This is a genomic window from Streptomyces sp. NPDC043812, assembly GCF_056436245.1.
Map to the genome: position 1 here is coordinate 53,579 of NZ_JBWKCY010000027.1, position 52,800 is coordinate 106,378.

At 70.3% G+C, this 52,800-nt stretch carries 57 protein-coding genes (1 of these 57 running past the window's edge); 33 read left to right on the forward strand and 24 right to left on the reverse strand.

Translation table 11 applies throughout. From position 1 onward, the window contains the following. The 3 genes in view from AC067Z_RS31155 to AC067Z_RS31165 are tightly spaced (each overlapping or abutting the next) and all read right to left on the reverse strand, a layout consistent with a single transcriptional unit that may run on beyond the window. Window positions 1–357: the beginning of a hypothetical protein gene (locus AC067Z_RS31155; protein WP_478792999.1), read on the reverse strand. Its footprint begins 516 nt before the window's first position; 357 of the gene's 873 nt are visible here — the first part of the coding sequence; its start codon is at window positions 355–357; its stop codon lies beyond the left edge, outside the window. Continuing rightward, window positions 354–1,115, reverse strand: a complete 762-nt coding sequence (locus AC067Z_RS31160; protein ID WP_478793000.1) for a hypothetical protein — start codon at window positions 1,113–1,115, stop codon at window positions 354–356. The genes AC067Z_RS31155 and AC067Z_RS31160 overlap by 4 nt, the downstream gene beginning before the upstream one ends. After that, a complete protein-coding gene (locus tag AC067Z_RS31165; protein WP_478793001.1) occupies window positions 1,112–1,921 on the reverse strand; it encodes a hypothetical protein in 810 nt (269 codons plus the stop codon). The genes AC067Z_RS31160 and AC067Z_RS31165 overlap by 4 nt, the downstream gene beginning before the upstream one ends. Before the next feature lie 106 nt (window positions 1,922–2,027). On the opposite strand from AC067Z_RS31165, the gene AC067Z_RS31170 reads away from it, so the two are divergent. Continuing rightward, a complete protein-coding gene (locus AC067Z_RS31170; RefSeq protein ID WP_478793002.1) occupies window positions 2,028–2,390 on the forward strand; it encodes a DsrE family protein in 363 nt (120 codons plus the stop codon). On the opposite strand, the gene AC067Z_RS31175 is transcribed toward AC067Z_RS31170, so the two are convergent. The 8 genes from AC067Z_RS31175 to AC067Z_RS31210 all read right to left on the reverse strand — a co-directional run bounded on the left by AC067Z_RS31175 (window position 2,384) and on the right by AC067Z_RS31210 (window position 7,496). Next, window positions 2,384–2,647 carry a DUF3099 domain-containing protein gene (locus AC067Z_RS31175; protein ID WP_468280845.1) on the reverse strand — a complete coding sequence of 88 codons (264 nt, stop codon included), beginning with the start codon at window positions 2,645–2,647 and terminating at the stop codon, window positions 2,384–2,386. The two genes, AC067Z_RS31170 and AC067Z_RS31175, sit on opposite strands and share 7 nt — an antisense overlap. Before the next feature lie 120 nt (window positions 2,648–2,767). Continuing rightward, a complete protein-coding gene (locus AC067Z_RS31180) occupies window positions 2,768–3,055 on the reverse strand; it encodes a DUF1416 domain-containing protein (RefSeq protein WP_478793003.1) in 288 nt (95 codons plus the stop codon). A gap of 30 nt (window positions 3,056–3,085) precedes the next feature. After that, window positions 3,086–3,925: a sulfurtransferase gene (locus AC067Z_RS31185; protein ID WP_478793004.1), complete on the reverse strand. Its 840-nt coding sequence runs from the start codon at window positions 3,923–3,925 to the stop codon at window positions 3,086–3,088. 147 nt (window positions 3,926–4,072) lie between these two features. Beyond that, window positions 4,073–4,156, reverse strand: coding sequence for an Ms5788A family Cys-rich leader peptide (locus AC067Z_RS31190; protein WP_353850233.1), 84 nt, complete (start codon window positions 4,154–4,156; stop codon window positions 4,073–4,075). 178 nt (window positions 4,157–4,334) lie between these two features. After that, window positions 4,335–5,084 carry an LmeA family phospholipid-binding protein gene (locus tag AC067Z_RS31195; protein ID WP_478793005.1) on the reverse strand — a complete coding sequence of 250 codons (750 nt, stop codon included), beginning with the start codon at window positions 5,082–5,084 and terminating at the stop codon, window positions 4,335–4,337. Between the two features lie 141 nt (window positions 5,085–5,225). Next, window positions 5,226–6,422 carry a hypothetical protein gene (locus AC067Z_RS31200; RefSeq protein WP_478793006.1) on the reverse strand — a complete coding sequence of 399 codons (1,197 nt, stop codon included), beginning with the start codon at window positions 6,420–6,422 and terminating at the stop codon, window positions 5,226–5,228. Then, window positions 6,358–6,612 carry a MoaD/ThiS family protein gene (locus tag AC067Z_RS31205; RefSeq protein WP_389396846.1) on the reverse strand — a complete coding sequence of 85 codons (255 nt, stop codon included), beginning with the start codon at window positions 6,610–6,612 and terminating at the stop codon, window positions 6,358–6,360. The genes AC067Z_RS31200 and AC067Z_RS31205 overlap by 65 nt, the downstream gene beginning before the upstream one ends. Window positions 6,613–6,656: 44 nt before the next feature. Beyond that, window positions 6,657–7,496, reverse strand: coding sequence for an alpha/beta hydrolase family protein (locus AC067Z_RS31210; RefSeq protein WP_478793007.1), 840 nt, complete (start codon window positions 7,494–7,496; stop codon window positions 6,657–6,659). Between the two features lie 240 nt (window positions 7,497–7,736). Here AC067Z_RS31210 and AC067Z_RS31215 point away from each other — a divergent pair, with 240 nt between their 5' ends. From AC067Z_RS31215 to AC067Z_RS31245, 7 genes are all read left to right on the forward strand, one after another. Beyond that, a complete protein-coding gene (locus AC067Z_RS31215; protein ID WP_478793008.1) occupies window positions 7,737–8,516 on the forward strand; it encodes a response regulator transcription factor in 780 nt (259 codons plus the stop codon). A 24-nt stretch (window positions 8,517–8,540) separates the two neighbouring features. Beyond that, on the forward strand, window positions 8,541–9,563 hold the full coding sequence (locus AC067Z_RS31220; RefSeq protein WP_478793009.1) for a LacI family DNA-binding transcriptional regulator: 1,023 nt from the start codon (window positions 8,541–8,543) through the stop codon (window positions 9,561–9,563). A gap of 396 nt (window positions 9,564–9,959) precedes the next feature. Further along, complete coding sequence (locus AC067Z_RS31225) at window positions 9,960–11,012, forward strand: S1C family serine protease (protein ID WP_478793010.1); 1,053 nt, start codon at window positions 9,960–9,962, stop codon at window positions 11,010–11,012. A gap of 32 nt (window positions 11,013–11,044) precedes the next feature. Beyond that, on the forward strand, window positions 11,045–11,758 hold the full coding sequence (locus AC067Z_RS31230) for a response regulator transcription factor (RefSeq protein WP_478793011.1): 714 nt from the start codon (window positions 11,045–11,047) through the stop codon (window positions 11,756–11,758). After that, window positions 11,755–13,203, forward strand: a complete 1,449-nt coding sequence (locus tag AC067Z_RS31235; RefSeq protein ID WP_478793012.1) for a sensor histidine kinase — start codon at window positions 11,755–11,757, stop codon at window positions 13,201–13,203. Before AC067Z_RS31230 ends, AC067Z_RS31235 begins: the two co-directional genes overlap by 4 nt. A gap of 125 nt (window positions 13,204–13,328) precedes the next feature. After that, window positions 13,329–14,966 (forward strand): ABC-F family ATP-binding cassette domain-containing protein, encoded by a 1,638-nt coding sequence (locus AC067Z_RS31240; protein WP_478793013.1) that lies wholly within the window; start codon window positions 13,329–13,331, stop codon window positions 14,964–14,966. A gap of 10 nt (window positions 14,967–14,976) precedes the next feature. Next, window positions 14,977–15,477, forward strand: coding sequence for a hypothetical protein (locus AC067Z_RS31245; RefSeq protein WP_478793014.1), 501 nt, complete (start codon window positions 14,977–14,979; stop codon window positions 15,475–15,477). A 5-nt stretch (window positions 15,478–15,482) separates the two neighbouring features. Here AC067Z_RS31245 and AC067Z_RS31250 read toward each other — a convergent pair whose 3' ends face one another. Both AC067Z_RS31250 and AC067Z_RS31255 read right to left on the reverse strand, forming a co-directional pair. Beyond that, window positions 15,483–16,355 carry a phosphatidylinositol-specific phospholipase C gene (locus tag AC067Z_RS31250; RefSeq protein WP_478793015.1) on the reverse strand — a complete coding sequence of 291 codons (873 nt, stop codon included), beginning with the start codon at window positions 16,353–16,355 and terminating at the stop codon, window positions 15,483–15,485. A gap of 172 nt (window positions 16,356–16,527) precedes the next feature. Next, window positions 16,528–18,354, reverse strand: coding sequence for a bifunctional metallophosphatase/5'-nucleotidase (locus AC067Z_RS31255; protein ID WP_478793016.1), 1,827 nt, complete (start codon window positions 18,352–18,354; stop codon window positions 16,528–16,530). Window positions 18,355–18,638: 284 nt separating this feature from the next. On the opposite strand from AC067Z_RS31255, the gene mshD reads away from it, so the two are divergent. The 8 genes from mshD to pstB all read left to right on the forward strand — a co-directional run bounded on the left by mshD (window position 18,639) and on the right by pstB (window position 28,098). Next, window positions 18,639–19,562 carry a mycothiol synthase gene (gene mshD / locus AC067Z_RS31260; protein ID WP_478793017.1) on the forward strand — a complete coding sequence of 308 codons (924 nt, stop codon included), beginning with the start codon at window positions 18,639–18,641 and terminating at the stop codon, window positions 19,560–19,562. Window positions 19,563–19,776: 214 nt separating this feature from the next. Continuing rightward, entirely contained in the window at window positions 19,777–22,008 is a 2,232-nt protein-coding gene (locus AC067Z_RS31265) for an RNA degradosome polyphosphate kinase (RefSeq protein WP_478793018.1), read from the forward strand. Beyond that, window positions 21,995–23,281 carry a CHAD domain-containing protein gene (locus tag AC067Z_RS31270; protein WP_478793019.1) on the forward strand — a complete coding sequence of 429 codons (1,287 nt, stop codon included), beginning with the start codon at window positions 21,995–21,997 and terminating at the stop codon, window positions 23,279–23,281. The genes AC067Z_RS31265 and AC067Z_RS31270 overlap by 14 nt, the downstream gene beginning before the upstream one ends. Beyond that, window positions 23,278–23,694, forward strand: coding sequence for an NUDIX hydrolase (locus AC067Z_RS31275; RefSeq protein ID WP_478793020.1), 417 nt, complete (start codon window positions 23,278–23,280; stop codon window positions 23,692–23,694). Before AC067Z_RS31270 ends, AC067Z_RS31275 begins: the two co-directional genes overlap by 4 nt. A gap of 291 nt (window positions 23,695–23,985) precedes the next feature. Beyond that, window positions 23,986–25,119 carry a phosphate ABC transporter substrate-binding protein PstS gene (gene pstS, locus AC067Z_RS31280; RefSeq protein ID WP_478793021.1) on the forward strand — a complete coding sequence of 378 codons (1,134 nt, stop codon included), beginning with the start codon at window positions 23,986–23,988 and terminating at the stop codon, window positions 25,117–25,119. Between the two features lie 98 nt (window positions 25,120–25,217). Beyond that, window positions 25,218–26,219, forward strand: coding sequence for a phosphate ABC transporter permease subunit PstC (pstC, locus tag AC067Z_RS31285; RefSeq protein WP_478793022.1), 1,002 nt, complete (start codon window positions 25,218–25,220; stop codon window positions 26,217–26,219). Beyond that, window positions 26,216–27,292 (forward strand): phosphate ABC transporter permease PstA, encoded by a 1,077-nt coding sequence (gene pstA, locus AC067Z_RS31290; RefSeq protein WP_478793023.1) that lies wholly within the window; start codon window positions 26,216–26,218, stop codon window positions 27,290–27,292. The genes pstC and pstA overlap by 4 nt, the downstream gene beginning before the upstream one ends. A gap of 29 nt (window positions 27,293–27,321) precedes the next feature. Continuing rightward, entirely contained in the window at window positions 27,322–28,098 is a 777-nt protein-coding gene (pstB, locus tag AC067Z_RS31295) for a phosphate ABC transporter ATP-binding protein PstB (protein ID WP_478793024.1), read from the forward strand. Window positions 28,099–28,204: 106 nt separating this feature from the next. On the opposite strand, the gene AC067Z_RS31300 is transcribed toward pstB, so the two are convergent. Further along, on the reverse strand, window positions 28,205–29,203 hold the full coding sequence (locus tag AC067Z_RS31300; protein WP_478793025.1) for an inorganic phosphate transporter: 999 nt from the start codon (window positions 29,201–29,203) through the stop codon (window positions 28,205–28,207). A gap of 5 nt (window positions 29,204–29,208) precedes the next feature. Then, complete coding sequence (locus AC067Z_RS31305; protein WP_478793026.1) at window positions 29,209–29,829, reverse strand: DUF47 domain-containing protein; 621 nt, start codon at window positions 29,827–29,829, stop codon at window positions 29,209–29,211. Between the two features lie 193 nt (window positions 29,830–30,022). Here AC067Z_RS31305 and AC067Z_RS31310 point away from each other — a divergent pair, with 193 nt between their 5' ends. After that, window positions 30,023–30,400: a metal-sensitive transcriptional regulator gene (locus tag AC067Z_RS31310; protein ID WP_478793027.1), complete on the forward strand. Its 378-nt coding sequence runs from the start codon at window positions 30,023–30,025 to the stop codon at window positions 30,398–30,400. Window positions 30,401–30,475: 75 nt separating this feature from the next. On the opposite strand, the gene AC067Z_RS31315 is transcribed toward AC067Z_RS31310, so the two are convergent. Together AC067Z_RS31315 and AC067Z_RS31320 are read right to left on the reverse strand one after the other, a co-directional pair. Next, complete coding sequence (locus AC067Z_RS31315; protein WP_478793028.1) at window positions 30,476–30,682, reverse strand: hypothetical protein; 207 nt, start codon at window positions 30,680–30,682, stop codon at window positions 30,476–30,478. Between the two features lie 128 nt (window positions 30,683–30,810). Then, window positions 30,811–31,638, reverse strand: coding sequence for an SCO4651 family lipoprotein (locus tag AC067Z_RS31320; protein WP_478793029.1), 828 nt, complete (start codon window positions 31,636–31,638; stop codon window positions 30,811–30,813). A 164-nt stretch (window positions 31,639–31,802) separates the two neighbouring features. Here AC067Z_RS31320 and AC067Z_RS31325 point away from each other — a divergent pair, with 164 nt between their 5' ends. After that, window positions 31,803–31,970 (forward strand): hypothetical protein, encoded by a 168-nt coding sequence (locus AC067Z_RS31325; protein ID WP_478793052.1) that lies wholly within the window; start codon window positions 31,803–31,805, stop codon window positions 31,968–31,970. Between the two features lie 67 nt (window positions 31,971–32,037). Next, entirely contained in the window at window positions 32,038–33,600 is a 1,563-nt protein-coding gene (locus AC067Z_RS31330) for an FAD-binding oxidoreductase (RefSeq protein WP_478793051.1), read from the forward strand. A 22-nt stretch (window positions 33,601–33,622) separates the two neighbouring features. Here the strand turns inward: AC067Z_RS31330 and AC067Z_RS31335 are convergent, their stop codons facing one another. The 4 genes from AC067Z_RS31335 to AC067Z_RS31350 all read right to left on the reverse strand — a co-directional run bounded on the left by AC067Z_RS31335 (window position 33,623) and on the right by AC067Z_RS31350 (window position 36,861). Next, complete coding sequence (locus AC067Z_RS31335; protein WP_478793030.1) at window positions 33,623–33,871, reverse strand: glycine zipper domain-containing protein; 249 nt, start codon at window positions 33,869–33,871, stop codon at window positions 33,623–33,625. 39 nt (window positions 33,872–33,910) lie between these two features. Further along, the gene (locus tag AC067Z_RS31340; RefSeq protein WP_478793031.1) at window positions 33,911–34,651 is read right to left on the reverse strand and encodes a phosphatase PAP2 family protein; all 741 of its coding nucleotides are present in this window, start codon (window positions 34,649–34,651) and stop codon (window positions 33,911–33,913) included. A 247-nt stretch (window positions 34,652–34,898) separates the two neighbouring features. Further along, window positions 34,899–35,912 carry a bifunctional lytic transglycosylase/C40 family peptidase gene (locus AC067Z_RS31345; protein ID WP_478793032.1) on the reverse strand — a complete coding sequence of 338 codons (1,014 nt, stop codon included), beginning with the start codon at window positions 35,910–35,912 and terminating at the stop codon, window positions 34,899–34,901. Between the two features lie 142 nt (window positions 35,913–36,054). After that, window positions 36,055–36,861 (reverse strand): SAM-dependent methyltransferase, encoded by an 807-nt coding sequence (locus tag AC067Z_RS31350; protein ID WP_478793033.1) that lies wholly within the window; start codon window positions 36,859–36,861, stop codon window positions 36,055–36,057. Window positions 36,862–37,109: 248 nt separating this feature from the next. Between AC067Z_RS31350 and AC067Z_RS31355 the strand changes: the two genes are divergently transcribed. Continuing rightward, the gene (locus AC067Z_RS31355) at window positions 37,110–37,283 is read left to right on the forward strand and encodes a hypothetical protein (RefSeq protein WP_478793034.1); all 174 of its coding nucleotides are present in this window, start codon (window positions 37,110–37,112) and stop codon (window positions 37,281–37,283) included. A gap of 165 nt (window positions 37,284–37,448) precedes the next feature. Next, complete coding sequence (locus AC067Z_RS31360) at window positions 37,449–38,240, forward strand: thioesterase family protein (RefSeq protein WP_478793035.1); 792 nt, start codon at window positions 37,449–37,451, stop codon at window positions 38,238–38,240. Window positions 38,241–38,242: 2 nt separating this feature from the next. On the opposite strand, the gene AC067Z_RS31365 is transcribed toward AC067Z_RS31360, so the two are convergent. Together AC067Z_RS31365 and AC067Z_RS31370 are read right to left on the reverse strand one after the other, a co-directional pair. Then, on the reverse strand, window positions 38,243–38,824 hold the full coding sequence (locus AC067Z_RS31365; protein ID WP_478793036.1) for a Uma2 family endonuclease: 582 nt from the start codon (window positions 38,822–38,824) through the stop codon (window positions 38,243–38,245). After that, complete coding sequence (locus AC067Z_RS31370; RefSeq protein ID WP_478793037.1) at window positions 38,821–39,246, reverse strand: ATP-binding protein; 426 nt, start codon at window positions 39,244–39,246, stop codon at window positions 38,821–38,823. Before AC067Z_RS31370 ends, AC067Z_RS31365 begins: the two co-directional genes overlap by 4 nt. A 207-nt stretch (window positions 39,247–39,453) precedes the next feature. Here AC067Z_RS31370 and AC067Z_RS31375 point away from each other — a divergent pair, with 207 nt between their 5' ends. The 8 genes from AC067Z_RS31375 to AC067Z_RS31410 all read left to right on the forward strand — a co-directional run bounded on the left by AC067Z_RS31375 (window position 39,454) and on the right by AC067Z_RS31410 (window position 48,216). Beyond that, window positions 39,454–40,305, forward strand: coding sequence for a helix-turn-helix domain-containing protein (locus tag AC067Z_RS31375; protein ID WP_478793038.1), 852 nt, complete (start codon window positions 39,454–39,456; stop codon window positions 40,303–40,305). A gap of 11 nt (window positions 40,306–40,316) precedes the next feature. Next, entirely contained in the window at window positions 40,317–40,655 is a 339-nt protein-coding gene (locus tag AC067Z_RS31380; RefSeq protein WP_478793039.1) for a DUF397 domain-containing protein, read from the forward strand. A gap of 405 nt (window positions 40,656–41,060) precedes the next feature. Next, window positions 41,061–41,369 (forward strand): hypothetical protein, encoded by a 309-nt coding sequence (locus AC067Z_RS31385; RefSeq protein WP_215095148.1) that lies wholly within the window; start codon window positions 41,061–41,063, stop codon window positions 41,367–41,369. Window positions 41,370–41,519: 150 nt separating this feature from the next. Next, window positions 41,520–42,353, forward strand: a complete 834-nt coding sequence (locus AC067Z_RS31390; protein WP_478793040.1) for a hypothetical protein — start codon at window positions 41,520–41,522, stop codon at window positions 42,351–42,353. Continuing rightward, window positions 42,343–43,653: a hypothetical protein gene (locus AC067Z_RS31395; protein WP_478793041.1), complete on the forward strand. Its 1,311-nt coding sequence runs from the start codon at window positions 42,343–42,345 to the stop codon at window positions 43,651–43,653. Before AC067Z_RS31390 ends, AC067Z_RS31395 begins: the two co-directional genes overlap by 11 nt. Next, the gene (locus AC067Z_RS31400; protein WP_478793042.1) at window positions 43,650–45,203 is read left to right on the forward strand and encodes an SCO6880 family protein; all 1,554 of its coding nucleotides are present in this window, start codon (window positions 43,650–43,652) and stop codon (window positions 45,201–45,203) included. Before AC067Z_RS31395 ends, AC067Z_RS31400 begins: the two co-directional genes overlap by 4 nt. 12 nt (window positions 45,204–45,215) lie before the next feature. Then, complete coding sequence (locus AC067Z_RS31405; RefSeq protein WP_478793043.1) at window positions 45,216–46,631, forward strand: ATP-binding protein; 1,416 nt, start codon at window positions 45,216–45,218, stop codon at window positions 46,629–46,631. Between the two features lies 1 nt (window position 46,632). Then, on the forward strand, window positions 46,633–48,216 hold the full coding sequence (locus tag AC067Z_RS31410; protein ID WP_478793044.1) for a type IV secretory system conjugative DNA transfer family protein: 1,584 nt from the start codon (window positions 46,633–46,635) through the stop codon (window positions 48,214–48,216). A 4-nt stretch (window positions 48,217–48,220) separates the two neighbouring features. On the opposite strand, the gene AC067Z_RS31415 is transcribed toward AC067Z_RS31410, so the two are convergent. Continuing rightward, a complete protein-coding gene (locus tag AC067Z_RS31415; RefSeq protein WP_478793045.1) occupies window positions 48,221–48,793 on the reverse strand; it encodes a GNAT family N-acetyltransferase in 573 nt (190 codons plus the stop codon). Between the two features lie 133 nt (window positions 48,794–48,926). Here AC067Z_RS31415 and AC067Z_RS31420 point away from each other — a divergent pair, with 133 nt between their 5' ends. The 4 genes from AC067Z_RS31420 (at window position 48,927) to AC067Z_RS31435 (ending at window position 52,670) form a co-directional block, all read left to right on the forward strand. Continuing rightward, window positions 48,927–49,874 carry an ATP-binding cassette domain-containing protein gene (locus AC067Z_RS31420; RefSeq protein WP_478793046.1) on the forward strand — a complete coding sequence of 316 codons (948 nt, stop codon included), beginning with the start codon at window positions 48,927–48,929 and terminating at the stop codon, window positions 49,872–49,874. Beyond that, on the forward strand, window positions 49,871–50,641 hold the full coding sequence (locus AC067Z_RS31425; RefSeq protein WP_478793047.1) for an ABC transporter permease: 771 nt from the start codon (window positions 49,871–49,873) through the stop codon (window positions 50,639–50,641). Before AC067Z_RS31420 ends, AC067Z_RS31425 begins: the two co-directional genes overlap by 4 nt. A gap of 80 nt (window positions 50,642–50,721) precedes the next feature. Then, on the forward strand, window positions 50,722–51,993 hold the full coding sequence (locus AC067Z_RS31430; protein WP_478793048.1) for a sensor histidine kinase: 1,272 nt from the start codon (window positions 50,722–50,724) through the stop codon (window positions 51,991–51,993). Next, window positions 51,990–52,670: a response regulator gene (locus AC067Z_RS31435; RefSeq protein WP_478793049.1), complete on the forward strand. Its 681-nt coding sequence runs from the start codon at window positions 51,990–51,992 to the stop codon at window positions 52,668–52,670. Before AC067Z_RS31430 ends, AC067Z_RS31435 begins: the two co-directional genes overlap by 4 nt. Window positions 52,671–52,800: the final 130 nt, after the last annotated feature.

Consider the following 52,800-nt stretch of genomic DNA (forward strand, 5'->3'; position numbering starts at 1 on the left):
TTTGCGCAGATCGGCGTGGTGGATCTCAAACGTGTTGCCATCGGTGAACGGCCGCTGATGCCCGGCGGGCAGCGCCGGAAGCGACAGCTCCGGGTAGTCCCAGCGTCCGTCGCTCTTCGTGGCGAGTCCGGGGAGGTCCGAGCGGTCCGTACCCGCGATGCCGAAGGCGGTGCCCGTCCCGAGCCCTCCGCAGACCAGAACGGCGGCGGTCCAGCGCGCGACGGCCCGCAGAACGCGCCGGTCGCGCGGCGGGGCGGCGACGGTGTCGGGGGCCTCTTCAGGTGCCGGCGGGGCGACGACCGGGGCGGCGGCGGAGGGCTCGGGTACGGCCGTGGTGGTGTCGGTCTGCTCGGTCATACGTACTCTCCCGGCGAGGCGATGTGGTCGAGTTGTTCCTTCACCATGTCCGCGACGATGGACTCGTCGAACGGCGCCTCACCCGTCGCGCCGACGCTGATCAGGTTCCCGGCGTCGTACGCCCAACACTGCATTCCGGCGAGTCCCGTGGCGTACTCGGACGCCCCTTCCAACAGCTCCACCTCCGGCGTCTCGAAGCACGCGGAGTTCTTGTGTCCGGTGATCTTCGGGCCGCGGTCCAGGTCAAGCGTCTCGGCGAGCTCCGTCATGGTCTCGAACGCGTCGCGGGCACGGCTGTGCTTCATCTGCACGATCTGCACCGTGACCAGGGCGGGATTCAGGTACGACCCGTCCAGGGCGAACGAACGGATCCCGACGCCCGTGAGACCGAGCGCGTCGATCTCCTTCTCGAAGTTCCGGCGTTCGGAGCCGGTCAGATCCTGCCCCTGCTCCTTCATCAGGGCGACCGCCTGCTTGGCGCTCAGCTCGGTGTCGTTGCCGAATTCGTCCGAGTCCGGGCCGAGCCGGGATCCGTCCGGTACCGGAAGCAACAGCTTGCTCAACGGAGTTGAGGTCCTGCCCTTGTGGGTATTGGCCGCCGGGTCGTCGGACGGCTTTTCCTCGGCATCGGCCCAGACGGTGGTGGGGACCGTGCGGTCCGCTCCGTCGACGGTGACGACGCTGTAGGCGATGGCGCTGCCCGCCGCGGCGAGGGCGACGAGCGCGGCCAGTGCGGTACGGATCATGGACGAGGTCATGAGAGGCGCTCCAGCTGCTGTTCGGCCAGCGAGCGGACCTCGCTCCTGCTGATCCGTTTCGTGTCGTAGACGACGAGGTCGACTGCCACATCACCCCGGTGGAAGACGGCGCGTGCCACGTACACAGGGCCACTTCCCCGGGAGTTGATCGCCGGTGAGACGTAATAGCGGCCCTCACCGCTGCCCTTGATGGCCTCGCCCTTTGCGTCCTGCATGGCCGCGGTTTGTTCCATCGCGTGGCTGATCGCTCCCGACCCGGAGCGGAACTGCAGCAGCCGGACCGCCACACGCTTGTGCTGCCCCTGCTCCCACGCGACCGCCGCGATACGGCGGATGTCCCAGCCTGCCATCTGATCGAATATGTGGCCGGGGTTCCCGAAACCCGCGGCGTAGTCCGCGGGGTCCATCCAGCCGTCGTCGATCGCCCAGAAGTCGGACGCCCGCGCCCCCTTGGGCTTCGGCACCAGCAGCTTCCGCAGGTCGCCGTCCGTCTTCACCCGGCTGTCCTCCGCCGCGGAGAGCGGCTCGGGCTCCTGGCCCGCCGGAAGCGCCTTGGCGGGGTACGCCAGCCCCGGCTGGTTGAGTGCGGGGAGCGGGTCCGGCGCGCGGTCCGCCTGGATGCGGTACCCCACCGCTGTGCCGCCGCTGATTCCGATCACCGCGGCCACGGCGAGCAGCAGGACCGTCGGCGCGGCGCGCCGAGGGCGCCGGGCCGGCGGCTCCTGAGCACCCGGCTCCTGAGCGGGTGCCTCCTGAGCAGGTGGCACCTGCTCGTCGGGCCCCACGCCCGGCTCTTCGATGTTCAACAGTGTCCCCCCACGAGACCTGAAGCACGGATTCCGTTAATCCGCGCACCCCCCTGACCCACGAGGCGACACCGGGGTTGTGGCCATGCGCATTACAGTTCGGCATATGCCGAATAAGCTCGTGATCAAAGTGACCGCAGGCGCCGACGCCCCCGAGCGCTGCTCGCAGGCCTTCACCGTGGCCGCCGTCGCCGTGGCCAGCGGGGTGGAGGTGTCACTCTGGCTGACGGGCGAGTCCGCGTGGTTCGCGCTGCCGGGGCGCGCGGCCGAGTTCGAGCTGCCGCATGCCGCTCCGCTGCCGGATCTCATCGAGTCGATCCGGGCGGGCGGGCGGATCACGCTGTGCACCCAGTGCGCGGCGCGCCGGGACATCACCGAGAAGGACGTGCTGGACGGCGTCCGCATCGCGGGCGCGCAGGTGTTCGTCAGCGAGACGGTGCAGGACGACGTGCAGGCCCTCGTCTACTGACGCGGGCGGCGCTTGCCGTCGAGCTCGTCCCACCACTCGTCGGACTTCGGGTCGCCGCTGGGGTCGTCCCACCAGCGGTCGTCGGGTCCCCGCCGGTTCGCGACCATCGCGGCGACGGGCGGGATGACCATGGCCACGACACACATGCCGACGGCGACCGGGACCGACCAGAGGCGCACGACGGCCCAGGCGGACACGAAGAGGACGAGGCATCCGCCCATCATCAGGAAGTAGTTACGGCGCCGTCGCGCGTACATGCCTTCAGCGTACGACCGCGGGACCGCACGACCGAAGGGCCGCACCTCGTTCCCGGTAAGCGTCCAACCCCCAGGAGGTGCGGCCCTTCGGCCGGTCTTCAGTTCCGCACGTACCGTGCGTCAGACGGCGATCGCGACCTCGGCGAGGCCGCCCGTCTGGGCGACGACCGTACGGTCCGCCGTGGCACCGGGGACGAGGGCGCGCAGCGTCCACGTGCCCTCGGCCGCGTAGAAACGGAACTGTCCGGTCGCCGAGGTCGGGACCTCGGCGGTGAACTCGCCGGTCGAGTCCAGCAGGCGCACGTAACCGACGACGGGCTCGCCGTCCTTGGTCACCTGGCCCTGGATGGTGGTCTCACCGGGCTTGATCGTCGAGGCGTCCGGGCCGCCGGCCTTCGCTCCACACATGTTTCGTCCTCAGGGGTCGGGGTCAGCGGATTACTTGTTGGCGCCGAGTTCGATCGGCACGCCGACGAGGGAGCCGTACTCGGTCCAGGAGCCGTCGTAGTTCTTGACGTTCTCGACGCCGAGCAGCTCGTGCAGCACGAACCAGGTCAGCGCGGAGCGCTCACCGATGCGGCAGTACGCGATGGTGTCCTTCGCCAGGTCGACCTGCTCGTCGGCGTAGAGCTCCTTGAGCTCGTCGTCCGACTTGAAGGTGCCGTCGTCGTTGGCGTTCTTCGACCACGGGATGTTGCGGGCGCTCGGCACGTGGCCGGGACGCTGCGACTGCTCCTGCGGGAGGTGGGCCGGGGCGAGCAGCTTGCCGCTGAACTCGTCGGGCGAGCGCACGTCGACCAGGTTCTGGCTGCCGATCGCAGTGACGACGTCGTCGCGGAAGGCACGGATGGAGGTGTCCTGCGCCTTGGCCTTGTACTCGGTGGCCGGGCGGGCAGGTACGTCGGCAACCAGGTCGCGCGAGTCGAGCTCCCACTTCTTGCGGCCGCCGTCGAGCAGGCGGACGTCGCCGTGGCCGTAGAGCTTGAAGTACCAGAAGGCGTAGGAAGCGAACCAGTTGTTGTTGCCGCCGTAGAGGACGACGGTGGAGTCGTTCGCGATGCCCTTCGCCGACAGGAGCTTCTCGAAGCCCTCCTGGTCGATGAAGTCACGGCGGACCGGGTCCTGGAGGTCCTTGGTCCAGTCGATGCGGATCGCGTTGGTGATGTGGTTCTTGTCGTACGCCGAGGTGTCCTCGTCGACCTCGACGATGACAACCTTCGGGTCGTCGATGTGGGCCTCGACCCAGTCGGCGTCTACCAGGACGTCGCTGCGGCTCATGCTTCTTCTCCTCCGGGGCAGTGTGCGGCGGTGGTGCGCGAGGGATGGTGCGCGAGATGTGCGGGTACGCGGGGAAACGCGTCGATCAGCACGGGGTGGCCCTGACAGAGGGTCGAAGGGCCTGAGGGATACGGGTGGGGAACCCGCTCAGACAGGGCGACAGAGCATGGCGGCGACGCGGCACAGGTCTACTGCCCGCCGCTTCGTGAGATCCGCCTGTCGCTGCTTCATGGGTCCGATCGTAGGGACGATTCGACGGCCATGTCACCGGTGTGTCGTATCGTGAGACGCGATCGTCCACTATGCGGTACGAAAAAGGGGACGAGCCCCCGCCCACCGCTCGCGCGGAGGCTTCGAACCCGTCCCCATCTGCCCACCGGACGCCGCCGTCTCACCATGCGGCCGGGGTTCAGCCCGTCAACGCGACATCCGTGCCCGTACCCGAGAAGCGCACCCCGGAATCCGCCACCGCGACCTTGTCCAGCTTGACGCTCGACGGCAGCCCGTCGATCTCCAGGTCGTAGTCGACCGCCTTGCGGAGCTTCTCGTCGAAGCCCGGCACCGGCAGCTGCGGCAGATCCTCCGCCTTCAGCCGCACGGTGCTGCCGCCGCTCAGACCGACAGTGCTGTAGGTGCTGATCTGCTGGTCGCCGATCAGCGCCTTCACCCCGCCCGGCAGGGAAACGCCCGCGCCCTCCAGCAGCTGGACGAGCGGACCGGTGACCTTGACCTGCCCCCTCGCGGCGCGCTCACGGCCGGCGTAGCTCACGGTGGCGCCCTTGGGAGCGGCCTTGGTCAGGTCCTCGTAGGAGATGTTCGCCGAGCCGTCGGCGCGGCCGGCGGTGGCGGAGGAGAAGCTGCTGTCGATCCGCACCTGGCGCAGCTCGGCCTTCACCTCGGTGACGTTGACCTCACGGCCGCCGGCGGTGGCGGTGATCCCGGCGAGGCTGACATCGACCTCGTCCAGCTCCTTGCCCATGACCTGGGTGAGGAACGGGAAGCCCTTGATCGACACCTCGGGCGTCTCCGACAGCCCCTGGCTGCTCTTGATCTTGTCGGCCGTCTCGGATTCGGCCATGCCCACCGTCAGCCGGTCGGCGGCGACGAAGAGGCCGCCCAGGATCACGGCGACGATCAGCACTATTCGCAGCGCACGCATTTTTCGGTGTCCCCCACCCTGTTCCGTAGCCCCGGCTGCCACAGGAGTGAATCAGGCCGGACGACGCCATCTGCTCAATGATCGACGTTCGAGGGGCGCCATTGGTTCCGACAGCATGTCAGCAGCCCTTCGGGCGCGTGACTACACGAGTACGCGGCCGATCAGCCAGACCAACGGGGCGGCCGCGGCCAGCGGGAGAGCGACGCCCGCCGTCATGTGGACGAAGCGCGAGGGGTAGTCGTAGCTCGCCACCCGAAGCCCGACCAGGGCGCACACCCCGGCCGCGAGCCCGAGCAGCGCGCACTCGGCGCCCAGGTCCGTGAGACCTCCCGCGGCGATGCCCGCCCCGGCCGCGGCCAGCAGCGACACCACGACGGACACGGCTTCGGGCAGTGGCAGCGCGCGGGCGACCACGGTCACCGCGACGGCGACCGCGCCGACGGTCACCGCCTCGGGGGCTGCGGCGAGATGCCCGGTCGCCAGGATCGCGAGCGCGGCCGAGGCGACCGTGGCCATCAGCCCGTACATGCGCTCGTCGGCGCCCGCGTGACTGCGCAGCTGGAGCACCAGCGTGAGCAGCACCCACACACCGAGCGTGCCGATGATCGCGGCGGCCGCGTTCTCACGGCCTGCCGTCAACAGCGCGGCATCGGCGGCCAGTCCGCCCGCAAAGGCGAGCGCGATGCCCTGCCGCGCGGGCCACATGCCGTTGAGCCGGAACCAGCCCGCCGCCGTCACCGCCTGCAGCAGCACCAGCGGGACCAGCAGCGCATAGGTGCCGATCGCCGCACCGCCGGCGAGCAGCAGACCGAGCACCGCGGTCAGCCCCGCGGGCTGCATGCCCGGCGGGATGATCGGCGAACGCCCCTCGGCGCGGGCCCGCTGAGCATCGGTGATCCGTGCGTTGCCACCGGTCGTGGGCGTGCTGTAGCCCTCGGGGGCGGGATTCACGGGCTGCTCGGGGGCGGGCGCGGCGTGCACCTCGGGCGGCAGCGGGGACGCGGTCACGGGCTGCACCGGCAGATACGAGGTGCCCTCGGCAGCGGACTGCTCCGCCGGGCGCACGATCGGCTGGTACTGGGTGTCCCACGTCTCGCCCTGCCAGGTCTGCGTCGCACCCGGGTCCTCGTACCCCTGCTGCCGGTACTGGTCCTGCGCGGGGTCCTGGGCCCGGAAGGGCTCCTGCTGCGGCGGGTACGGCGCCTGGCGGCCGTACGGCTCGTAGGCCCCGTAGCCGTACGGATCCTGCTGATCGCTGCTCATGCTGTGCGGTTCACCCTCCTGCGAACGGCGGGAGCACCTCGACCGTGCCGCCCTCGGCAAGGCGTACGGTCTCATGGCTCCGGGTCCCGACGGGGTCACCGTCGACGAGGAACGAACACCGTCGGAGTACCCGGGTCAGCTCGCCCGGGTGCCGTTCGCGCACCGCGTCGAGCGCTTCCGCCAGCGTCCCTGCGGCGTACGGCTCCTCCGCGATCCCGGCCGCCGCCTTTGCCGCGGCCCAGTAGCGGATGGTCCCCGCTGCCATAGCGGCACTCCTCTCGTTCGTGTCGCGCCGCCCTCCATGATGGGTCATCGGCGGACGAGCCAGTCCGCCAGCCGGGTGAGCAGCGCCTCGTCGGCGGCGTTCTCCGCGTGGCCCATGCCGGGTTCCAGCCAGAGTTCGGCCGAACTGCTCTCCGCCGCCGCGGCCAGCATCCGCGGGTGATCGAGCGGGAAGTACGGGTCGCTGTCGCCGTGGACGATCAGCAGCGGGGTCGGCGCGATCAGCGGGACGGACTCCACCGGGGACAGCGGGACCGGATCCCACTCCTGTGGATGGATACGGGTCCGGAAGCCGTAGCGGCCCACCAGCCGGCCCACCGGCCGCGTGACCACCCAGTGCAGTCGGCGCATCGGGGCCGTACCCCGGTAGTACCAGCGGGCGGGCGCACTCACCGCGGCCACCGCATCGGTGCGCGCCTGTGCACGCCCCCCGTGCTTCTCCGCGCCGGCCCCCGTATACATCGCCGCGTGACGCAGCACGACCGAGCCGCCCATCGAGAATCCGACCGTCACCACACGGGCGTATCCGAGAGAACGCGCCCATTCGACCGCGGCGGCCAGATCGAGAACCTCGCGGTCTCCGACGGTGGATCCCCCGCCGGAACGGCCGTGCCCGCGGAAAGAGAAGGTCACCACTCCGGCCTGGGCTGCGAAGACTCCCGCCGCACGGCGCACGGCGGGCCGGTCCGCGGAGCCCGTGAACCCGTGCGCCACAACGATCACCGTCTCCGCGGAGCCCGCCCTGCACGGCTCGTGGAACGCCTCGATCGCGACCCCGTCGAGGGCACGCAATGTTGCACGTCGGGGGCGGGAAGAGATCGAGGACACGTCCACAGTGTGAAATCGGCCCTCTCCGGCGGAACTCATGTGGGCTATTCTGCTGGGCAGAGGATCCGGGCAATGCAGCCCCCGGGTCCTTTTGTGTTTTCCGGCCGTTGTTACGGGCTGGTGAACAATGCCTCACAAAGGCTCTCAGGCGCGCGAGAGCCCTGTACGAAGCAGTGCACGTCCTCGCAGGGACCGAGGAGGAACCGACGTCATGGACGAGCGAACCGACGAGCGAACCGAGCACGACGACAGCAGGACGACCAGGACAGGTGGGACGCGATGAGCTCACTTCTGCTCCTGACCAATGCCCTCCAGCCGTCGACGGAGGTGCTCCCCGCCCTCGGCCTACTGCTCCACAACGTACGAGTGGCTCCCGCCGAGGGCCCCGCCCTCGTCGACACCCCGGGCGCCGACGTGATCCTGGTCGACGGCCGTCGCGACCTGCCGCAGGTGCGGTCGCTGTGCCAGCTGCTGCGTTCCACCGGCCCCGGCTGTCCGCTGGTCCTGGTGGTGACGGAGGGCGGTCTCGCGGCGGTCACCGCGGACTGGGGCATCGACGACGTCCTGCTCGACACGGCAGGCCCGGCCGAGGTGGAAGCACGGCTGCGGCTCGCTATGGGCCGCCAGCAGATCACCTCCGACGACTCCCCGATGGAGATCCGCAACGGCGATCTGTCGGTGGACGAGGCGACGTACAGCGCGAAGCTGAAGGGCCGGGTCCTGGACCTGACCTTCAAGGAGTTCGAGCTGCTCAAGTACCTCGCGCAGCACCCCGGCCGGGTCTTCACCCGGGCACAGCTGCTCCAGGAGGTCTGGGGTTACGACTACTTCGGCGGCACCCGTACGGTCGACGTCCACGTGCGGCGGCTGCGCGCGAAGCTCGGCCCGGAGCACGAATCCCTCATCGGCACCGTCCGGAACGTGGGCTACCGATTCGTCACCCCCGAGAAGGTCGAACGTGCGGCCGAGGAAGCCAAGGCGAAGGCCGCGGCGACCGTAGCCCGTACGGCCGAAGATCCCGAGACCGAGGAAGCGGGCGTACGCCCTGCCCAGAGGTAGGTCACCCCGCGTAGACTTCGCGCCGTGGCCAAGGTGACGCGGGACGACGTAGCGCGACTGGCGGGTACTTCGACCGCCGTCGTCAGCTACGTCATCAACAACGGACCCCGGCCGGTTGCCCCGGCCACGCGCGAGCGGGTTCTCGCAGCGATCAAGGAGCTGGGCTACCGGCCGGACAGGGTCGCGCAGGCGATGGCCTCGCGGCGCACCGACCTCATAGGAATGATCGTGCCGGACGCCCGGCAGCCGTTCTTCGCCGAAATGGCGCACGCGGTCGAACAGGCCGCCGCCGAGCGCGGAAAAATGGTGCTCGTCGGCAACTCCGACTACCGCGACGAGCGCGAGGTCCACTATCTGCGGGCCTTCCTCGGCATGCGGGTCTCGGGCCTGATCCTGGTCAGCCAGGGTCCGAGCGAGCGGGCCGCGGCCGAGATCGAGGCGTGGGACGCGCGGGTCGTGCTGCTGCACGAGCGCCCCGAGGCGATCGACGACGTCGCGGTCGTGACGGACGACATCGGCGGCGCGCAGCTGGCGACCCGGCATCTGCTGGAGCACGGCCACGAGTACGTCGCGTGTCTCGGCGGCGTCGAGAACACCCCCGCGGTCGGCGACCCCGTGGCCGACCACGTCGAGGGCTGGCGCCGGGCGATGCTCGAGTCGGGGCGCTCGGTGGAGGGACGGCTCTTCCAGGCGCCGTACAACAGGTACGACGCGTACCAGGTCGCGCTGAAGCTGCTGGCCGGCCCGGACCGCCCGCCGGCGATCTTCTGCTCGACCGACGACCAGGCCTTCGGTGTGCTGCGGGCGGCGCGGGAGCTGCGGATAGACGTACCGGGCGAGCTGGCGGTTGCCGGTTTCGACGACGTGAAGGAAGCGGCGCTGACGGATCCGCCGCTGACCACGATCTCCTCGGACCGTCCGGCGATGGCCCGCGCGGCGGTGGACCTGGTCCTGGACGACGGCCTTCGGGTGGCGGGTTCACGGCGGGAACGGGTGCGCCAGTTCCCGTCGGGTCTGGTGATCCGCCGCTCGTGCGGCTGCGCGTAGCCGCACGCTGGGGGTGGGGGTCCGCTGCACGGGCGTTTCCCCTACCCGCCCCTTCCCGAAACCGGGGCAGGGCCCGGACCCGTACCGCGCTCCGCGCGGTGTTTCGGGGGCTCTGCCCCCGTACCCCCGCGCCTCAATCGCCGGCGGGGCTCGAGTTGCAGGCAATTTCGCCCGTCTGGGGTCCCCCACGCCCACAGGGCGAGGGGGTTCGAGGACACCGCGCGGAGCGCGGTACGGGGTCCGGGAGGAGCCCGGTTTCGGTAAAGGGCGGGGAGCGGAACCGCTCGCCGCCGACGCCCGCCCGCCGTCGCGCCCTTATATCGGGCATACAGTCTTCTGTCGGGCTTCTCAGCACCACCTCAGACTCCTCTCATCTCCACCCCCGACAGTCGTGCCATGACCGACCACTACCGCCGAAGCGGCGACGACGCCCCCCACCAGCAGGCACCCGCCTACCTCCCCCCGCCCCCGCCGTACGAGCCCGTGCGGCCCACCGTCACCGTGTGGCCCGGTGACGGCGGAGCGGGGTACCAGCCGCCCGGTGGTGCGGTGCAGAGCGCGGGCGGGCCCGCGCACCGGGCGCGGGCCAAGCGGCCCGTCGCCCTCATCGCCGCCGTCGCCATCGTGGCCGCGGCCATCGGCGGCGGCGCTTCCGTCCTCGTCGGGAAGTTTGTCGGTGACAGCGACGGCACCGGCAGCAGCGGAGTCCCCGGCACCACCGTCGCGCAGAGCAGCAAGGGCACGGTCGCCGGCGTGGCCCAGGCCGTCTCCCCCAGCATCGTCGAGATCAGCGCCGCCTCCACCGCCGGCCAGTCCACCGGTTCGGGCGTGATCATCACCTCCGACGGCGAGATCGTCACCAACAACCACGTGGTCTCCGGCGCCGAAACCGTCAAGGTGCAGCTCAGCGACGGCAAGACGTACACCGCGGACGTCGTCGGCACCGACCCCGACAAGGACCTCGCCCTCATCAAGCTCCAGGGTGCCTCCGGGCTGAAGGCCGCCACGCTCGGCGACTCCGACAGCGTCAAGGTCGGTGACGAGGTCGTCGCGATCGGCTCCCCCGAGGGTCTGACCGGCACCGTCACCAGTGGCATCGTCTCCGCGCTCGACCGGGACGTCACGGTCGCCAAGGACGAGGACCGGGAACAGCAGCAGGACCCGCGGCAGAACTGGCCCTTCGAGTTCGGCGGGCAGCAGTTCAACGGGGACACCGGCGACTCCAAGACCACCTACAAGGCCATCCAGACCGACGCCTCCCTCAACCCCGGCAACTCGGGCGGCGCGCTGATCAACATGAACGGCGAGATCATCGGCATCAACTCGGCCATGTATTCGCCCAGTTCCGCGAGCGGCTCGACCGCCGGCAGCGTCGGACTCGGCTTCGCGATCCCCGTCGACACGGTCAAGGCCGACCTGGACAGCCTGCGCTCCGGCGACAGCAACTGAGGGGGCGACCGGACGCGTGCGAGGCTTGGCCCATGACTGAAGGCGAGCGCATCCTCATCGTCGACGACGAACCCGCCGTGCGTGAGGCGCTGCAGCGCTCCCTCGTCTTCGAGGGATACGGCACCGAGGTCGCCGTCGACGGCGTCGACGCTCTCGCGCGGGCGGAGGCGTATGCGCCCGATCTGATCGTTCTCGACGTCCAGATGCCCCGGATGGACGGCCTGACCGCGGCTCGCCGGCTGCGGGCCGCCGGGTCCCGCGTGCCGATCCTGATGCTGACGGCGCGGGACACGGTCGGCGACCGGGTCACCGGCCTGGACGCCGGCGCGGACGACTACCTGGTCAAGCCGTTCGAGCTCGACGAGTTGTTCGCCCGCATCCGGGCGCTGCTGCGACGCAGCTCGTACGCGGCGGCCACGAAGGCCGCCGACGACGAGGACGTACTGTCCTTCGGCGATCTGCGCATGGACCTGGCGACCCGCGAGGTCACCCGCGGCGGCCGCCGTGTCGAGCTGACGCGTACCGAGTTCACGCTGCTGGAGCTGTTCCTGGCGCATCCGCGCCAGGTGCTGACCCGTGAGCAGATCCTCAAATCCGTCTGGGGTTTCGACTTCGAACCCAGCTCCAACTCGCTGGACGTGTACGTGATGTATCTGCGACGCAAGACGGAGGCGGCCGGTGAGCCGCGCCTGGTGCACACCGTGCGCGGCGTCGGCTATGCCCTGCGGTCGGGCGGTCCGGAGTGATCGCACGGTTCCGTGCGCTGCCTCTGCGCTCACGGCTCGCGCTGCTGGTGGCGGCAGCGGTGGCGATCGCGGTCGCGGCCGTCTCCACGGCGTGCTGGTTCGTGGTGCGCGGCAAGCTCTACGACGAGGTGGACGCCAAGCTGCGCACCACGCGGCAGGGTCTCGGCCTGCAGGCCATCAGTGTTGCCGCCACCCTGCGCAGCTGCCCGGACTCCGCCACGCCCCAGTCCGACTTCGGGCGGCCGAAGGACTACTACTTCCAGCTCGTGAGGGCCTCCGACGAGCAGCCCTGCGTCTTCGCGGCCGACTCCGCCGGCGCCGTCCGGGTCGAGAGCAGCGACCAGGACGTTGCCCGGCAGTCCGATCCGCGCGTCGAGAGCTATCGCAACGGCACGGACACCGAGGGCCGTTCGGTCCGGGTGCTGACCACCGCCGTCGCCGTGGACGGGCCGGGCGGCGCGATCGTCGAGGACACCGCGCTGATGATCGGCTTCCCGCTGCGGGACACGGAGCGCACCCTGAACGATCTCGCCCTGCTCCTCCTCATCGTCTCCGGCATCGGCGTCGTCGGCGCCGGTGTCGCGGGCCTGTGGGTCGCGCGGACCGGGCTCATGCCGGTGAACCGGCTCATCGGTGCCGTCGAGCATGTGGCCCGTACCGAGGATCTCAGCGTGCGCATCCCGGTAGAGGGCGACGACGAGATCGCCCGTCTGTCACGGTCGTTCAACGCGATGACCGCCGCGCTCGCGTCCTCCCGCGATCTCCAGCAGCAGCTGATCGCCGACGCCGGCCATGAGCTGCGGACGCCGTTGACGTCGCTGCGGACGAACATCGAGCTGCTGGCCCGCAGCGAGGAGACGGGGCGGGCGATCCCGCCGGACGACCGCAGGGCGCTGCTGGCCTCCGTGAAGGCACAGATGACGGAACTGGCGTCGCTGATCGGCGACCTGCAGGAGCTGTCGCGGCCGGACAGCGGTGCGCACGGCCGCCAGGTGCAGGTCGTGGCACTGCACGAGATCGTCGAGGGTGCTCTGGAGCGGGCACGGCTGCGCGGTCCCGAGCTGACGTTCGCCGCCGATGTCGAGCCCTGGTACGTCCGGGGTGAACAGGCGGCGCTGGAGCGGGCGCTCGTCAATGTGCTGGACAACGCGGTGAAGTTCTCGCCGCCCGACGGGGTCGTGGAGGTCGGGCTGCGCGGCGGCGAGCTGACCGTGCGCGATCACGGTCCGGGCATTCCGGCCGAGGAACTTCCGCATGTGTTCGAGCGGTTCTGGCGTTCGCCGTCGGCGCGTTCGCTGCCCGGTTCGGGACTCGGTCTGTCGATCGTGGCCCGTACGGTCCAGCAGGCGGGCGGTGACGTGGCGCTCGCGCCTGCGGAGGGCGGCGGCACGCGTGCGGTGATCCGGCTGCCCGGCGCGGCGACGCCGCCGCCGACGGTGATCTGAGGGACACAGCCCCGGGTACCTCGCGAGACGAAACGTCTTGCCGGATTCCCGGGGCTGCCTTACAGTCGACCAACGAGACGGAACGACTCGTCTCGACGTCTTGTCGTCCACGGAAGAAGCCGCCCTTGTTCCCAGTCACCACCGCCCCCGCCGTCTCCCAGCTCACCCTCACCGACGTCACCAAGCGCTACGACAACCACGTCGTCCTCGACCGGGTCTCGTTCACCCTCCGCCCCGGCGAGAAGGCCGGCGTGGTCGGGGACAACGGCTCGGGCAAGTCCACGCTGCTCCGACTGCTCGCCGGAGCGGAGCAGCCGGACAACGGCGCGGTCACCGTCGTCGCGCCCGGCGGCGTGGGCCATCTCGCCCAGACTCTCGACCTGCCCGGATCGGCCCGCGTCGGCGACGCGATCGACCTCGCACTGGCACCGCTGCGCGCGCTGGAGCGCCGTGTACGCGACGCGGAAGCCGGTCTGCACCGCTCGGGCGAGGTCGGCGCCGCGGAGTACGGGAGGCTGCTCGCCGAATTCGAGGCGCGCGGCGTACGGGACGCCGACCGCCGCGTCGCCGTCGCTCTGCACCGGCTCGGCGACCGGTCACCGCTCGACCCCGACCGCAGGCTCGGCACCCTGTCCGGCGGCCGTCGCGCCCGTCTCGCCCTCGCCGCGACCCTCGCCGCCGCGCCGGAACTGCTCCTGCTCGACGAGCCGACCAACGACCTCGACGACGAGGCCGTCGGCTGGCTCGAAGAGCATCTGCGCGCCCATCGCGGCACGGTCGTCGCCGTCACGCACGACCGCGCCTTCCTCGACCGCGTCACCCCCACCGTCCTCGAGGTGGACCACGATCTACGGACCGTCCACCGCTACGGCAACGGGTACGCGGGCTTCCTCACGGCCAGGGCCGCGGCCCGCGCGCGCTGGGCAAGGGCACATGAGGAATGGCGCGCGGACGTCGACCGCCAGTCACGGCTGGCCGACGCCAACATCGGCCTGCTGTCGGCGATCCCCCGCAAAGCCCCTGCGGCGTTCAGCGGGGCGGGCGCATTCCGGGCCCGCTCCCGGGCGCACGGCGCGATGAGCCGTATCCGCAACGCCCGGATGCGACTGCACCGGCTCACCGAGAACCCGGTGCCACCGCCCCCGCAGCCGCTGCGGTTCGCCGCGCGCGTCGAGGGCGGGTCGAGCGACCCGGTGAGGCTGTCGGACGTACGGGTGCCCGGACGACTCGCCCTGGACGCACTGGAGATCGCACCAGGCGGCAGGCTGCTGGTCACCGGGCCGAACGGCGCCGGGAAGTCGACGCTGCTCCAGGTGCTGGCGGGCGAGCTGGCACCCGCCGCGGGCACGGTCGTCCGCCCGGCCCGGGTCGGCTTCCTGCGTCAGACGGCCGAGCCGGTGCCCGACGGCCGCACGGTGGTCCAGGTGTACGGCGAGGAGCGGGCGGACGGGCTGTCGGAGACAGGGCTGTTCCACGCGGGGGATCTGACCCGGCCGGTGCGGACGCTCTCCACCGGTCAGCGGCGCAGGCTCGAACTCGCCCTGCTGCTCGCCGGACCCGTCGATCTGCTGCTGCTCGACGAGCCCACCAACCATCTCTCCCCCGGCCTGGTGGAAGAGCTGGAGGCGGCACTCGCGGGCTATGCGGGAACGCTCGTGACCGTCACGCACGACCGCAGGATGCGGGCGCGCTTCGACGGCCCGGTGCTGACGCTCCCGGGGCGGAACAACCCCGGTCCCGGCATCGCGGGAATGCCCGGCTAGCGTCGGCGCAATGCACTCACAGCAGCCGTACGTGCCCCCCGTCCCGCCGGCGCCTCCCGGTCCCGCACCCCGGCCGCCCCGCCGCAACGGCCCCTTGGCCGTCGCCCTGGTCGTCGGTCTGCTGCTGGGCGGCGGGGGCGTGGGCGCGGCCTGGGTGCTCGCCCCGGGCGACGACGGCACGACGGCGGCCGGGTCCGGCACGGCCGCCGGCCCGACTCCCGATCCGGCCGCCGCTTCCGGCCCGGCCGCCGACGCGGCGGCGGCCTGCGGCGCCCTCGACCGCTTCGACGAGTCGAAGTACGCGGCCGAGGGCGACGAGGGACTGGTCGCCCTCAACCGCTGGTCCGGTGCGGTGACCCTGTCCGCCGCCGCGGCCGCGGGCGACTCGCGTTACGAGCCGCTCGGGGACGCCCTCGACCGGGCGTCGACCCGTCAGAACCAGGTCTTCGAGTTCGACGCCACGGTGAAGAAGTACATGACCCGGGCACGCGCCTTCTGCAAGGACCTGTAGGGCCGTCAGCCGTTGTGGCGGATGAGTGAATCGACCAGTCCGGCACGGGTGCCGGGATAGTCCAGCGGGACGATCCCCAGCCCGCGCCAGCCGCTCGCCTCGGAGCCGTCGAGGAAGGAGTGCACGCGCGGGTTGAGGTTGTCGGAGTTCCAGCGCGGCGGCAGACTCGCCGACGTGCTGACGTAGTTGATGAACAGCTTCCCGGGCTGCTGCACCGCCTTGCGGAAGTGCGCCTCGATCTTGGGGTACTTGGCGTTCGGCAGCGCGTTCCAGTCGTCCTGGATGTCGAAGTGCGCACCATCGCCGTAGCGGACGCCGGGCAGCCCACCGTTGTCACCGAGCAGCACGACCCGGCCGCGCGCCTCGCCCAGCGCCGGGATGCCGTCGCCGATACGGAACAGCGGGCGCCAGCCGCGGTTGTCGAGGTAGTCGTCGAAGACGGCCCGGAAGGTGGCGTCGCTCTCCGAGGAGTACTCCTGCTTGACCCGCATGAGGACGGTCTCGGAGGGCCGGGAGGCAAGGAAGTCGCGGCAGGCGATGAGGACGTCGCCGAACATCATGTTCTGGTACGACGGCCCGTGATGGATGGCGAACGAGCCTCCGGTGACCCGGCACCGGACGTCGAGGAAGCGGATGCCGCTGTTCAACTGCTGCGCGATGGTGGTGTTCTGGCACTCGCTCCAGAGCCCGCCGAACCGGGCACCCGAATCGTGGGTGCCGGGAATCGTCAGTCGCTGCAGGGGAGTCGAGTCGCCGAACCCGGACATCCAGTCCTGCGCGGACAGGGTGCGGCGGGGTGCGGCAGCGGCGTGGGGGGTGCCGATGAGGGCGGTGGCGGACAGTACCGCGGCGCCCGTGAGGAATCTTCGTCGGTCCATGGCGCGGAGTATGACGGGGCCACGTCAAAGATCGCCAGAGGTCCGACGCGTCCGCACGTCCAGTGGTCTGGACCGGCCGAAAATCGCCCTCCGGGAGGGGAGGCCGGAGACGGAAAGACGGTGGGGCGGCGGGCCCTTACGGCCCGCCGCCCCACCGTTGTCGCGATACCGGCTACTTCACGACCGTGATCCGGTCCGTCGCCGGCGGCGCGATCGGCGCGGACGCGGTCGAGTGCGCGGCGAAGTAGGCGTTGAGGGCATCCAGGTCGGAGCCGCCCACCAGCTTGTTCTTGTGCTCCTTCAGAACGGCGAAACCGTCGCCGCCGCCCGCCAGGAACTCGTTCATCGCCACCCGGTAGGTCTTCGCCGGGTCGATCGCCTCACCGTTCAGCTTCACCGAGTCCACGACGATCCGGTCCACCCCGGTCTTCGTCATGTCCAGGGTGTAGGTGAAGCCCTTCGACACCTGAAGGATCTTCGGGGCGGCCTGGTTCGCGCCACTGACCTGCTGCTGCAGCGTGGTGATCAGCTGCGCACCGGTCAGGTCGACGGCCGTCATCATGTTGGTGAACGGCTGCACGGTGAAAGCCTCGCCGTACGTCACGACGCCGTCGCCCTCACTGCCGCCCGCCTTGTGGACCAGACCGGCGCGGATGCCGCCCGGGTTCATGAAGGCGAGCTGCGCGCCGCCCTTGTCCGCCGGGGCCATGCCCTCGAGCTGCGCGTCGGCGATCAGATTGCCGAGCGGCTTCTCCGGCGCGTCGACCGGGTTCTCGATGTCCGCGGAGATGAAGCCGACGGGGCGGCTCGCGATCGGCGCGGCCAGCGTGTTCCAGCGCTGGATCAGCTGCGTCATGTCCCCGGCCTTGGCCACGTCACGGGTGACGACGTGGTTGGCGGAGGCGACGGACGTACGCACGATGTCCTTGGTGCGGCGGTCGTACGTGAGCGTCGTGTCGGTGTAGAGCTTGCCGAAGGAGGCGGCCGAGGTGACCGTGCGCGGCTTGCCGGACGGGTCCGCGATCGTGCACGCGTACGCCTGGTGCGTGTGACCCGTGACCAGCGCGTCGACCTGCGGGCTGACGTTCTTGGCGATGTCCACGATCGGGCCCGAGATGCCGTCGCCGGGACCGGGGCTGTCGCAGCCGTAGTTGTACGCGGGCGAAGCCGGCGCCCCGCCCTCGTGGATCAGGGCAACGATCGACTTGACGCCCTTGCGCTCCAGCACCTTGGCGTACTTGTTGATCGACTCGACCTCGTCGGCGAACTTCAGGCCCTTGATGCCCTCGGCGGAGACGATGTTCGGCGTGCCTTCGAGCGTGACGCCGATGAAGCCGATCTTCACCCCGTTCTTCTGCCAGACGAAGTACGGGTCGAGCAGCGGCTTGCCGCTCTTCTCGTCGGTCACGTTGGAGGTGAGGAACGGGAAGTCCGCGCCCTTGAACCGCTTGGTCTTGCCCTTGGACGTCTTCTCGTAGCAGCCCTCGGTGGGGTGGCAGCCGCCGTTCTGGATGCGGCGGAGCTCCTTGGCACCCTCGTCGAACTCGTGGTTGCCGACGGACGTGACGTCGAGCTTCAGCTCGTTGAGCGCCTCGATCGTCGGCTCGTCGTGGAAGAGACCGGAGAGCAGCGGCGAGGCACCGACCATGTCACCGGCGGCAGCCGTGACCGAGTACTTGTTGCCCTTGCGGGCCTCCCGCAGATGCGTGGCGAGGTACTCGGCGCCGCCCGCGTCGATGGTCCGGGTGGTGCCGTCCTCGTTCCGGTGCGTGACCCGGCCCGCCGAGCCGGCCGGCGGCTCCAGGTTGCCGTGCAGGTCGTTGAAGGAGAGCAGTTGCACATCGACGGTGCGCGGCGAGTGGTGACCGTGGCGGTCACCGGAGGTGGCGCCGGCCGGCATGGCGGCGAAGAGTGCGCCGACCGTGGCCAGCCCGGCAGCGGCGGCGAGTACCCGCCTGCTCCGCTTGGTCGCGCGGTGGTTGGGAGGTGTCGCTGACATCTGTCCCCTTGTCAGTTCCAGCGTGGTGTGAGGGTGGGGCTGTCCCCGGACTGCCCCGGAGCGGCAGCCTAGAGTCAACGCGCGTAGCGCGACAGGGGGATGTGGGTTACGACATGGTTGCCATCGTTCGTGAACGGGACGATGCGGGCGGATCGCCCGTGCGGCGGACAATCACCGCGACGCGGCGGACTTCCGCGACGCGACCGACACGCGGCCGACACCGCCACCGGACGCCTGGCCCGGCATCCGGTGACCGCGGGCACCCCCCGCCGTACCCTCGTGACATGACGATCGATGCAGTGATTCCGGAGCCCGGCCGGCAGATCCAGTCCCTGGAGGAGCTCACGCACGAGCAAGCCGAGGCCGTCCTCGAACTGCTCGCCGACGCCACCCGGGCCGACGGGATGACCGCCGTCTCCGAGCAGGGGCGCCTGCAGCTGCGCGGCGGGCGACGGGAAGGCGTACAGCACTTCCTGCTCACCGTCGAGGAGCAGCTCATCGGTTACGCACAGCTGGAGGACACCGACCCGGTAGAGGCACCCGCCGCCGAGCTGGTCGTCCATCCGAGCCACCGCGGGCGCGGGCACGGCAGGGCGCTGGGCAGCACGCTGCTCGACGCGTCGGGCAAGCGGCTGCGGGTGTGGGCGCACGGCGGCAAGTCGGCCGCCAGGCACCTGGCCCAGGTTCTCGGGCTCACCCTCTTCCGCGAACTGCGCCAGCTGCGGCGCCCGTTGAGCCCGCAGACCACACCCGAGGCGGTGTACCCGGCCGGTGTGACCGTACGGACCTTCGTGCCGGACCAGGACGACGCCGCGTGGCTCGCGGTGAACGCCGCCGCCTTCGCGCACCACCCCGAGCAGGGATCACTGACCCAGCGGGATCTGGACGACCGCAAGGCCGAGCCGTGGTTCGACCCGAAGGGCTTCTTCCTGGCCGAGCGGGGCGGGGAGATCGTCGGTTTCCACTGGACGAAGGTGCACGCGGAGGAGCAGCTCGGCGAGGTCTACGTGGTCGGCATCCGCCCCGACGCGCAGGGCGGCGGTCTCGGCAGGGCTCTCACGGCCACCGGTCTGCGGCATCTCGCCGCGGAGGGACTGCCGACGGCGATGCTCTACGTCGACGCGGACAATCCCGCGGCCCTGCGGGTCTACGAACAGCTGGGCTTCGTCACGCACGAGGTGGACCTGATGTACCGCACGGAGACCTGAGCGCGGCGGTAGGCCCGCTCCGCGGGGCCCGGGCACCCCCCAGGGCCCCGCCCCGATTTCCCGCACGTCATGTTGTCGTTACCGGGCATTCAGGCACCCTTGCGACCCTCACTCAATGCATCCCGCTGTGCCCGACTCCCCGAACGGGAGAAAAGCCCTCGCCCCGGCCCTCTCCGACGCGCCGGTGACCCTCTCCGCGCGGAAGAATGGGTCCATGAGCCAGCAGCCCGCCGAGGTACCGGTCCAGCACCCCCAGCCGTCCGTTGCGTCGATAGCCGCGCACCGACCGCACACCGTAGCCGCCACCGCCTCCGATCTCGAACCCGACATCGACGCGGATCTCGACGCGTACGAAGAGGAACAGGATCACGCGGCCGGCACCGAACTGCCCCAGGGACGGTTCCTCGACCGCGAACGCAGCTGGCTCGCCTTCAACGAGCGAGTCCTCGAGCTCGCCGAGGACCCCGCCACACCCCTGCTGGAGCGGGCCAACTTCCTCGCGATCTTCGCGTCCAACCTGGACGAGTTCTTCATGGTCCGGGTGGCAGGCCTCAAGCGGCGCATCGCGACCGGCGTCGCCACCCGCTCGGCCTCGGGCCTGCAGCCCCGCGAGGTGCTCGACCTGATCTGGACGCGCTCCCGCGAGCTCATGGCCCGGCACGCCGCCTGCTACCAGCAGGACATCGCGCCAGCGCTGGCCGACGAGGGCATTCACCTCATCCGCTGGCCCGAGCTCACGGAGAAGGAGCAGGCCCGCCTCTTCACGCTCTTCCGGCAGCAGATCTTCCCGGTCCTCACGCCCCTGGCCGTCGACCCCGCGCACCCCTTCCCGTACATCTCGGGACTCTCGCTGAACCTCGCGGTCGTCGTGCGCAACCCCGTCAGCGGCCACCGCCACTTCGCCCGGGTCAAGGTCCCGCCGCTGCTCTCCCGCTTCCTGGAGGCATCCCCGCAGCGGTACGTGCCGCTGGAGGACGTCATCGCGGCACACCTCGAAGAGCTCTTCCCCGGCATGGAGGTCCTCGCCCACCACATGTTCCGGGTGACACGGAACGAGGACCTCGAGGTCGAGGAGGACGACGCCGAGAACCTGCTCCAGGCCCTGGAGAAGGAACTCATGCGGCGCCGCTTCGGGCCGCCCGTGCGCCTGGAGGTCGAGGAGTCCATCGACCCGTACGTGCTCGATCTGCTGGTCCGCGAGCTGAAGATCTCCGACGCCGAGGTCTACCCGCTGCCCGGGCCGCTGGACCTGACCGGCCTGTTCGGGATCTCGGCGCTGGACCGGCCCGAGCTGAAGTACCCGAAGTTCGTCGCCGGCACCCACCGCGAACTCGCCGAGGTCGAGTCCGCGTCCGCGCCCGACATCTTCATGGCGCTGCGCGAACGGGACGTGCTGCTGCACCACCCGTACGACTCGTTCTCCACCTCCGTCCAGGCCTTCCTGGAGCAGGCGGCCGCCGACCCCGACGTCCTCGCGATCAAGCAGACGCTGTACCGGACGTCCGGCGACTCACCGATCGTCGACGCCCTCATCGACGCGGCCGAATCCGGCAAGCAGGTCCTCGTGCTCGTCGAGATCAAGGCCCGCTTCGACGAGCAGGCCAACATCAAGTGGGCGCGCAAGCTGGAGGAATCCGGCTGCCACGTGGTGTACGGGCTCGTCGGGCTCAAGACGCACTGCAAGCTGTCGCTCGTGGTCCGCCAGGAGGGCGAGACCCTGCGGCGCTACTCGCACGTCGGCACCGGCAACTACCACCCCAAGACCGCCCGGCTCTACGAGGACCTCGGGCTGCTGACCGCGGACCCGCAGGTCGGCGCGGACCTCTCCGACCTGTTCAACCGGCTCTCCGGCTACTCACGGCGCGAGACCTACCGCCGGCTGCTGGTCGCCCCCAAGTCGCTGCGCGACGGGCTGATCCTGCGCATCAACAAGGAGGTCACCCACTACCGCGCCGGACGTCCCGCGTACGTCCGCATCAAGGTCAACTCGATGGTGGACGAGGCGATCATCGACGCCTGCTACCGGGCGGCGATGGCAGGCGTGCCGGTCGACATCTGGGTCCGCGGCATCTGCGCGATCCGCCCCGGCGTCGCCGGACTCTCGGAGAACATCCGGGTGCGCTCGATACTCGGCCGCTTCCTCGAACACTCCCGTGTCTTCGCCTTCGGCAACGGCGGCGAACCGGAGGTGTGGTTCGGCAGCGCCGACATGATGCACCGCAACCTCGATCGCCGCATCGAGGCACTGGTCAGGGTCACCGACCCGGCCCACCGCGCGGCCCTCAGCCGACTGCTGGAGAACGGCATGTCCGACACCACGTCGTCCTGGCACCTCGGCCCGGACGGCGCCTGGACCCGGCACGCCACGGACTCCGACGGCCAGCCGCTGCGGAACGTACAGGAGATGCTCATAGACGCCCGGAGGCGCCGGCGTGCACAGCCCTGAACTTTCCCGCGACACCGCCACGGCGGGCGAGGTGGTGGCCCGCCATCTCCACACGCAGGCGGGCGACTTCCTGCGCAGCCTGCGACTGCACGGCGAAAGCGGTGCGGACACGGCGGGCGTGGCGGAGGCGGCGAGCGCACTGCGGGCGGCGGCTCGCCGCATCAGCGGGACACTGCACACGTTCCGTCCGCTCCTCGACCCCGCGTGGGCGGACGGACTGCGCGCCGAGCTGGGGTGGCTGTCGGCAACCCTGGCCCTGGAACACGCCTGCACCTCCCGCCTCGCCCGCCTGCTGGACGCCCTGTCCCGCCTGTCGGGCGCCGCGCCGCTGCCGCCGGCGCGGGCGGAGTTGTCCCCGCTGTACGGGCTGCTCCCGCCGGGGGGCCCGTACGCCATGGATGCCGCCCCCGACGGCGGAGCCGACACCCTGGGGGACCCGGCCGGGAACGGTGCCGCGCCACCCGACGCGAGCTCGCGCGACGACGCACACGGCCATGTGCACCACGGCGACGCCGAGACACCTGCCGCGGGCGCCCGAGCCGCCATTGCCGACGCCCCGGTGAACCCCACCGGCGCCGCGCAGGCCCTGACCGCTGACAAGGGCGCGGCACGCGTCGGGGCCGGGCCCGCGCGTGGCGCGGCCGGGACGCTCGCCGTCGGGGCCGCACGGGCCGGGGCCCTGCTGGAACGGCAGCTCACGCTCGCCCGGACCCGGGCGCACTCCGCCGCACTGCAGGCACTCGGCTCGTCACGGTTCCACGCCGTCGCGGACGCCGTCGCCTTACTCGCCTCCGACCTGCCGCTGGCCCCCACCGCGACGGGCCCCGCCGACGAGACCCTGGGGGTGCTCGCGGAGGCCGCCGAACGGCGACTCCTGGAGGCCGCCGCCCGGCTGCCGCTCGGCCGCGCGGCCCACCCGTACAACGCGGACGCCCTGATCAGCGGTCTCGCGGCCGCCACCGCCGGCGAGCAGCAGGACGCCCCCTGGCACGAGGTGCGCCGCCTGCTGCGGCTGCACCGCTACGCCCAGGAGGTACTGCGCCCGCACGCCGAGCCGGTCCTGCTGCGTGCGGCACTCGCCCTCGACCATCACCGCAACGCGGCCGAGGCGTCCGAGGCCGCCGCGACAGCCGCCCGTACCCCGCGTATCGCGCCTGCCACCGCGTACGCCCTCGGTGTCCTCCATGCCGACCAGCGGCACGAGGTCGAGGCGGCCAGGTTCGCCTTCCAGCAGGAATGGCGGCACGCCACCGCGGCGGTCACCACGCCATGACCGACGCGGCGGTGATCCTTGCGGCGGGCTGCGTGCTGTGGCGCCGCGCGCCCCACGGCGAGGGGATCGAGCTCGCGCTCGTCCACCGGCCGAAGTGGGACGACTGGTCCCACCCCAAAGGAAAACTGAAGCGGGCCGAGGACCCCCGCACGGGCGCCCTGCGCGAAGTGCTGGAGGAGACCGGCATGACGTGCGCACTCGGACCCGAGCTGCCCGCCACCGGCTACTGGGTCGAGGGCCGCCCCAAGATGGTCCGCTACTGGGCGGCCGAGGCCACCGGCGGCTCGTTCGAACCGAACAGGGAGGTCGACCGGCTGGTGTGGCTGCCGCCCGCGGCCGCGGGCCGGATGCTGACGCAGCAACGGGACAGGGAGCTGGTCCCGGCGCTGCTCGACGCCCTGCACCTGACGTAGCCGCACCCGGCTCCGGCCCGCCCGAGGCCCCCGCACTCCCCGCCCGAGGCACCCGCACCCGGCACAGCCGTCCGTCATGCCGCTGAAGCGGCGGAAAGTGCGCGAACGCGGTACAGAGGGAGGGTGGGCACCCAGCCGCCCGACACGGTTCACCTCGCGTTCACTCTCTCCCGTCGGCCACTTCACCTGATCTGCCTAATTTCGGCCTTACGCGGTGACCGGCACCTTGCCGGTCCCCCCACCCCGACACACGCCGCCCAGCCTGGCGGCAACTGGAAGGAACACCCGAAAGTGAAGCTTCAGCGCAAGAACGGGCTTCGCGCCACCGCGCTCGGCGCCCTCGCCCTGTCCGGCGCCCTGGTCCTCACGGCGTGTGGTTCGGACGACAACTCCGCCGGCACGGGCGGCGACGGCGGGAAGACCGGAGCTGCGTCGAACATCAAGTGCGACGACGCCAAGGGCCAGCTGATGGCCTCCGGCTCCAGCGCCCAGAAGAACGCCATGGACCTGTGGGTCAAGAACTACATGGCCGCGTGCACCGGGGTCGAGGTCAACTACAAGTCCTCCTCCTCCGGCGAGGGCATCGTCGCCTTCAACCAGGGACGCGTCGGCTTCGCCGGCTCCGACTCGGCGCTGAAGCCGGAAGAGGTCGAGGAGTCCAAGAAGGTCTGCAAGACCGGCCAGGGCATCAACCTGCCCATGGTCGGCGGCCCGATCGCCCTCGGCTTCAACGTTCCGGGCGTCGACAAGCTGAACCTGGACGCCTCCACCGTCGCCAAGATCTTCTCCGGCAAGATCAAGAAGTGGAACGACCCGGCGATCGCCAAGCTGAACGAGGGCGCCAAGCTCCCCGACCTGGCGGTCCAGGCCTTCCACCGCTCCGAGGACTCCGGCACCACGCAGAACCTCGGCAAGTACCTCGGCGCCACCGCCAAGGCCGACTGGCCCTACGAGGCCGAGAAGAAGTGGCCGGCCCCGGGTGGCCAGGCCGCCTCCGGCTCGTCCGGTGTCGCCGCGCAGGTCAAGCAGAACGAGGGCGCGATCGGCTACTTCGAGCTCTCCTACGCCACCTCGCAGTCCATCCCGACGGTCGCCATCGCGACGGGCGCCTCCGCCCCGGCCGAGGCCACCTCGGAGAACGCCTCCAAGGCCATCGCCGCGGCCAAGATCAAGGGCACCGGCAAGGACCTGGCCCTGGACCTGGACTACGCGACCAAGGCCGAGGGTGCCTACCCGCTGGTCCTGGTGACCTACGAGGTCGTCTGCGACTCCGGCAACAACGCCGACACCCTGGGCACGGTCAAGTCCTTCCTGACCTACACCGCCAGTGACGAGGGCCAGAAGGTTCTCTCCGAGGCCGGTTACGCCCCGATCCCGGCCGAGATCAACGCCAAGGTCCGCGAGACCGTCGCGGGTCTGAAGTAACACCCCGGCCGGCGGGGGCCCGTCCGCCCCCGCCGGCCACCTCCGGTGCACCGCCGCCAGGGGAGCCGTCAGCTCCCCCACCACAGACCGGAAAGATCATGGCTTCCACGACACCCACAGACCTGACACCACCCCCGCCGGCTCCGCCGGTCACCGGGCTGAACCAGAAATCCACGGGCCGCGCAGGCGACAAGGTCTTCGCCGGACTCTCCCGTGGTTCCGGCATTCTGCTTCTGGTGATCATGGCGTCGATCGCCGCGTTCCTCACCTACCGCGCCACGCTCGCCATCTCGAAGGACGAGGGCAACTTCCTCACCACCTTCGACTGGAACCCGGCGGGCGACCCGCCGGTCTTCGGCATTGCGGTCCTCCTCTTCGGCACGGTGGTCAGCTCGATCATCGCGATGGTGATCGCCGTCCCGATCGCCGTCGGCATCGCGCTGTTCATCTCCCACTACGCGCCGCGCAAGCTCGCCGCGCCCCTCGCCTACGTCGTCGATCTGCTGGCCGCCGTGCCGTCGATCATCTACGGCATCTGGGGCGCGCTCTTCCTCGTCCCGTACCTCGAGGGCCTGAACCTCTGGCTCGACGAGTTCTTCGGCTGGACGTACATCTTCGAGAAGACCGAGGTCGGCGTCGCCCGCTCGCTGTTCACCGTGGGCGTCCTGCTGGCGATCATGATCCTGCCGATCGTGACCAGCGTGAGCCGCGAGGTCTTCCTGCAGGTCCCGCGCATGAACGAGGAGGCCGCACTGGCCCTCGGCGCCACCCGCTGGGAAGTCATCCGCATGTCGGTGCTGCCCTTCGGACGCTCCGGTGTGATCTCCGCTTCGATGCTGGGTCTCGGACGCGCGCTCGGCGAGACGATGGCCGTCGCCACCGTGCTCTCCCCGAGCTTCCTGATCTCCCTGCACCTGCTGAACCCGGGCGGCGGCACGTTCGCCCAGAACATCGCCGCGAAGTTCGACGAGGCCGATGAGCTCGGGCGCGACGCCCTGATCGCCTCCGGTCTCGTCCTCTTCGTGCTCACCCTGTTGGTCAACGGCGCGGCCCGCATGATCATCGCGCGCCGCAAGGAGTACTCGGGGGCCAACGCATGAGCCACACCGCACTCAAGGACAGGCCCACCGCCCCCGCCTCCGGCCGCCCCGGCGGCCTCAGCAGCCGGGCGCTCCCCAAGTGGGCGACCGCCGGATTCGCGGTCGTCTCCGTCGCCCTCGGTGTCGGCATCGGCATCGCGGCTGGCTGGGAGAGCCGGGTCCAGTGGGGGCTGGTCTCCGCGCTGCTCTTCGTCGTCATCTCGTACATCGTGACCACCGCCGTCGAGAACAAGCGCCAGGCCAAGGACCGCCTCGCGACCAGCATCGTCTGGGTCTGCTTCGTCCTGGCCGTGGTCCCGCTGTTCTCGCTGATCTGGGTGACCGTCAGCCGCGGCCTGAAGGTTCTCGACGGGTACTTCCTCAGCCACTCGATGGCCGGGGTCCCCGGCTTCGAGGCGGGCGGCGGTGTCTACCACGCCATCATCGGCACCCTGGAGCAGGTCGGCCTGGCCACCGTGGTCTCCGTGCCGATCGGCCTGCTGACCGCCGTCTACCTGGTCGAGTACGGCAAGGGCGCGCTGGCCAAGGCCGTCACGTTCTTCGTCGACGTCATGACGGGCATCCCCTCCATCGTCGCGGGTCTCTTCCTGCTGTCGATCATGCTGATCTTCAATCTGCAGCCGTCCGGCCTGATGGGCGCCCTGGCGCTGGCCATCCTGATGATCCCGGTCGTCGTCCGCTCCACCGAGGAAATGCTCAAGCTCGTCCCGAACGAGCTGCGCGAGGCGTCGCTGGCCCTCGGTGTCCCGAAGTGGCGCACGATCGTCAAGGTGGTCATCCCGACCGCTCTCGGCGGTATCACCACCGGTGTGATGCTCGCGATCGCCCGTATCGCCGGTGAGACCGCCCCGATCATGCTGCTGGTCTTCGGTTCCCAGCTGATCAACGCCAACCCGTTCGAAGGCGCCCAGTCGTCGCTCCCCTTCTACATCTGGGAGCAGTACCGGGTCGGCAGCGAGGCGTCGTACGACCGCGCCTGGGCCGCCGCCCTGGTCCTGATCGCCTTCGTCATGATCCTCAACCTGGTGGCCCGCGGCATCGCCCGCTGGAAGGCCCCGAAGACCGGTCGCTGACGCGACCACCAGAAAGCGAAGTGACCCCCATGGCCAAGCGAATCGACGTCAGCGGCCTGACCGCCTACTACGGCTCCCACAAGGCGATCGAGGACATCTCGATGACCGTGGAGCCCCGCTCCGTGACCGCCTTCATCGGCCCGTCCGGCTGCGGCAAGTCCACGTTCCTGCGCACCCTGAACCGCATGCACGAGGTCACGCCCGGTGGCCGCGTCGAGGGCAAGGTGATGCTGGACGACGAGAACCTCTACGGCTCCAGCGTCGACCCGGTCACCGTGCGCCGCACGGTCGGCATGGTCTTCCAGCGCCCGAACCCGTTCCCGACCATGTCGATCTTCGACAATGTCGCGGCGGGCCTGCGGCTGAACGGCTCGTACCGGAAGAACAAGCTCGCCGAGATCGTCGAGAAGTCCCTCAAGGGCGCCAACCTCTGGAACGAGGTCAAGGACCGCCTCAACAAGCCGGGCTCGGGGCTGTCCGGCGGTCAGCAGCAGCGTCTGTGCATCGCCCGTGCGATCGCGGTCGAGCCCGACGTGCTGCTGATGGACGAGCCCTGCTCGGCGCTCGACCCGATCTCCACCCTCGCGATCGAGGACCTGATCGGCCAGCTGAAGGAGCGCTTCACGATCGTCATCGTGACGCACAACATGCAGCAGGCGGCGCGCGTCTCGGACCGCACGGCCTTCTTCAACCTGGCGGCGGTCGGTCAGCCCGGCAAGCTCATCGAGATCGACGACACCGAGCGGATCTTCGCCAACCCGTCCGTCCAGGCGACCGAGGACTACATCTCGGGACGCTTCGGATAAGACGTCTTGGGGTGCTGCATGGCGGTGCCACCCCAAAGACGAAGGGCCCGCCCCCTCTCCCAGGGGGCGGGCCCGTCCGCGTTCGTGGGGCTCGAGGCCCCCGATGTCAGCCGAAGATCAGGTAGACGATCCCGTAGCTCAGTGCAGCGACCATCGCCGCCGCCGGCATCGTGATGAACCAGCCCAGGACGATGTTCTTCGCGACTCCCCAGCGCACCGCGTTCACGCGCTTCGTCGCTCCCACGCCCATGATCGCCGAGGTGATCACGTGCGTCGTCGAGATCGGCGCGTGGAACAGGAACGCCGAGCCGAACATGATCGACGCACCGGTCGTCTCCGCCGCGAACCCCTGCGGCGGGTCCAGCTCGATGATCTTGCGGCCCAGCGTGCGCATGATGCGCCAGCCGCCGGCGTACGTGCCCAGGGACAGCATCAGCGCACAGGCGATCTTCACCCAGGTCGGGATCGGGTCGCCCGAGTTCTCGACATCGGCGATGACCAGCGCCATCACCACGATGCCCATGGTCTTCTGCGCGTCCTGCAGACCGTGACCGAGCGCCATGCCGGCCGCCGACACCGTCTGGGCGATGCGGAAACCGCGCTTCGCCTTGTGCGGGTTGGACTTCCGGAACATCCACAGGATCGCGACCATCACCAGATAGCCGGCGATCAGGCCGACGATCGGCGACAGGAACATCGGAATGACGACCTTCTCGAGCACTCCGGTCCAGATCACCTCCGTCCCGCCCGCGAGCGCCGCACCGACCATGCCGCCGAACAGCGCGTGCGACGAGGACGAGGGCAGCCCGTAGTACCAGGTGACGAGGTTCCAGACGATCGCGCCGACCAGTGCGGCGAAGAGGATGCCCATACCGCGCGAGCCCTGGGGCGTCGCGATGAGCCCTTCGCTGACGGTCTTGGCCACGCCCTGTCCGAGGAACGCACCTGCGAGGTTCATCACCGCGGCCATCGCCAGCGCCACCCGCGGGGTGAGCGCCCGCGTGGATACGGAGGTCGCGATCGCGTTCGCGGAGTCGTGGAAGCCGTTGGTGTACGTGAATCCGAGCGCGACACCAATGGTCACGATCAGGGCAAAGGTGTCCACGAAGCTCAGGACTCCTTGACCGCGATGGTCTCCACCGTGTTCGCGACGTGCTCGAACGCGTCGGCAGCCTCTTCAAGCACATCGACGATCTGCTTGAGCTTGAGGACCTCGATGGCGTCGTACTTGCCGTTGAAGAGGTGGGCGAGGAGCTTGCGGTGGATCTGGTCGGCCTGGTTCTCCAGCCGGTTGACCTCGATCCAGTACTCCGTGAGGTTTTCCATGGTCCGCAGGTGGGGCATGGCCTCGGCGGTCAGTTCGGCCGCCCGCGCCAGTACCTCGATCTGCTGCTCGACGCCCTTGGGGAGCTCTTCGACGTTGTAGAGGACGACGAGGTCGACGGCCTCCTCCATGAAGTCCATGATGTCGTCGAGCGACGATGCGAGGGAGTAGATGTCCTCGCGGTCGAACGGCGTGATGAACGAGGAGTTCAGCTGGTGGAAGATCGCGTGGGTGGCGTCGTCCCCGGCGTGCTCGGCTGCCCGCATCCGTTCCGCGATCTCGGCCCGGGCAGGGGTATCCGCCCCGAGCAGTTCCATCAGGAGTTTCGAGCCCGTGACGATGTTGTCCGCGGATGCGGCAAACATGTCGTAGAAGCTCGTCTCCCTGGGGGTCAGACGAAAGCGCACGTGGGGTCCTCGGGGTGCTCTGGATTGGGTCAGGCTGATGCTAGGCGCATCATCCGGCCACGGCTAACCGGCAAGGTCCCAGTGTCGCCCATGTATCACCGCGATCAGCACAGACCCCCACCGGTTTCCCCACGATTCGCTACCATATACCCACGAGGGGTATACACCCCTTTCTGGACAACGGGAGGACCCGATGACGACCACCGAGGCGGCCGGCCCCCCGGTCACGGAGCACGACACCGCAGGCCAGGGTCCCGACGAGCAGGTCATCACCGACCACGACCGCGGCGTGCACGGCTACCACAAGCAGAAGGACGAGCACCTGAAGCGGCTGCGCCGGATCGAGGGCCAGATCCGCGGTCTTCAGCGCATGGTCGACGAGGATGTCTACTGCATCGACATACTCACCCAGGTCTCCGCGTCCACCAAGGCGCTGCAGTCCTTCGCCCTCCAACTGCTGGAGGAGCATCTGCGGCACTGCGTCGCCGACGCCGCGGTCAAGGGCGGCGACGAGGTCGACGCCAAGGTGGAGGAAGCGACGAAGGCGATCGCACGGCTGCTGCGCACCTGACCGCCGGCCGCTCCCGGCGCGGGACGCGCGCGGGGTGGCTCGATCTCGACGGTCGGTCCAGCCGGAGCCGCGGCGTCAGCGGCGGGCCACCGGCCCGTCGCCGAAAGGCCGAGCGGCCGGCCCCTCCACCGTCACCATCAGCACCTCGTCGATACGGTCCGGGGTGAGCCGCTCCCCGGCCGCGGCCGACGCCGCGATCATCAGCTCACCGCACAGTTCGATCTCGGCGAGGGCCACACGGTCCTCCTGGACGGCTGTCGTACCGGGCGGAGCCACGTGCAATCACCTCTTCCAGCCGATGTCGGTTCCCTAGCGTAGGGAGCGGGACACACACCGCGCATGGCACGTCCGGACCATTTGGGCACTGGCCATCCCGGGCCCCTCCGACGGCCCACCCCTCTCCGCGGCCCTCAGGCCTTGACCTTCCCGGAGTAGATGTCCTTCGCGTCCGGCAGCCGCACTGCGACCGGTCTTCCGAAGTCGTAGAGCACCGTGGTCGATGTCACCGCCACCGTCCGGCCCTCGTTCGTGAAGCTGAACCTGTGCCGGACCTTGCGCAGCAGCCCCGACTCGTCGAGGTACGCATCGAACGGCACCCGATCCCTGGTGAACCCTTTCGCCGCCGCCGCCAGCGACGCCCGCGCATGCGGCTCGGCCACCTCCGCCGCCCGCGCGATGTCGGTGGTGCCACGGAAGTGCCGCACCTTCTGGCCGGAAACCTCCGTCTCCCCCACATACGTCACCTGCTCGGCGCCACGCAGCAGCTCCGCAGCGGCCAGCGGATCGGTGGCACCGCCGGTGACGAGATTCCCGTCCTCCAGCGTGGTGGTGTCGACCCGGACCCACTTGTCCGCGGGGACCCCCGCGCCGCGGTTCTTCATGTAGAGCGCGCCGGGCGTCAGCAGTTCGGTGATCGGCTTGTGCTCGTCCGTGCCCGCGGGGTCGGGCGGCAGGACGACCTTCAGCCGGCCCATCCGGCGGGCGAAGTCGTATCCGCCCTCGCCGCGGATGGTGACCCGGGTGCCGCCGGTCGCCATCTCCATCGACGTGCGCGCCCCGGAACTCTTCGCCCCGGCAAGCGCGTCCGCCGCGCCGCGCACCTCGTCCGCGGCGCCTCCGCCCGCGCCGTCGTCGGCGGCGGCGCCCTCGCCCGAGCATCCTGTGAGCGCCATCACCCCCGCCACGGCCGCCGCGACGGCGACCACGCCGCCCCTGCGCCTGTGCTGCTTCACCACCATCGCCTGCCAACCCCCAACGCCGGACCGCTGCTTGTACGAATCCCACCCTTCCCCCTCGGCACGAGGGGGCCTGGGGACACCCCACTCGCATAACGACGGCCCCGTCACCTCGTCACGCCGACCGCCCGGCATGTGGACACCCCACGGCGCAGTACCGTTGACCCGTGCCCCAGCAGGACATGACCGCCGAGAACGAGGCGCAGCACAGGACCACGACCGTCGACCGCGGCTCCTTCGCGGTCGCCCGGTGCAGCTGCGGGTGGTCGGGCCCCGCGAGACGGTCCAGGGAACGGGCCCGCACAGATGCCCAGGCACACATCACGAGCGACTGAATCTCCCGGCAAGGGCTGTCGGGAACCCGCCGTGCCCGCGTACCGTCTCCACCCCCAGGAGGCCACCATGGACCGGCGCACGCTGCTCACCACCGCTGTTGCTCTCACCACCGCTGCCTGCACCGGCAGATCGGACGGTGGGGCCATGGCGGACGACGGCGCGCCCACACGCGGCGCCACGGCCACGAGGACGCGGCCGTCGGGGCCCGCCTCCCCCGCCGACTGGACGGCACTCGCCCGCGGGCTCGGCGGCAAACTGATCCGGCCGGGCGACGCCGACTACGCGAGCGCCCGGCAGCTCTACAACACCCGCTTCGACGGACAGAAGCCCGCCGCCGTCGCGTATGTCGCGGGCCGGGACGACGTCAAGGAGTGCCTCGCCTGGGCGAAGGCGCACGGCACACCGGTGTCCATCCGCAACGGCGGACACTCCTACGGCGGTTGGTCGTCCGGCAACGGCCGACTCGTCATCGACGTGTCCTCACTGAACGGTGTGGACACGGACGGAGTCATCGGCGCCGGAGCCAAGCTCATCGACGTCTACAGGACTCTCGCCGGCCGCGGCCGCACCATTCCCGCGGGCTCGTGCCCCACGGTCGGCATCTCCGGCCTGACCCTGGGCGGCGGCCACGGCGTCACCTCCCGCGCCTACGGGCTGACCTGCGACAGCCTGACCGAGGCGACGATCGTCACGGCGGACGGCAGAACCCTGACCGCGAACGCCGAGGAGAACACGGACCTCTTCTGGGCGCTGCGCGGCGGAGGGAACGGGACCTTCGGCGTCGTGACCGGCTTCCGCTTCCGTACGCACCCCGCGCCACGGACCGTCACCGCGTATCTGACCTGGCCGTGGTCCCGAGCCGCCGCCGTCGTCGCCGCCTGGCAGAAATGGGGGCCGGCCCAGCCGGACGAGATCTGGTCGTCGCTGCACCTGGCGGCCGGCCCCGGCGGCGTCCGCCCGACCCTGTCGGTCGCCGCCTTCACGCTCGGCGGCGAGAGTGAGCTCCGCAACGCGATCGACCGCCTCGGTGACGCGGTCGGCTCACCGGCCTCCTCCGTCGCACTGCGCCCGCGCAGCTACCTCGACGCGATGCTCTCGTACGCCAACTGCCTCTCCCTCACCGACGCCCAGTGCCGCCTGCCGGGCACCACCCCGGGCCGCAGCCGCCAGGGCGCGCTGCCGCGCGAGACCTACGCCTCGGCGTCCGACTTCTTCGACCGCGACCTCGCGGCGGGCGGGATCCAGGCGCTGATCGCGGCGGCCGAGGCGTTCACCCGTCTTCCGGCGAGCCGGGGCGGCGGCGGTTCGATCGCGCTGACCGCACTCGGCGGCGCGGTGAACCGGGTGGACCCGCTGGCGACCTCGTTCGTGCACCGCCGCTCACGCATGCTGGCCCAGTACATCGGCGCCTGGCGCCCGGACATCTCCGGCTCCGCGCAGCAGGCGTGGCTGCGGGACACCCACGCGTCGATGCGCCGGTACGCATCGGGCGCCGCGTACCAGAACTACGCCGACCCGAACCTGAAGAACTGGCGGCAGGCCTACTACGGCCCGGCCGCGGACCGTCTCACCCGGCTGAAGCGGAAGTACGACCCTGACCGCGTCTTCGACTACGCCCAGGCGCTGTGACGACGGGCGGTCCGGAGGTTCCTCAGCTGTCTCCGCCGTCGGCCGCCGCCCGGTTCCGCGCCCTGTCCGCCTTCCGCTGCTTCGCACCGCCGAAGCAGAGTCCGGCCATGACGCCGAACGAAATGCCCATGCCGAGCCCGAGCGCCACATTGTCGAAGGCGAGCGTCCCGATGGCGATGCCGAACGCGACGCCGAGCGACATCCCGATCGACAGTCCCATCGCCAACTCGTTCTGGCCGGACTGGTCCGTTTCTTCCCCCTGATGAGTCACATGATCATCATGCCAGAGCGGGGGGGCCGGACCGTCGGCTCAGGCCGCGAGGCCGTTCTCCCCGTTGCCCGCGCCTTCGTTGCGCGGCTCGGGAATGTCCAGCGGCTCGGTCACCAGCGGACCGTTCCCGGCCCGCTTCGACCGTACGAGCCAGGAGAACCGGGAGCCGGCGATCGCGGACATCAGGGGTGTGAGCAGCGCCAGGGCGAGCGGGGCGAGGAGCAGCGCCACGGCCGTGCCGAGCGCGAAGCCTCCGACGACATCGGTCGGGTAGTGCACGCCCATGTAGACACGGCAGAAGCCCTCGGCGAACGCGAGCCCGAGCGCGGCGAGGCCGAACCGACGGTGTGCCACGAAGAGTCCGGCGCCGATGGCCATCGCCATCGTGGAGTGGTCGCTGACGAACGAGAAGTCGGTCTTGCCCGCGACGAGGACCTCGAGGCCCTCGTGGTCGACGAAGGGCCGGGGCCGTTCGACGAATCCGCGGATGGGGATGTTGATCAGCAGGGCGATACCGGCGGCCAGCGGTGCCCAGACGAGCCCGGCGGCCGCGGCGACCGAGTCCTCGGTGGTGCCGCGCCGTCGCACGCTCCACCAGCACCAGAGCGCGACGAGCACCAGGCCGAGCATGATTCCGTATTCGCCGACGAACTCCATCGTGCGGTCGAACCAGCCCGGGGCGTCCTTCGCCAGGCCGTTGATCTCATAGAGCAGGCTGACGTCGGGATTCGTCCCGCTCCTCGACTCCGTCAGGGAGAACCCGTTTGCGAGTCCAGCCATCTGCCGCGGCCCCTTGCCTTGTCGCCTGCCGGCGCACGTGCCTGTGCGCCGCTTTCCACCAACCCCCGTGGTCGATCCGGTGTGTGCTGCATGGTCAGTGCAGCCGTCTCTGTCCCAGGGAACGACGTGATCCCTGCGGTCGTTCCACTCTCCACCGAACGATCACCATGACGTTATCGAAGAGTGACACGTCGTCGCAGCTCAGAGCCCTGCGACGGTAGTCGCATTCCAGCCACTCGGCGCTGCATCACGCCTGCGGCAGGTCGGTCGGCAGGGCGGCGGCACCGTCCTTCGTGACGCGGGTGGCACCGAAGTAGTCCGGGGTGTCGATCTTGTCGAAGCGGATGACCGCACCGGTGAACGGCGCATTGATCATGTACCCGCCGCCGACGTAGAGCCCCACGTGTCTGATGGCGCGTGAATTGGTCAGGTCGTCCGAGAAGAAGACCAGGTCGCCCGGGAGCAGCTCGTCGCGCGAGGGGTGCGGTCCGGCGTTGTACTGGTCGTTGGCCACCCGCGGCAGCTCGATCCCCACGGTCCGGTACGCGGCCTGGGTCAGACCGGAACAGTCGAACCGCCCGCCCTGCTCCGCCGTACCGTTGCCGCCCCACAGGTACTTCGTGCCGAGCTTCTTCTGCGCGAAGTAGATGGCCCCGGCCGCCTGCCGCGACGGCTCGACCCGTCCGACGGGCTTCGCGAAGCTCTGCTCCAGGCTCCGGATGACCTTCACGTAGTTCTGCGTCTCACGGTAGGGCGGGACACCGCCGTACTTGATGACGGCGTACGCGCCCGCGTTGTACGCGGCAAGCATGTTGTCGGTCGGATCGCCGGGCGCCTTGCGTACGTATCCGGCCAGTTCGCAGTCGTACGAGGCTGCGGACGGAATGGCATCGGCGGGGTCCCACACGTCGCGGTCCCCGTCCTTGTCCCCGTCGATCCCGTGCGTCGCCCAGGTGCCGGGGATGAACTGGGCGATGCCCTGCGCGGCGGCCGGGCTCTTCGCCGTCGGGTTCCAGCCGCTCTCCTGGTACAACTGCGCGGCGAGCAGCGCGGGATTGATGGCGGGGCAGAGGTTCCCCCACTTCTGCACCAGCGGCTGGTACCGCGCGGGCACGGCGCCCTTGGCGAGACCCACGGCCCCGTTCTTGGCATCACCGCCGAGCAGCCCAGCGGCGGCGGAAAAGGTGCCGACGACGAGCAGTGCGACGAAGCTCAGGGACAGCCCGACCGACGCCCCCGCGACCAGCCACGCCTTACGCACCGTCAATCACCTTCCACCGCACGGTAGTCCGCCCGGGAGTCAGTGTAGGTGCGGAACGGCTCCGTCAGGGGCGCTCGTTCCGGCAGCCCGGCGCGCCGACCGACGCCCGCTCCTGGCTCCGGCGCGCGCCCGACCCCCCGCCCTACGCCTTGCGCCCCACCCCGCCGTACATCGCCACCTCGGCCGGAGCCTCGAGGTCCTCCGCGTCCGGGCGCCAGCGATTGCACGAGAGCACACCGGGCTCCAGCAGCTCCAGACCGTCGAAGTAGCGCTCCACCTGCGCCGGGGTGCGCTGGGTCAGGCGCGGGGTGCCGTTCTCGTTCCAGAACGCGACCGCCGCGTCCACGTCCGGCATCTCGGGGCTGGTGATCGTGTGGGACAGCACGAGATGGCTGCCGGAGGGCAGGGCGTCCATGAGCCTGCGCACCACCGCGTACGACTCCTCGTCGTCCTCGAGGAAGATGACGACGCCCAGCAGCATCAGCGCGACGGGTTCCGTCAGGTCGAGCGTCTTCGCCGCCTGGTCCAGGATCGTGTCGACGTCCCGCAGGTCCGCGTCGAGGTAGTCGGTGCGCCCCTCGGGCGTGCCGGTGAGCAGGGCACGGGCGTGCACGAGGACGAGCGGATCGTTGTCCACGTACACGATCCGGGCGTCGGGCGTGATGCGCTGCGCCACCTGGTGCGTGTTGTCGGCGCTCGGCAGCCCGGTGCCGATGTCGAGGAACTGTCGGATTCCGGCCTCGGCGGCGAGGTGGCGCACCGCACGGCCGAGGAAGCGCCGGTCGGCGAGCGCGTAGTCGCCGATACCGGGATGGAGCGCGCGGATCTCGTCGCCGGCAGCGCGGTCGACGGGGTAGTTGTCCTTCCCGCCTGTCCAGTAGTTCCAGATCCGGGCGGTGTGAGGGCGCGAGGTGTCGATACGTGTCTGGATGTGCGCGTCGTCGGTCACGGCTGGCACCTTAGTCAACTGCGCTCCGTAGCAGCAGGGTTGGCGTGAAATTTCGTTCGCTTCCGATGCCGGGGATACGGTCCGGTACGGGCAGCGGCAGCGTCGCCGACGCCGGTCGCGCGGGACGACTCCCGCGCGAGTGGTCTGGACCAGTTCCGCTACTCTGTGTCACACAGCCGGGAAGGCTGCGGTCCGACCCCCTCCGGTGACCACGGTGGGGCAAGCAACACAGCACCACAGGAGCACAAGTGAAGCACTCTGCGATCGTGATCGACGCGCCGGAAGGCACGGAGGGCACGCAGAACGGGGACCCGACGAGGGGCCGCCGCGGCGACGCGGGCGGAACCGCCGCCACGGTGACGTTCATCGCCCTGCTGGGCATCGCCGTCGCCCTGCTCGGCTACATGGTGGCCGCCGGCTGACGCCGTGCAGGTACGCCCCGGGGCTTGCGGTCCGTAACGGTCCGCGAGCCCCTTTTGCGTATCCGGCCTGCCCACCCCGTCCCGGACCGTCTCTGGATCGTGTGGTTACCGGCAGGTAGCGTGCGTCCTACACCCATCGGTTCCGTTCGGGAAAGGCGGTCCGCCATGACGGCACCCGAGGCGTTCTTCGAGCGACTCACCGAGAACCGCTACGCCCCCACCGAACACACCCGCGGCCCCTGGGACGCCGCATCCCAGCACGCCGGCCCGCCCGCCGCCCTGCTGGGCAGGGCGCTTGAGGAACGCCCCGGTGCGCGCACGGACATGCGGCTCGCCCGGGTCACGTACGAGATCCTGCGCCCGGTCCCCATCAGCCCCCTGGAAGTGACCACGTCCGTGGTGCGCTCCGGCCGCAGCGTCGAGGTCGTGGAGGCCACGCTCGCTCCGGAAGGCGGCGCACCGGTGATGCTGGCCAGGGCGCTGCGCATCAGGACCACGGAGGACCCCGGCCCGGCCGTGGCCCAAGGTCCGCTGATGCCGCCCCCGTCGGAGACCTCGGTCACCCCGTTCTTCGGCGTCCCGTGGGACGTCGGCTACCACACGTCGATGGAAACCCGCTTCACCGAAGGCGCGTTCCGCGAACTGGGCCCGGGGACCTGCTGGATGCGGATGCGCCTCCCCCTGGTCGCGGGCGACGACCCCCGCCCCCTGGACCGCATCCTCGTCGCCGCGGACTCCGGCAACGGCATCAGCAATGTGCTCGACTTCAGCCGAACCGTCTTCATCAACCCGGACCTGACGGTGCATCTGCACCGCCACCCGGTGGGCGAATGGGTCTGCGTGGAGGCCCGAACGAGCGTGGACGCGGCCGGCATCGGCCTCGCCGACGCCCAGCTCCACGACGAGAAGGGCCCGATCGGACGCAGCGCGCAGAGCCTGTTCATCGGCCCGCGCTGACGTCACGGGCCGTACCGGGGCAGTCCTGCAGTGGCGAGAGAGCGCGGGCGGGGGCCGGGAAGCGGGACCTCCTCGCCGTACGCGCCGGACAGGATCTTCCGGTAGCACACACCACGAGGCTGCTGATGCAGCGTCCACGACCCGAGGCGCGGATCCAGTTCGAGAAGGACGCGCACGCCGGCGACGGCGTACCAGTCGGCCTTCCGGCCGAGACCCCTGGCCTTCTCGGACCGGGGGACGATCTCGACGGCCAGGTCCACGTCCTGAGGACCGATCATCCGGCCGCCGAACGGCACGGACACTGCGGCGCAGACGAGGAGGTCGGGCGTCGCGAAGTCGTCCGGGTCCTGCGGCATGTCGACCGGCACGGCCCGTACGAGGGCCCACTCCTTCTCGGCCAGGTGCGGCCGGATCGCGGTCGCGAGCCGGACGACCGTGTCGGCACGCACCGGGCAGTCGGTGCGGGACAGTACGAGACTGCCGCCGATGATCTCCACCCGTAAGTCCGTCGCCCGCGCGAGCATCCGAGCGACTGCGCGCGGACTGCGCGGGAACAGACGGGCGAGTACGCCGTTCCCGCTCATGCCCCGCCTCCCGGCTTCCGGGTGAGCTCGACCCACAGGAGCTTCCCGCCCTGCTGGAGCGCGGTCGCTCCCCACGCGTCGGCGCACTGCGCGACGAGACAGAGCCCACGGCCACCCTCCGCATCGGGTGCGGGCCGGCGCGGCAGCCCCGCGAACGGCGGCGGAATGTCGGAACTGGTGTCCCACACCCCGAGCCTCAACCGCCCCTGCTCACCGGCACGAAGCCTGAGCCCGTACGGCCCGTCCGTGTGCCGCAGGGCGTTGGTGACGAGCTCGCTCGCGACCAGCTCGGCGGTGTCGATCAGCCCACCGAGCCGGTGTGCGGACAGGACCGCGCGGAGGGTGTGCCGTGCAATGCCGGGAGAGCGTGGATCGGGCGGGAGTTGGAGGGCGTAGGTCCAGGGCGGGGATACGGTGGGCATGGAAGTCTCCTTGCCGGAGAGGCGATTGGGGCACTGCGCTTGTTTCGGCCCGGTGACCAGGTCGCTCCGTCGAGCGGGGTACTTCCGGGCGGGTGGCCTGAGGCACAAACTAGAGGGACGCAAAGAAACTTTGCGACGATTCGAGAGAATCCATGCCTAGATCCCTCCGTGTGGGTGACCCCGTGAACCTGAGAGCGAAGGAGCTGCGTGTCCGCGAGACCTGCACCCACAGCCCGACGTATCCGCCTTGCGGCCGAGCTTCGCCGACTGCGCGAGCGCGCTGGAATGACCGCGACCGAGGCCGCCAGGGAACTGGGCACCAGCTCCGGCCAGCTGAGCAATGTCGAAACAGCGCGATTCGGAGTCAGCGCCGACCGGGTCCGGGCCATGGCCCGCGCATACTCCTGCCCCGACCCCCTCTTCATCGACGCCTTGGCAACCATGGCCGCCGACAGGACTCGCGGCTGGTGGGAGCAGTACCGGGACATCCTCCCCACCGGCCTGCTCGACCTCGCCGAGTTCGAGCACCACGCAACAGGCCTCCGCACCGCGTACACCGCCCATATCCCTGGCCTGCTCCAGATCGCCGAGCACGCACGGGAGGTCTTCCGCCAGGTGGTTCCGGAGCTGTCGCCCCCGGAGATCGAGCATCGCGTCTCGCACCGCATCAAGCGCCAGGACGTGATCTACCGAGCCGCCCCCATCCCTTACGTGGCGGTCGTGCACGAGGCGGCGTTGCGCATGCAGTTCGGCGGCCCGAAGACAGCTCGCCAACAACTGGAGCACTTGCTGCAGATGAGCGACCTGCCCCACATCACCCTGCGCGTGATCCCCTTCGCCATCGGCGCGTTTCCGGGCTCGGGCCAGTCGCTGGCTTACGGCCTGGGCCCGGTCCCCCAGCTCGACACCGTCCACCTCGACCAGTCCCACGGTCCCGTGCTGCTCGACGCGGAGGCACAACTCGCGCGCTACCGCACGCTGCTCGACCGCATGGAGGCCGTAGCTCTCACCCCTGATGCGTCCAAGGACTTCATCTACGACGTCGCCCACCAACTGTGAAGGGACAGCCGATGCCCGCATCCGACTGGCAGAGATCTTCGTACTGCGGCGAAGGCGACGCCTGCCTGAACGTTGCTGCAGACGCCTCCGGCGTCAGACTCACCGAAAGCAGCGACCCCGACGGGGTCATACTCCACACCACCCCCGCCGCCTTCGGCGCCTTCACCCACGCGGTCAAGACGGGCAGCCCCAGCCCGACGATCGTGGTCACCCACACCCCCGGGAGCCTCGTCCGCCTGCGCGAACCCCGCACTGACGGCACCACCGTCACGACCACGCGCGACAAGTGGGACGCGTTCGTGCTCGGCGTCCGCGCAGGCGAGTTCGACCACTTCACCCAGGCACGTTGAGGGCAAGGGCCCCGCGAACGCCGGGCCTGCCCCAATCCGACAACGTGAACCGATCGTCCGGTGAGACCGGACGTTCGGTTCACGGGCTGCGGCTCGCGTCCCCCGAACGGTCCAGCCCGGGGCTCACCGCAGCTCGAAGTCCAGGGCAAATCGCCCCAAAGGTTGCACAACGACAGTCATTGCCCGGAGTCACGCTCCGTGATACACAGAGTGACGAAATATGTACGCAAGTCGAACCGCGCCACGCCTCCGCAGGTCAGGGCGCCGGTTCGGTCATACGTGCGGAGATCGGGTAAAGAGACCCTCGAAGTCGGCTTACGCGGGCGGTTTCATCAGCGAAGATAGACCCAAAGCCTGTGCCGAGGGGCGTGGGCGGCGAACAACCCAACAGGGGCGGTGAGTTACATGATCCTGGCAGCCGAGAAGGGCGACATCACCACCATCATCGGCGGTATCGCCCCGAACTGGGGACCGTTCGGAAGCCTGGGCAACGAGGCTCGGGTGATGGTCGAGGTGGTGATGGCCATTGCCATCCTCCTCTGCCTCGGCATCGCGATCTGGGGCGCGGCGAAGCAACGCATCGGAGCCACGGCCCTGCGCGACACATTCAGCGCGGAGCAGGGCAAGGGCCTCATCGTCGCCGGCCTCACCGGCGTCTTCATCATCGGCTCGCTGGGGACCTTGTTCACCATCGTGTACGGGATGGCCGTCTAGCTGCCGCCCCGTCAGTCCTCCCCGTCTCGCCCGGCCCACCGTCCGAGGTTGTGTCTCCCCGATGTCCCCGCTTCCCCTGATGCCACGTCATCACATCGCGCTCGCGCGGCAAGCTGCACGTCCACTACCGGTTGAGGGGGCCTGCTCGACATGAGCCTCGGCGACGAGCACGGCGACAACGAGGGCTTCGGAGGGTCGGGCCAGACCCGTACCCGGCTCCCGGGCGTTCCCGACACGGACGTGTACGGCGGCGCCCGCCGCTCGGCACGCAGCTCACGCTCGCTCATCACCGTGGTGGGTGTGGTGGTGCTGCTGATCGCGGCGATCGCGTTCGCCAACCAGGGCGGCGGCGACGACGAAAGCGCCGCGGAGGGCGCCAAGTCCCCGGAGGTCACGGAGACGGCTGCGACGGGGGTGAGGCCGGTGAAGGGCAAGACCGACGCCATCCCGACCGGGTACGCGCAGGACAAGCAGGGAGCGCAGAGCGCGGCGGCGAATTACGCGGTGGCACTCGGGTCCGTAGACATGTACGACAAGGCACGCCGGGACGCGATCGTCGATGTCGTGTACGCACCCGATGTCGCAGCCGATCGCAGAGGCGACCTTGACAGTGTGTATTCCAGCGAGAAGTTCCTCACCGGCATCGGGCTGAAGGCCGATGGCACAGCACCCGACGGGATGACCTTCATCAGCCGCTTCAACCCGGTCGGTTCGAAGGTCGAGAGCCTCGCAGGTAAAACGGCCAGTGTGAGCGTCTGGTACTCCGCGCTCTTCGGGCTGGCCGGTGAAGGCTCCCAGAACCCCGTGACGGAGAGCTGGTACACGAACACGTTCGAACTGAAGTGGGTCGACGGCGACTGGAAGGTCACCGACTTCGCCCAGAAGGAAGGCCCCGTCCCGGTCGGTCGCGATCAGGCGGCTTCCAATGCCAAGGAAATGTCCGACGCCGTGGAACAGTTCGGAGGGTTCACGTATGCCCGGTAGCCGCCGCGTCCTGTCGGTCGCCGCAGCAGCGGCAGGCGTACAGGCCGCTCTTGTACTGTTCGCCACTCGCGCAGTTGCCGCACCGACGCCCACCCCCGGTCCGAGCAACGATCCTTGCGACCTCATCCGCGGCCCCGCCCGCGACTACTGCGAAGACGGCGACAGCGCCCCCGGCGGCGCCACCCGCCCCTCCCTCGACGACCCCACCTCCGCCCTCGACCCCCTCTCCTCCCTCGCCCGTGGCTGCGCCGACGCCGCCGTGTCGATCATCGACAAGCTGTCCGAGGCCGTGAACTCCACCGCCGAGGTGGACTTCACCAACGGCGCGTTCCTCGCCCGCTACGCGATCGTCTTCGCCGCCGCCACCATCCTCACGCTCGTCCTGTGGCTGCTCGCCGTCGCCAAGCGCGCCATCCGTGGCGTGCCGCTCATGACGGCGATCTCCGAGGCGATCGGGTTCCTCTGGCTGACGGTCCTCGCATCGGCGTTCACGCCGCTGATCCTCTACACCATCGTGTCCGCCACCGACGCGATCACCGAGGTCATCGCCTCCGGCACCAGCAAACAGACGGACATGTTCTTCGGGTCCTTCAAGGAGGCCCTGCAGAAGGGCGACGAGATCGGCGGCGGGCCGATCATGCTGATCATCGTGTCGCTCGTGACCGTCCTCGCCGCGGGCATCCTGTTCCTGGAGCTGTTCATCCGCGCCGTGCTCCTCTACGTCGGCGCGCTGCTCGGCGTCATCGTGTACGCCGGGCTCGTCGACAAGAACATGTGGGGGCACGTCCGCCGCTGGGCCGGGATCATGATCGCGATCATCCTGGTCAAGCCGATCATCGTGATCGTGCTCGGGCTCGCCGGGGCGCTCTCCGCCGGTGAAGGGCCCGACTCCTTCTCCGCCGTCGTCTCCGGGCTCTCCATCATCCTGCTCGCGATCTTCGCCTCCGGGATGATCTACCGCTTCGTCCCCGGCTTCGGGGACGAGATCGCCAACTCCCGCAACAACCGCATCCAGAACAGCGCCGAGGGCAAAGCCGCCGCCGTCATCAGCTCCCCCGCCGCCCTCGTGTCCCAAGGCATCAAGACCCACAGCTCCCGCGGCAACCAGAACACCGGCGACGGCAACAGCGGCGGCAGTCCCCGCCCCGCCAACCCCGTCAGCGGCGGCGTCGCCGCGCACGGGAGCCGCGGTGGCCAGGGCGGTGCCCCCGCGGGCGCCGCGCCCTCGCCCCGTAGCAGCGCCCCGACCACTGGCACCCCGCACAGCAACCGCAACAGCACAGGAGGTGGCCGGCGTTGACGACCCAGTCCCATCCGATCACGCCCCGCCGCACGTACCTCATCGGCCGTGCCCGGCCGAACGCGATCGTCGGCAAGAACCGCGAGACCGGCGAGATCGCGCTGATCATCGCCGGCGCGTTCCTCGGCATGATGAGCGGACTGCTGGTCCCCGTCCTGTCCCTGCGGATCGTTCTGCTGATGGGCTTCCCGCTGCTCGCGCTCGCCGCCGTGTACGTGCCGTACAAGCAGCGCACGTTCTACCGCTGGTTCGAGATCAACCGCAGCTACAAGCGCAGCCTGCGCAAGGGCACCGCCTACCGCTCCAGTGCCGTCGAGGCCGGTACGCGCCTCGACGGGCGGGAGATCGAGGTCGGACCGCCGCCCGGCATCGGGCGCATCAACTGGCTCGCCGCCCCCTTCGGCCCCGACGAGATCGCCGTGCTGCTGCACGCCGACCGCCGCACCGTCACCGCCGCCATCGAGATCGAGGGGCCGGGCGTCGGGCTGCGGGACAGCGAGGACCAGGAGGCCCTGGTCGACCGGTTCGGCACGCTGCTCAAACATGTCGCCAACGGCGACGGCTTTGTGACACGGATTCAGATGCTGGCCCGTACCCTCCCCGCCGACCCCGACGCGCATGCCAAGGACGTCGCCCAGCGCGGCGACCGGAAGGCTCCCGGCTGGCTGCAGGATTCGTACGAACACCTCCAGTCGATGGTGTCGACGTCGAGCGAGCAGCACCGCGCGTACCTCGTCGCCTGTATGCACTACTCCCGCGAACTGGCCGCCGAGGCGCATGCCATGGCCCGCGCCGCCCGTGCCGCATCCGGTGCGCGGCGGCTCGACAAGGACGCCGGGCTCGCCGTCGTCATGGCCCGCGAGCTCACCGACATCTGCGCCCGCCTCGCGGAGGCGGACATCCGCGTACGGCAGCCGCTCGGCCAGTCCCGCCTCGCGTCCCTCGTGCACTCCATGTACGACCCGGACCACCCCATCGACCACATCCAGGCGATGACGAAGCGAAACGCCTGGCCCGCCGAACTGGACGCCGTCGAGCCCACGTACCTCCAGGCAAAGACCCGCGAGTCCTCCACCCGTGCCCCCTGGTGCCACTCCACCGCGTGGGTGAAGGAGTGGCCGATGACCCCGGTAGGCGTCAACTTCCTTGCGCCGCTGCTCGTCCACACCCCCGATGTGATCCGTACGGTCGCGGTCACCATGGACCTGGAGCCCACCGAGGTCGCCATCGAGCGCATGCTCACGGAGAAGACCAACGACGAGGCGGACGCCAGCCGCGCCGCCAAGATGAACCGGACCGTCGACCCGCGCGACATCGCGGCGCACGGACGGCTCGACCAGCGGGGTGAAGATCTCGCGAGCGGTGCGGCGGGGGTCAACCTCGTCGGGTACATCACTGTGTCGTCGCGTTCGCCCGAGGCCCTGGCCAGGGACAAGCGCACGATCAGGGCCTCGGCCGGCAAGTCGTACCTGAAGCTGGAGTGGTGCGACCGCGAACACCACCGGGCCTTTGTGAACACCCTCCCGTTCGCGACCGGCATCCGCCGATAGGGGCCCCGACCGATGCGAGATCCGCTGTCCGTCCTCACCGATGCCTTCACCTCCTTCCTGTTCGGGAAGGTGGAGACCACCCGCCTGCCCGTCCGTACGTCGACCGGGCAGGCACAGGCCGTCTACCTGCCCACCGCTGCGCCCGGCCTCGGCGACTCGGGCGTGATCATCGGCCGCGAGGTCTACAGCGGCAAGGGCTACATCTACGACCCCTTCCAGCTGTACGGCCAGCAGCTCCCCGCCCCGCACTGGCTTGTGCTCGGCGAGTCCGGCAACGGCAAGTCGGCGCTGGAGAAGACGTACGTCCTGCGCCAGTTGCGTTTCCGCGACCGTCAGGTCGTCGTGCTCGACGCCCAGGGCGAGGACGGCGTCGGCGAGTGGAACCTCATCGCGCGGGAGCTGGGAATAACTCCCATCCGGCTCGACCCGATGACCGCGCTCGACGGCGGCATCCGGCTCAACCCGCTCGACCCTGCCATCACCACCACCGGCCAGCTCGCGCTGCTGCGGACCATCATCGAGGTCGCGATGGGCCACGGCCTCGACGAGCGCGCCGGTTTCGCGCTCAAGGTGGCGCACGCATACGTCAACGAGACCATCACCGAACGCCAGCCCGTCCTCACCGACATCGTCGAGCAGCTGCGTCACCCGGAGCCCGAGTCCGCCGAGGCGATGAACGTCGACATAGACGATGTGCGCGCCTGGGGTCTGGACGTCGCGCTCGTCCTCGACCGGCTCGTCGACGGCGACCTGCGCGGCATGTTCGACGGCCCGACGACCGTCGGCATCGACCTGGACGCGCCGCTGATCGTGTTCGACCTGTCCCACATCGACCGCAACTCGATCGCGATGCCGATCCTGATGGCGATCGTCGGTGTGTGGCTGGAGCACACCTGGATCCGGCCCGACCGCAAGAAGCGCATCTTCCTGGTGGAGGAGGCGTGGCACATCATCAACAGCCCGTTCGTCGCGCAGCTCTTCCAGCGGCTGCTCAAGTTCGGCCGTCGGCTCGGTCTGTCGTTCGTCGCGGTCGTCCACCATCTGTCCGACGTGGTGGACGGAGCCGCGGCCCGGGAGGCCGCGGCCATCCTCAAGATGGCGTCCACGCGGACCATCTATGCCCAGAAGGCCGACGAGGCGCGGGCGACCGGACGTGTCCTCGGACTGCCGCGCTGGGCCGTCGAGATCATCCCGACCCTGACGCCCGGCATCGCGGTCTGGGACGTCAACGGCAATGTGCAGGTCGTCAAGCACCTGATCACCGAGGCGGAGCGACCACTCGTCTTCACCGACCGGGCGATGACGGAGTCCTCGGTGCCCGCGCTTCCGGAGCACGTCCAGGCCGCGGAGTGGGAGGCGGAGCAGCGGGCGGCGCTGATCGAGCAGCAACAGCAGGTGGACGAGTCCTCAGAGTCGACGGTGGCGTGAGATGGACTATGGGCGCCAGGGGCAGGGGCAGGGGCGCGGCGGGGAGCGGGAGCGCGAAGGCGGTGTCCCGGACGGCCTGTTGGTCGGGCTGCTCGGGTTCCTGCTCGGACTGACGGTGCTGGTGTGGACGGCGACGGGCCTGGCGGGCCTGTTCGCGCACGGCTCCTGGCCGACGGGGGTCACGTTCACCAACACCCCGTTCGCCATGCGGTCGCTGGCCTCGGCACCGCACGACCTGCCGGCCGCCTGGCAGTCCACGCCGCCCGCCGAACTCTCGGGGTACGGCCTGTTCTGGGGCCTGGCCATAGGTGAACTGATGGTGCTGGTCGTGCTGACGGTGTTCACACTCGGCACGGTGGCCCGCTGGCGGGCGGTTCGCGCAACGGCACGCGAGCACAAGCGCGCCGGCGGGCGGTCCGCGTCCGAATGGGCAGCCGCCGGCGGCACCGTGCAGGAACGTCCAGTCCAGCAGCCCGCGCCGGTGCCCACGGCCACGCCCGTTGCCGGCCCTGTTCCGCCGGCCGTCCCCGGCCCTGTTCCGCCGGCCGTTGCCGTTCCGCTCCAGGAGGCCGCTCCGGGGGCGCAGCCCATGGCCGCGGCACCCACCGCCGCCGGGGAGGCTCCCGCGCCGGTGCCGATCGTCCCGGCGCCCCGCGCCCGCACTCCCCGTGTCCTGTATGGGGATCCGGCCACCCGCCGGCCCACCGCCGTCCAGGCCCTCCTCGACGCCGAGGGCGCCGCGCTCGTCGTCACCTCCGACCCCGCCGTCTGGGCGGCGACGAAGGACGCCCGCACCAAGCTCGGGCCCGTCCTCGTCTACGACCCGGGGCACCTGTGCGACACCCCGGCCCGGGTGCACTGGTCACCCGTCACCGGCTGCGAGGACGAACGGACCGCGGCCGCCCGTGCCCTCGCACTGCTCGCCCCCGTACGCCCCCGGGCACTCGTCGATGCCGCCATGGCCGACACGGCGGAAACGCTTCTGCGCTGCTGGCTGCACGCCGCCGCCGTGGACGGCCGCCCGTTCCGCCAGGTGCACCGCTGGGCGCAGGGCTCCGGCGCCCACGAGCCCGTACGCATCCTGCGCACCCATCCCAAGGCCGCGGCCGGGCTCGCCGGACTGCTGGAGTCCGCGCTCACCGCGTATCCCGAACGCCGGGACATCGCCCAGCAGTTGACTGCGCGTGCGCTCGCCGCACTGTCGTCGGTGCACATCCGTGAGGCATGCACGCCGAACCGAACCGATTCCCTCGCCCTCGAATCATTCGTGAACGAAGCGGGCACCCTTTATGTGGTGGGTGAACCGATCGAGGATCCGCGCACCCATCCCGGCGCGATGCCGCTGCTCACAGCGCTCGCCTCCGACGTGGTCGAGCACGGCCGCCGCATGGCCGCACGGTCATCCGACGGTCGGCTCGACCCACCACTCGCCCTCGTCCTCGACGACGTGGCGGCAGTCGCACCCCTCCCCCGGCTCCCGGAGCTGCTGGCCACCGGACACGAACAGGGACTGTCGGCGCTGGTCCTGCTGCGCTCCGCCGAACAGGCCCGCGCCCGCTGGCCCGACCCGCTGCCCTCCGTCTGAACTGTCAGGCCGTGCCGGTCGGAGAACTCCGGAGGACCCGCGTGACCTCGTACTCCCGCGCCATGGGGTCACCGGCCATCGGCTCCGTGTCGGCGCTCGGCACGAACCCGACCCGGCGATAGAGCGCCTCGGCGCGCCCGTTGTCCGCGTGAAAGATCAGCCGCACCCTCTCGACGCGCGGCGTCTCCAGCGCCCACGACCACTCCAGGGCCGCGCGGAACAGCCCCTCCGCCAACCCCGTCCCGCGCGCCTCGGGCTGTACGAACACGGCCACCACATGCGTCTGTTCCACCGGAGCTGGCTTGCCGAGCCGCGGCTCCGCGCCCTTGCGCTCCACGAGCACCGACACCGTCCCGTCCCAGCGCCCGTCCGGCGCCTCGGCGACGAACTGGACCACGTCCCGGCCGGCCGCCGCCGAGGCCGTGCGCTCCTGCCAGAAGGAGTCGGGGCGGGCGGCGGCCTCCTCGTACGTGTCGAGGAAGGCGATCGGGGCCAGGGGGTCCTTCAGGGCGTCGAGCCGCAGCTCACGGGCCTTGGCCCATTCCTCGGCACGCACGGGACGGACGATGTGTTCCATGCCCCGATACTGACCCCGGCCCATACCCCTGAGCAACGGCGTTTTCGCTGTCGTACCCCGGTACTACGTCCGCCTGTCGTCGCCCGCCCTCGGTCGGACGCCCGGCCCCGGCCGGCTCCGTAGCGTCGCCGACATGACCAGCCCCCACGGCATCGAAGCCGTCGAACTCACCAAACGCTACGGCGGCAAGACCGTCGTCCAGGACCTGTCGTTCACCGTCAGGCCGGGCTCCGTCACCGGCTTCCTCGGCCCGAACGGCGCCGGAAAGTCCACCACGATGCGCATGCTCCTCGGTCTCGACGCGCCCACCCGCGGTCACTCCACCGTCGGCGGCCGCGCCTACGCCGCCCACACGGCGCCCCTCACCGAGGTGGGTGCCCTGCTGGAGGCCCGCTCGATCCACCCCGGGCGCAGCGCCCGCAACCACCTGCTCGCCCTCGCGCACACCCACGGCATCCCGCGCTCCCGCGTGGACGAGGTCATCGGGCTGACCGGCCTGACCGATGCGGCCGGACGTCGGGTCAAGGGCTTCAGCCTCGGCATGGGCCAGCGCCTCGGCATCGCCGCCGCGCTGCTCGGCGACCCGGCGACGCTCATCCTCGACGAGCCCGTGAACGGTCTCGATCCGGAGGGGGTGCTGTGGATCCGCACCCTTCTGAAGTCCCTCGCCGAGGAGGGCCGCACCGTCCTCGTCTCCTCCCATCTCATGAGCGAGATGGCGCTCACCGCCGACCACCTCGTCATCATCGGCCGCGGCCGACTGCTCGCCGACACCACCGTGGACGCGTTCGTACGGGACTTCGGGTCGGGCGCGGTGAAGGTCGTCTCCCCGCAGGCCGGGGCACTCGCCGGTCTGCTGGCCGGACCCGGCGTCGAGATCGGCTCCGGCACCTCCGGCGAACTCGACGTACGCGGCACCGACAGCGCACACATCGGCCGCATTGCCGCGGCCCACGGCATCCCCCTGTACGAACTCACCCCGGTCTCCGCCTCACTGGAGCAGGCCTTCATGGACCTGACACGGGAGTCCGTGGAGTACCGCACCCTGACCGCCGACGACCTCGCAGGAGCCGCAGCATGAGCACCTACCGGCTGACCAACGCACGTGTCCTGCGCTCCGAATGGCACAAGCTGTGGACGCTGCGCTCGACGTGGATCACGCTGCTGTCCGCGAGCACGCTGACGCTCGGCATTGGCCTGCTCATGGGCGGCACCTACGAAACGGGTGGCGGCGACGGCGACGTGGACACCGTCGTACTGACCCTCATCGGGCTCCAGTTCGCACAGATCGCCTTCGCCGTCCTCGGCATCCTCGTCACCGCGGGCGAGTACTCGACAGGCATGATCCGCGCCTCCATGGCCACGGTGCCACGCCGGCTGCCGGTCCTGTGGTCGAAGGCTGCGGTGTTCGGCGCCGTCACCTTCGCCGTCACCCTCGTCACGGCCTTCGTCACCTTCCCTGCCGCGCAGCTCTTCTTCGCCGGCACCGACCAGGAGGCGTCCCTCGGCGACCCCGGCGTCGTACGCGCCCTCGTGGGCAGCTCGGCCGGCCTGACACTGCTCGGGCTGATCGCGCTCGGGCTCGGCGCGCTGATGAGGTCGGTTCCGGGGGCGATCGGCGCGTTCATCGGCGGAGTCATGGTTCTTCCCGAGGTGATCAGCATGATCCCGTACGACTTCGTGGCGGACGCCATGGAGTACTTCCCGGCCAAGGCACTGGAGGCCCTCACTTCCGCGGAGGCCGTGCCGGGAGCGGCGTCGCCCGGCGGAGCCCTTCTGGCGCTCACGCTCTGGGCGGCGGGGACACTGGCCCTCGCCGGTGTGATGCTGAGGCGCCGGGACGTCTGATACCGGACGAGCCGGAAAGGGGACTGGAACCGGGGACTCGGACGGTCGACCACCGGGTCCAGGAGGATGTGGGGGAGCGCATGGCCCAGCAGAACGACCACCCGAAGACCGGCCCTGCACCGCAGGGCTGGTCGACGGGCGCCCAGCCGCTCACACACCGGCTGCAACGACTGACCGCGCGGATGCGCGCCTTCGACCGCCGCCGCCCCCTGATCTGGGACCTCCACCTCAGCGGCGTATGGGTGTTCGCCGCGATGACGGACGCGATGGGCGGCTGGCGGAACGTCGCCTTCAACGACGACGTGCCGGTCTGGCTCGTCGTCATGATGAGCGTCGGCTTCTCGGTCCCCCTGCTGTGGCGGCGCCGCCATCCGCTCGCCGTGCTCCTGGTGATGCTTCCGTTCTCCTTGGCCAATGCGGCGAGCGGCGCCCATCTGCAGGCGTCTTTCCTTCAAATGATCGTCGTCTTCAACATCGCGCTGCGGCTGCCACTGCGCACACTGGTGTGGTCGTTCGGCACTGTGCTCGTGCCGCTCGCCCTGGGCGCGACGCTCTACCCGGTGGGCAGTTGGGACCTGCAGTTCGTACCGATGCTCTACAGCTTCACCTTGGTCGCCCTGCTCGGTCTCGCCGTCCGCTCCCGGCAGGAGTACACGGCTTCCCTCGTGGAGCGCGCCCGGCAGCTCGAGGTCGAGCGGGACCAGCAGGCCCAGCTCGCCGCCGCCGCCGAACGGACGCGGATCGCCCGGGAGATGCACGACATCATCGGCCACAACCTGTCCGTCATCACCGGCCTCGCGGACGGCGGAGCCTATGCAGCCGCGGGCTCCCCCCAGCGTGCGGCGCAAGCGCTGGAAGCGATCGGTACCACCAGCCGCCAGGCGCTCGCCGAACTGCGCCGTCTCCTCGACGTGCTGCGCGAGGACACCCCGGGACCCGCCGAACTCACTCCTCAGCCCGCACTCACCGACCTGACCCAACTGGCGGACGGGGTAAGGGCGGCCGGTCTGCCGGTGACGCTCACAGTGCATGGCGATCCCGGCACCCAGGAGGCCGGCCGACAGCTCGCCGTCTACCGAGTGGTGCAGGAAGCCCTGACGAACACGTTGAAGCACGGAGGCGCGGGCACCACCGCCACGGTCGTGGTCACGTACGGCGAAGACGGCTCGGTGACGGTCGAGGCGGCGGACGACGGCACCGGCGGCACCGGATCCGCCGTGGCGGGCCGAGGTCTCACCGGAATGCGTGAGCGAACGGCCATGTACGGCGGCACACTTGAGGCCGGTCCCCGGCTCCGGCCTCCCGGAGGCTGGCGCGTCCACCTGCAACTCCCGAAGGAAGCCACACCGTGACGACCGTGCTCATCGCCGACGACCAGCCCATGCAACGCTTCGGCTTCCGGATGCTCCTGGAGAGCCAGGACGACATGACGGTCGTGGGCGAGGCGGGCAACGGCTCCGAGGCCGTACGGATGACGGCCGAACTCGCCCCGGACGTGGTGCTCATGGACATCCGCATGCCAGGACTCGACGGCATCGAGGCCACACGAAGGATCGCCGCCGCGGGTGACCGCACCCGCGTCCTGATCGTGACGACGTTCGACCTCGACGAATACGCCTACAACGGCCTGCGCGCCGGAGCGAGCGGATTCCTCATCAAGGACGCGCTCCCCGAAGAGCTGCTCTCCGGCATCCGCGCCGTGGCGTCCGGCGACGCCGTGGTGGCCCCGAGCCTCACGCGCCGACTCCTCGACACCTACGTGCAGCACCTACCGGAGAACGGCCCTGCCGGCACCGCCCCCACCGGTCCTGCGATGGACGCACGCCTGGCCAGGCTGACGGAAAGGGAACGGGAGATCCTCACGGTCATTGGCCAGGGCTGGACGAACACGGAGATCGCGAGCCGGCTGCATCTCGCCGAATCGACTGTGAAGACCCATGTGAGCCGGATCCTCGCGAAGACGGGAGCAAGGGACCGGGTCCAGGCGGTGATCCTGGCGTACGAGACCCGTCTGGTGAACGCGTCCTGAGCAACGCCACGTGATGCGATGCGAAAATGGCCGGGAACGCAGAAAAGCCCCGGAACGGTGTTCCGGGGCTTTCCCACAATGATTGTTCGGCGGCGTCCTACTCTCCCACAGGGTCCCCCCTGCAGTACCA

Bases quoted from the DNA above. Each gene is read 5' to 3' on its own strand.
- AC067Z_RS31430 (WP_478793048.1), top strand. From the start codon at position 50,722: ATGGCCCAGCAGAACGACCACCCGAAGACCGGCCCTGCACCGCAGGGC.
- AC067Z_RS31385 (WP_215095148.1), top strand. From the start codon at position 41,061: ATGATCCTGGCAGCCGAGAAGGGCGACATCACCACCATCATCGGCGGT.
- AC067Z_RS31180 (WP_478793003.1), bottom strand. From the start codon at position 3,055: ATGTGTGGAGCGAAGGCCGGCGGCCCGGACGCCTCGACGATCAAGCCC.
- AC067Z_RS31415 (WP_478793045.1), bottom strand. From the start codon at position 48,793: ATGGAACACATCGTCCGTCCCGTGCGTGCCGAGGAATGGGCCAAGGCC.
- pstC (WP_478793022.1), top strand. From the start codon at position 25,218: ATGGCTTCCACGACACCCACAGACCTGACACCACCCCCGCCGGCTCCG.
- AC067Z_RS31380 (WP_478793039.1), top strand. From the start codon at position 40,317: ATGCCCGCATCCGACTGGCAGAGATCTTCGTACTGCGGCGAAGGCGAC.
- AC067Z_RS31175 (WP_468280845.1), bottom strand. From the start codon at position 2,647: ATGTACGCGCGACGGCGCCGTAACTACTTCCTGATGATGGGCGGATGC.
- AC067Z_RS31360 (WP_478793035.1), top strand. From the start codon at position 37,449: ATGACGGCACCCGAGGCGTTCTTCGAGCGACTCACCGAGAACCGCTAC.
- AC067Z_RS31195 (WP_478793005.1), bottom strand. From the start codon at position 5,084: ATGCGTGCGCTGCGAATAGTGCTGATCGTCGCCGTGATCCTGGGCGGC.
- pstA (WP_478793023.1), top strand. From the start codon at position 26,216: ATGAGCCACACCGCACTCAAGGACAGGCCCACCGCCCCCGCCTCCGGC.
- AC067Z_RS31160 (WP_478793000.1), bottom strand. From the start codon at position 1,115: ATGACCTCGTCCATGATCCGTACCGCACTGGCCGCGCTCGTCGCCCTC.
- AC067Z_RS31215 (WP_478793008.1), top strand. From the start codon at position 7,737: ATGAGCTCACTTCTGCTCCTGACCAATGCCCTCCAGCCGTCGACGGAG.
- AC067Z_RS31420 (WP_478793046.1), top strand. From the start codon at position 48,927: ATGACCAGCCCCCACGGCATCGAAGCCGTCGAACTCACCAAACGCTAC.
- AC067Z_RS31320 (WP_478793029.1), bottom strand. From the start codon at position 31,638: ATGGTGGTGAAGCAGCACAGGCGCAGGGGCGGCGTGGTCGCCGTCGCG.
- AC067Z_RS31330 (WP_478793051.1), top strand. From the start codon at position 32,038: ATGGACCGGCGCACGCTGCTCACCACCGCTGTTGCTCTCACCACCGCT.
- pstB (WP_478793024.1), top strand. From the start codon at position 27,322: ATGGCCAAGCGAATCGACGTCAGCGGCCTGACCGCCTACTACGGCTCC.
- AC067Z_RS31245 (WP_478793014.1), top strand. From the start codon at position 14,977: ATGCACTCACAGCAGCCGTACGTGCCCCCCGTCCCGCCGGCGCCTCCC.
- AC067Z_RS31370 (WP_478793037.1), bottom strand. From the start codon at position 39,246: ATGCCCACCGTATCCCCGCCCTGGACCTACGCCCTCCAACTCCCGCCC.
- AC067Z_RS31225 (WP_478793010.1), top strand. From the start codon at position 9,960: ATGACCGACCACTACCGCCGAAGCGGCGACGACGCCCCCCACCAGCAG.
- AC067Z_RS31365 (WP_478793036.1), bottom strand. From the start codon at position 38,824: ATGAGCGGGAACGGCGTACTCGCCCGTCTGTTCCCGCGCAGTCCGCGC.
- AC067Z_RS31190 (WP_353850233.1), bottom strand. From the start codon at position 4,156: ATGAAGCAGCGACAGGCGGATCTCACGAAGCGGCGGGCAGTAGACCTG.
- AC067Z_RS31250 (WP_478793015.1), bottom strand. From the start codon at position 16,355: ATGGACCGACGAAGATTCCTCACGGGCGCCGCGGTACTGTCCGCCACC.
- AC067Z_RS31210 (WP_478793007.1), bottom strand. From the start codon at position 7,496: ATGAGTTCCGCCGGAGAGGGCCGATTTCACACTGTGGACGTGTCCTCG.
- AC067Z_RS31200 (WP_478793006.1), bottom strand. From the start codon at position 6,422: ATGAGACCGTACGCCTTGCCGAGGGCGGCACGGTCGAGGTGCTCCCGC.
- AC067Z_RS31425 (WP_478793047.1), top strand. From the start codon at position 49,871: ATGAGCACCTACCGGCTGACCAACGCACGTGTCCTGCGCTCCGAATGG.
- AC067Z_RS31310 (WP_478793027.1), top strand. From the start codon at position 30,023: ATGACGACCACCGAGGCGGCCGGCCCCCCGGTCACGGAGCACGACACC.
- AC067Z_RS31340 (WP_478793031.1), bottom strand. From the start codon at position 34,651: ATGGCTGGACTCGCAAACGGGTTCTCCCTGACGGAGTCGAGGAGCGGG.
- AC067Z_RS31170 (WP_478793002.1), top strand. From the start codon at position 2,028: ATGCCGAATAAGCTCGTGATCAAAGTGACCGCAGGCGCCGACGCCCCC.
- AC067Z_RS31230 (WP_478793011.1), top strand. From the start codon at position 11,045: ATGACTGAAGGCGAGCGCATCCTCATCGTCGACGACGAACCCGCCGTG.
- AC067Z_RS31275 (WP_478793020.1), top strand. From the start codon at position 23,278: ATGACCGACGCGGCGGTGATCCTTGCGGCGGGCTGCGTGCTGTGGCGC.
- AC067Z_RS31265 (WP_478793018.1), top strand. From the start codon at position 19,777: ATGAGCCAGCAGCCCGCCGAGGTACCGGTCCAGCACCCCCAGCCGTCC.
- mshD (WP_478793017.1), top strand. From the start codon at position 18,639: ATGACGATCGATGCAGTGATTCCGGAGCCCGGCCGGCAGATCCAGTCC.
- AC067Z_RS31405 (WP_478793043.1), top strand. From the start codon at position 45,216: ATGCGAGATCCGCTGTCCGTCCTCACCGATGCCTTCACCTCCTTCCTG.
- AC067Z_RS31390 (WP_478793040.1), top strand. From the start codon at position 41,520: ATGAGCCTCGGCGACGAGCACGGCGACAACGAGGGCTTCGGAGGGTCG.
- AC067Z_RS31255 (WP_478793016.1), bottom strand. From the start codon at position 18,354: ATGTCAGCGACACCTCCCAACCACCGCGCGACCAAGCGGAGCAGGCGG.
- AC067Z_RS31395 (WP_478793041.1), top strand. From the start codon at position 42,343: ATGCCCGGTAGCCGCCGCGTCCTGTCGGTCGCCGCAGCAGCGGCAGGC.
- AC067Z_RS31410 (WP_478793044.1), top strand. From the start codon at position 46,633: ATGGACTATGGGCGCCAGGGGCAGGGGCAGGGGCGCGGCGGGGAGCGG.
- AC067Z_RS31185 (WP_478793004.1), bottom strand. From the start codon at position 3,925: ATGAGCCGCAGCGACGTCCTGGTAGACGCCGACTGGGTCGAGGCCCAC.
- AC067Z_RS31205 (WP_389396846.1), bottom strand. From the start codon at position 6,612: ATGGCAGCGGGGACCATCCGCTACTGGGCCGCGGCAAAGGCGGCGGCC.